45 protein-coding genes and 1 pseudogene (1 of these 46 running past the window's edge) are annotated in these 57,671 nt (G+C 72.9%); 27 read left to right on the top strand and 19 right to left on the bottom strand.

All coding sequences use genetic code 11. The features are described 5' to 3' along the window. Window positions 1-389, bottom strand: partial view of an alpha/beta hydrolase family protein gene (locus WA762_RS19085; protein WP_335937075.1) — the beginning only. The gene continues 841 nt to the left of window position 1, outside the view; only the first 389 of its 1,230 coding nucleotides appear in the window; its start codon is at window positions 387-389; its stop codon lies off the left edge, out of view. Window positions 390-671: 282 nt separating this feature from the next. Here WA762_RS19085 and WA762_RS19080 point away from each other — a divergent pair. Beyond that, window positions 672-1,283, top strand: a pseudogene (locus tag WA762_RS19080) (TetR/AcrR family transcriptional regulator); the annotation flags it as partial. Between the two features lie 201 nt (window positions 1,284-1,484). Here WA762_RS19080 and WA762_RS19075 read toward each other — a convergent pair. Together WA762_RS19075 and WA762_RS19070 are read right to left on the bottom strand one after the other, a co-directional pair. Then, the gene (locus tag WA762_RS19075) at window positions 1,485-2,486 is read right to left on the bottom strand and encodes a MaoC/PaaZ C-terminal domain-containing protein (protein ID WP_335937074.1); all 1,002 of its coding nucleotides are present in this window, start codon (window positions 2,484-2,486) and stop codon (window positions 1,485-1,487) included. Window positions 2,487-2,489: 3 nt separating this feature from the next. Then, the gene (locus WA762_RS19070) at window positions 2,490-3,998 is read right to left on the bottom strand and encodes a 3-oxoacyl-ACP reductase (protein WP_335937073.1); all 1,509 of its coding nucleotides are present in this window, start codon (window positions 3,996-3,998) and stop codon (window positions 2,490-2,492) included. Window positions 3,999-4,069: 71 nt separating this feature from the next. Here WA762_RS19070 and WA762_RS19065 point away from each other — a divergent pair, with 71 nt between their 5' ends. The 4 genes from WA762_RS19065 (at window position 4,070) to WA762_RS19050 (ending at window position 9,599) form a co-directional block, all read left to right on the top strand. After that, entirely contained in the window at window positions 4,070-5,338 is a 1,269-nt protein-coding gene (locus WA762_RS19065; protein WP_335937072.1) for an acetyl-CoA C-acetyltransferase, read from the top strand. Window positions 5,339-5,478: 140 nt separating this feature from the next. Beyond that, entirely contained in the window at window positions 5,479-7,407 is a 1,929-nt protein-coding gene (locus WA762_RS19060) for an AMP-dependent synthetase/ligase (RefSeq protein ID WP_335937071.1), read from the top strand. Between the two features lie 700 nt (window positions 7,408-8,107). Then, the gene (locus WA762_RS19055) at window positions 8,108-8,971 is read left to right on the top strand and encodes an isocitrate lyase/PEP mutase family protein (RefSeq protein WP_335937070.1); all 864 of its coding nucleotides are present in this window, start codon (window positions 8,108-8,110) and stop codon (window positions 8,969-8,971) included. Window positions 8,972-9,128: 157 nt separating this feature from the next. Continuing rightward, entirely contained in the window at window positions 9,129-9,599 is a 471-nt protein-coding gene (locus WA762_RS19050; protein WP_335937069.1) for a hypothetical protein, read from the top strand. A gap of 34 nt (window positions 9,600-9,633) precedes the next feature. On the opposite strand, the gene WA762_RS19045 is transcribed toward WA762_RS19050, so the two are convergent. Beyond that, window positions 9,634-10,203 carry a hypothetical protein gene (locus WA762_RS19045; protein WP_335937068.1) on the bottom strand — a complete coding sequence of 190 codons (570 nt, stop codon included), beginning with the start codon at window positions 10,201-10,203 and terminating at the stop codon, window positions 9,634-9,636. A gap of 38 nt (window positions 10,204-10,241) precedes the next feature. After that, a complete protein-coding gene (locus WA762_RS19040; protein WP_335937067.1) occupies window positions 10,242-10,649 on the bottom strand; it encodes an ATP-binding protein in 408 nt (135 codons plus the stop codon). A gap of 211 nt (window positions 10,650-10,860) precedes the next feature. Here WA762_RS19040 and WA762_RS19035 point away from each other — a divergent pair, with 211 nt between their 5' ends. From WA762_RS19035 to WA762_RS18980, 12 genes are all read left to right on the top strand, one after another. Continuing rightward, entirely contained in the window at window positions 10,861-11,757 is an 897-nt protein-coding gene (locus WA762_RS19035; RefSeq protein WP_335937066.1) for a helix-turn-helix domain-containing protein, read from the top strand. Window positions 11,758-11,772: 15 nt separating this feature from the next. Beyond that, the gene (locus WA762_RS19030; RefSeq protein ID WP_335937065.1) at window positions 11,773-11,976 is read left to right on the top strand and encodes a DUF397 domain-containing protein; all 204 of its coding nucleotides are present in this window, start codon (window positions 11,773-11,775) and stop codon (window positions 11,974-11,976) included. 90 nt (window positions 11,977-12,066) lie between these two features. Further along, the gene (locus tag WA762_RS19025) at window positions 12,067-12,291 is read left to right on the top strand and encodes a DUF397 domain-containing protein (RefSeq protein WP_335937064.1); all 225 of its coding nucleotides are present in this window, start codon (window positions 12,067-12,069) and stop codon (window positions 12,289-12,291) included. Window positions 12,292-12,456: 165 nt separating this feature from the next. Next, window positions 12,457-12,963, top strand: coding sequence for a hypothetical protein (locus WA762_RS19020; protein WP_335937063.1), 507 nt, complete (start codon window positions 12,457-12,459; stop codon window positions 12,961-12,963). Window positions 12,964-13,304: 341 nt separating this feature from the next. Further along, complete coding sequence (locus tag WA762_RS19015; RefSeq protein ID WP_335937062.1) at window positions 13,305-13,439, top strand: hypothetical protein; 135 nt, start codon at window positions 13,305-13,307, stop codon at window positions 13,437-13,439. A 56-nt stretch (window positions 13,440-13,495) separates the two neighbouring features. Beyond that, the gene (locus tag WA762_RS19010) at window positions 13,496-14,614 is read left to right on the top strand and encodes a methyltransferase domain-containing protein (protein ID WP_335937061.1); all 1,119 of its coding nucleotides are present in this window, start codon (window positions 13,496-13,498) and stop codon (window positions 14,612-14,614) included. A 143-nt stretch (window positions 14,615-14,757) separates the two neighbouring features. After that, complete coding sequence (locus WA762_RS19005; RefSeq protein ID WP_443080631.1) at window positions 14,758-15,693, top strand: TIGR03619 family F420-dependent LLM class oxidoreductase; 936 nt, start codon at window positions 14,758-14,760, stop codon at window positions 15,691-15,693. A gap of 13 nt (window positions 15,694-15,706) precedes the next feature. Continuing rightward, window positions 15,707-16,504 carry an SDR family NAD(P)-dependent oxidoreductase gene (locus WA762_RS19000; RefSeq protein ID WP_335937059.1) on the top strand — a complete coding sequence of 266 codons (798 nt, stop codon included), beginning with the start codon at window positions 15,707-15,709 and terminating at the stop codon, window positions 16,502-16,504. A 148-nt stretch (window positions 16,505-16,652) separates the two neighbouring features. Beyond that, window positions 16,653-17,792 (top strand): LLM class flavin-dependent oxidoreductase, encoded by a 1,140-nt coding sequence (locus WA762_RS18995; RefSeq protein ID WP_335937058.1) that lies wholly within the window; start codon window positions 16,653-16,655, stop codon window positions 17,790-17,792. Between the two features lie 478 nt (window positions 17,793-18,270). Further along, window positions 18,271-20,010, top strand: coding sequence for an N-acyl-D-amino-acid deacylase family protein (locus WA762_RS18990; RefSeq protein WP_335937057.1), 1,740 nt, complete (start codon window positions 18,271-18,273; stop codon window positions 20,008-20,010). Continuing rightward, on the top strand, window positions 20,007-21,476 hold the full coding sequence (locus WA762_RS18985) for an aldehyde dehydrogenase family protein (RefSeq protein ID WP_335937056.1): 1,470 nt from the start codon (window positions 20,007-20,009) through the stop codon (window positions 21,474-21,476). The genes WA762_RS18990 and WA762_RS18985 overlap by 4 nt, the downstream gene beginning before the upstream one ends. Before the next feature lie 258 nt (window positions 21,477-21,734). Further along, window positions 21,735-23,315, top strand: coding sequence for an APC family permease (locus WA762_RS18980; RefSeq protein ID WP_335937055.1), 1,581 nt, complete (start codon window positions 21,735-21,737; stop codon window positions 23,313-23,315). A gap of 179 nt (window positions 23,316-23,494) precedes the next feature. On the opposite strand, the gene WA762_RS18975 is transcribed toward WA762_RS18980, so the two are convergent. Further along, window positions 23,495-24,265 carry an HhH-GDP family DNA glycosylase gene (locus tag WA762_RS18975; RefSeq protein ID WP_335937054.1) on the bottom strand — a complete coding sequence of 257 codons (771 nt, stop codon included), beginning with the start codon at window positions 24,263-24,265 and terminating at the stop codon, window positions 23,495-23,497. Then, on the bottom strand, window positions 24,262-24,783 hold the full coding sequence (locus tag WA762_RS18970) for a DNA polymerase ligase N-terminal domain-containing protein (RefSeq protein WP_335937139.1): 522 nt from the start codon (window positions 24,781-24,783) through the stop codon (window positions 24,262-24,264). Before WA762_RS18970 ends, WA762_RS18975 begins: the two co-directional genes overlap by 4 nt. Before the next feature lie 395 nt (window positions 24,784-25,178). Between WA762_RS18970 and WA762_RS18965 the strand changes: the two genes are divergently transcribed. The 3 genes from WA762_RS18965 (at window position 25,179) to WA762_RS18955 (ending at window position 30,488) form a co-directional block, all read left to right on the top strand. Continuing rightward, a complete protein-coding gene (locus tag WA762_RS18965; protein WP_335937053.1) occupies window positions 25,179-25,715 on the top strand; it encodes a hypothetical protein in 537 nt (178 codons plus the stop codon). 95 nt (window positions 25,716-25,810) lie between these two features. Continuing rightward, window positions 25,811-26,656 (top strand): LLM class F420-dependent oxidoreductase, encoded by an 846-nt coding sequence (locus WA762_RS18960; RefSeq protein WP_335937052.1) that lies wholly within the window; start codon window positions 25,811-25,813, stop codon window positions 26,654-26,656. 250 nt (window positions 26,657-26,906) lie between these two features. Then, window positions 26,907-30,488: a hypothetical protein gene (locus tag WA762_RS18955; RefSeq protein WP_335937051.1), complete on the top strand. Its 3,582-nt coding sequence runs from the start codon at window positions 26,907-26,909 to the stop codon at window positions 30,486-30,488. Between the two features lie 118 nt (window positions 30,489-30,606). On the opposite strand, the gene WA762_RS18950 is transcribed toward WA762_RS18955, so the two are convergent. Both WA762_RS18950 and WA762_RS18945 read right to left on the bottom strand, forming a co-directional pair. Continuing rightward, window positions 30,607-31,026: an RNHCP domain-containing protein gene (locus WA762_RS18950; protein ID WP_335937050.1), complete on the bottom strand. Its 420-nt coding sequence runs from the start codon at window positions 31,024-31,026 to the stop codon at window positions 30,607-30,609. 39 nt (window positions 31,027-31,065) lie between these two features. Then, window positions 31,066-31,494 (bottom strand): RNHCP domain-containing protein, encoded by a 429-nt coding sequence (locus WA762_RS18945; RefSeq protein ID WP_443080628.1) that lies wholly within the window; start codon window positions 31,492-31,494, stop codon window positions 31,066-31,068. A gap of 530 nt (window positions 31,495-32,024) precedes the next feature. On the opposite strand from WA762_RS18945, the gene WA762_RS18940 reads away from it, so the two are divergent. Beyond that, complete coding sequence (locus WA762_RS18940) at window positions 32,025-34,607, top strand: bifunctional FO biosynthesis protein CofGH (protein WP_335937049.1); 2,583 nt, start codon at window positions 32,025-32,027, stop codon at window positions 34,605-34,607. Between the two features lie 181 nt (window positions 34,608-34,788). Here the strand turns inward: WA762_RS18940 and WA762_RS18935 are convergent, their stop codons facing one another. Together WA762_RS18935 and WA762_RS18930 are read right to left on the bottom strand one after the other, a co-directional pair. Further along, window positions 34,789-35,301 carry a DsbA family protein gene (locus WA762_RS18935; RefSeq protein WP_335937048.1) on the bottom strand — a complete coding sequence of 171 codons (513 nt, stop codon included), beginning with the start codon at window positions 35,299-35,301 and terminating at the stop codon, window positions 34,789-34,791. Between the two features lie 59 nt (window positions 35,302-35,360). After that, complete coding sequence (locus tag WA762_RS18930) at window positions 35,361-35,819, bottom strand: helix-turn-helix domain-containing protein (protein ID WP_335937047.1); 459 nt, start codon at window positions 35,817-35,819, stop codon at window positions 35,361-35,363. A gap of 171 nt (window positions 35,820-35,990) precedes the next feature. Here WA762_RS18930 and WA762_RS18925 point away from each other — a divergent pair, with 171 nt between their 5' ends. Both WA762_RS18925 and WA762_RS18920 read left to right on the top strand, forming a co-directional pair. Beyond that, window positions 35,991-37,292 (top strand): MFS transporter, encoded by a 1,302-nt coding sequence (locus WA762_RS18925; protein WP_335937046.1) that lies wholly within the window; start codon window positions 35,991-35,993, stop codon window positions 37,290-37,292. 184 nt (window positions 37,293-37,476) lie between these two features. Then, on the top strand, window positions 37,477-38,592 hold the full coding sequence (locus WA762_RS18920; RefSeq protein WP_335937045.1) for an ADP-ribosylglycohydrolase family protein: 1,116 nt from the start codon (window positions 37,477-37,479) through the stop codon (window positions 38,590-38,592). 180 nt (window positions 38,593-38,772) lie between these two features. Here WA762_RS18920 and WA762_RS18915 read toward each other — a convergent pair whose 3' ends face one another. After that, window positions 38,773-39,555 (bottom strand): SDR family oxidoreductase, encoded by a 783-nt coding sequence (locus tag WA762_RS18915; RefSeq protein ID WP_335937044.1) that lies wholly within the window; start codon window positions 39,553-39,555, stop codon window positions 38,773-38,775. An 80-nt stretch (window positions 39,556-39,635) separates the two neighbouring features. Between WA762_RS18915 and WA762_RS18910 the strand changes: the two genes are divergently transcribed. After that, window positions 39,636-40,475: a hypothetical protein gene (locus tag WA762_RS18910; protein ID WP_335937043.1), complete on the top strand. Its 840-nt coding sequence runs from the start codon at window positions 39,636-39,638 to the stop codon at window positions 40,473-40,475. Window positions 40,476-40,721: 246 nt separating this feature from the next. Here WA762_RS18910 and WA762_RS18905 read toward each other — a convergent pair whose 3' ends face one another. The 3 genes from WA762_RS18905 to WA762_RS18895 form a co-directional block, all read right to left on the bottom strand. After that, window positions 40,722-40,928: a DUF397 domain-containing protein gene (locus WA762_RS18905; protein ID WP_335937042.1), complete on the bottom strand. Its 207-nt coding sequence runs from the start codon at window positions 40,926-40,928 to the stop codon at window positions 40,722-40,724. 240 nt (window positions 40,929-41,168) lie between these two features. Beyond that, window positions 41,169-42,038, bottom strand: coding sequence for a helix-turn-helix domain-containing protein (locus WA762_RS18900; RefSeq protein WP_335937041.1), 870 nt, complete (start codon window positions 42,036-42,038; stop codon window positions 41,169-41,171). A 552-nt stretch (window positions 42,039-42,590) separates the two neighbouring features. Beyond that, window positions 42,591-43,307, bottom strand: coding sequence for a GOLPH3/VPS74 family protein (locus WA762_RS18895; RefSeq protein ID WP_335937040.1), 717 nt, complete (start codon window positions 43,305-43,307; stop codon window positions 42,591-42,593). A 180-nt stretch (window positions 43,308-43,487) separates the two neighbouring features. On the opposite strand from WA762_RS18895, the gene WA762_RS18890 reads away from it, so the two are divergent. Both WA762_RS18890 and WA762_RS18885 read left to right on the top strand, forming a co-directional pair. Further along, window positions 43,488-46,112 carry a serine hydrolase gene (locus tag WA762_RS18890; RefSeq protein ID WP_335937039.1) on the top strand — a complete coding sequence of 875 codons (2,625 nt, stop codon included), beginning with the start codon at window positions 43,488-43,490 and terminating at the stop codon, window positions 46,110-46,112. Between the two features lie 402 nt (window positions 46,113-46,514). Next, on the top strand, window positions 46,515-48,365 hold the full coding sequence (locus tag WA762_RS18885; protein WP_443080630.1) for an MFS transporter: 1,851 nt from the start codon (window positions 46,515-46,517) through the stop codon (window positions 48,363-48,365). A 205-nt stretch (window positions 48,366-48,570) separates the two neighbouring features. On the opposite strand, the gene WA762_RS18880 is transcribed toward WA762_RS18885, so the two are convergent. Next, window positions 48,571-51,672 carry an NACHT N-terminal Helical domain 1-containing protein gene (locus WA762_RS18880; RefSeq protein ID WP_335937038.1) on the bottom strand — a complete coding sequence of 1,034 codons (3,102 nt, stop codon included), beginning with the start codon at window positions 51,670-51,672 and terminating at the stop codon, window positions 48,571-48,573. A gap of 247 nt (window positions 51,673-51,919) precedes the next feature. Beyond that, window positions 51,920-54,007, bottom strand: a complete 2,088-nt coding sequence (locus WA762_RS18875; protein ID WP_335937037.1) for a restriction endonuclease — start codon at window positions 54,005-54,007, stop codon at window positions 51,920-51,922. Window positions 54,008-54,900: 893 nt separating this feature from the next. On the opposite strand from WA762_RS18875, the gene WA762_RS18870 reads away from it, so the two are divergent. After that, on the top strand, window positions 54,901-55,383 hold the full coding sequence (locus tag WA762_RS18870; protein ID WP_335937136.1) for a DUF5994 family protein: 483 nt from the start codon (window positions 54,901-54,903) through the stop codon (window positions 55,381-55,383). Between the two features lie 89 nt (window positions 55,384-55,472). On the opposite strand, the gene WA762_RS18865 is transcribed toward WA762_RS18870, so the two are convergent. Beyond that, window positions 55,473-56,666, bottom strand: a complete 1,194-nt coding sequence (locus tag WA762_RS18865) for a PP2C family protein-serine/threonine phosphatase (RefSeq protein ID WP_335937036.1) — start codon at window positions 56,664-56,666, stop codon at window positions 55,473-55,475. 134 nt (window positions 56,667-56,800) lie between these two features. Next, window positions 56,801-57,139, bottom strand: a complete 339-nt coding sequence (locus WA762_RS18860; RefSeq protein ID WP_335937035.1) for a DUF5994 family protein — start codon at window positions 57,137-57,139, stop codon at window positions 56,801-56,803. Between the last annotated feature and the right edge of the window lie 532 nt (window positions 57,140-57,671).

The raw sequence follows: 57,671 nt of genomic DNA, 5'->3' as shown, positions 1-57,671 counted from the left end.
TCCGGCGGCACGACGTCCTCCAGGCCGCGCCCCGCCAGCATCAGCCGGGCCTCGTCGGTGGTCATGTACGGCGTGGGCCTGCTGCCGCCGGGGCGGGCCGGGTAGTGGACCGTCACCATCAGCTCACGGGGCCCGGGCTCGGGGGCCCACGGGTCGGTGCGGGTGCGGTCGGTGAGGTGCAGCACCTCGGCGCCGACGGCGTACGGCCCGGTCGGGCGGGAGAGCTCGGGCACGCCGGCCGTGGCGGCGGGCGAGGCGGCCGCTAAGGCGTGGGCCGGGACGGCGGCCGGGGCGCCGGGCAGGGCGAGGGCGGTGGTGGCGGGCGCGGCAAGCAGCGCGGTCGCGGCGAGCGCCACGACAGCCGCTCGGCCGCGGAATCTGATCGTCATGGCCCCGACGGTAGGAGCCGGGGGCGGGCCGGGGCGTCCCACCCGAGGCGGAACCGGTGTGCGACCTGCGGCCGACGGCCCGTACACCGGGGGTACGGGACGGTCGTCCACCGGGGGTACGGGACGGTCGTCCACCGGGGGTACGGGACGGTCGTCGGCCACCTGGCCGGGAGCGGACTGTCCGATACGCCGGGTGTCCGCCCCGCGCCGTACTCTTGGCCGGGGGAGTGGTGCGGCGGGGCGCGGGAGGAAGTCGACGTGGGTGCGGTGAAGGGCAGGCGGATGCCGCGTGCCGTGCGTGAGCGGCAGATGATGGACGCCGCCGTGCGGACCTTCGGGCAGCGCGGGTACCGGGCCGCCTCCATGGACGAGATCGCCGAGCTGGCAGGGGTGTCCAAGCCGCTGGTGTACCTCTACCTCAACTCCAAGGAGGAGTTGTTCACCGCCTGCATCCGGCGCGAGGCGAAGGCGCTGGTCGACGCGGTACGGGCGGGGGCGGAGCCGGGGCTGCCGGCGGACCGGCAGCTGTGGGCGGGGCTGCGCGCGTTCTTCACGCACACGGCGGAGCACCCGGACGGCTGGGCGGTGCTGCACCGTCAGGCGCGGACGCACGGCGAGCCGTTCGCCGCCGAGGTCGCGGCGATGCGGGACGAGATCGTCGCGTTCGTGACCGGGCTGATCGGGGCCGCGGCCCGCGAGGCGCACCACGACCCGGCGCTCCCCGACCGCGATGTGGCGGGACTGGCGCAGGCGCTCGTCGGCGCGGCGGAGGCGCTGGCCGGCTGGGCGAACGAGACCCCGGGCGTCTCGGCGAAGGAGGCAGCGGCCACCCTGATGAACTTCTCCTGGGCGGGGCTGGAGAACCTGATGAAGGGCCGGCCGTGGCAGCCGCCGGAATCGGAGCCGGGGCCGGGTCGGGGCGCGGGCCCGAGGCCGGATCGGGACGGGGACTTGGAGCCGGGCCCGGAGCGGGGCGGGGACCTGGAACGGGAGCCGGAGTCGGGGCCGGGCCCGGACCGGGACGAGGGGTTGGGGCGGGAGCCCGATTCGGGCCGGGGCGGCGGCTCGGACTGAGGCCCGTGCCGGGCGTGCGCGTCAGGCGGTTCGCGGACCGGGGGCCCGGGTCGTCGTTCCGATGAGGTGGACGCGGCCGTCGGCGCCGTACAGCCGGAAGCCGTTGGCGTCCGCCGCGTGGGCGACGGTCGAGGGCAGCGGCACGGGGGCCCTGAAGACGGCCCGCACCCGCTGGATGCCTTCCGGGTCCGGCGCCTCGGCGAGACAGCGCGCGACGGTCCACATGCCGTGGGCGATGGGCCGGGGAAAGCCGAAGAGGCGGGCCGTCAGCGGGTACAGGTGGATGGGGTTCCGGTCGCCCGAGGCGGCCCCGTAACGGCGTCCCAGATCGCCGGGCAGCCGCCACTCGTCGACGGCGGGGGGCCCGTCGGCGGCCCCGGCGGCGGTCGTGTCGGGAGCCTCGCCGGACGTGTCCGCAATCCGCGCGTCCGGGGTGCCTTCGGTCGCGGGAGCGGCCGTGCGGTCGGCGGCCGTGCGGTCGGTGACCGTGCCGTCGGCGGCCGGGGGCGTATCGCGTTCGGCGGGGCGGGGGTTCGGGGTGTGGTGGGAGTTCGAGGTGGGGCCGGGGTTCGGGGCGTGGCGGGAGAGGTAGCCGCTGCGGGACTCCCAGATCAGCTCGCCCGCGCGGCGGGCCTCGGTGACCACCGTGACCTCCGTGCCGCGCCGGTGCGGGGACAACCCGTCGGCGTACACCGTGAGTTCGAGCAGGTCGGTCGTGAGCGGCGGCCGGTGGCGGGTGATCTCGATCCAGGTGTGGACGAGTCCGACGACCGGCAGCGGGAACCCGCGGGCGGTCATCAGCCGCATGGCCAGGGGGAATCCCCGTACATGCGGATAGGTGAGCGGCAGCGTCGCCGCGTCGGGGAAGCCGCAGATCCGGCGGTACGCGGCGAGGGGCCCGGGGGCGATCGGCGCGGGCGGCAGGACGGAACGGCCGGTGGGCAGGACGGCGCCCGGCCGTCCGGCCTTCCGGAACGGGGAGGTGACGGCCGCCCGCAGAAGTGTCAGGTCCGGGTTCGGCATCGCTCAGGCCCCCAGCAGGCTCTGGCCGCAGACCCGCACGACCTGGCCGTTGACGGCCGTCGACGCGGGCTGGGCGAACCAGGCGGTCGTCTCGGCGACGTCCACCGGCAGCCCGCCCTGCGCCAGGGAGTTCATCCGGCGGCCCGCCTCCCGGATCAGCAGGGGCACGGCCGCGGTCATCTTCGTCTCGATGAAGCCCGGCGCCACCGCGTTCACCGTGACCCCGTACTCGGCGGCGGCGCGCGGGGCCAGTGAACGGACCAGCCCGACGATGCCCGCCTTCGACGCCGCGTAGTTCGTCTGGCCGTTGTTGCCCGCGATGCCGGCGATCGACGCGGTGGCGACGATCCGGCCGCCCCGGTTCACCGCGCCCGCCGCGAGCAGGGCGTCCGTGGTGCGCAGCACGCTGTCGAGGTTGACGTCGATCACGGACGCCCAGCGGTCGGCCGGCATGTTGGCGAGTCGCCGGTCACGGGTGATGCCCGCGTTGTGGACGAGGACGTCGAGGCCGCCGGGGATCGCGGCGGCGATCCGCTCCGCCGCGTCGGGCGCGGTGATGTCCAGCGGCAGCGCGGTCGCGCCCAGCCGGTCCGCCGTACGCCTCAGCTCGTCCTCGGCGTCGGGGATGTCGAGGCAGACGACCCGGGCGCCGTCCCGGGCCAGCACCGAGGCGACCGCGGCGCCGATGCCGCGTGCCGAGCCCGTGACCAGCGCGGTGCGTCCGGCGAGCGGGGCGGCCCAGTCGTCGACGGGGCCGGGGGCGTCGGCGGACAGCTCGATCACCTGCCCGCTGACGTACGCGGACCGGGGCGAGAGCAGGAAGCGGAGCGTGGACCCGGCCGATTCCACCGCCTCCGGCACGACGCGGAGCAGCTGTGCGGTGGCGCCCCGGCCGATCTCCTTGCCCAGCGAGCGCACCAGCCCTTCGAGCGCCTGCTGGGCGGCCGCCTGGTGGTGGTCGTCGGGGGACGGCCGCACCCCGACCACCACGATCCGCCCGCCCGGGGCCAGCGAGCGGATCACCGGATGCAGGGCGGCGTGGACGTCGTCGAGCCCGCGCGGGGCGCTGACGGCGGTCGCGTCCAGCACGATGCCGGCGGGGCGCGTGGTGGGGCGGGCGGGGGCAGCGGGGCTGGTGGGGTTGGTGGGGCCGGTGGCTCGTTCCGCCGGTCCGGCGGAGCCGCCGACGCGGCCGGCTCCCTCGGCTCCTCGGGCTCCTCCGCCGGCAGCTCCCTCGACTCCTCCGTCGGCAGCTCCCTCGGTTCCCTCGGCTCGCTCGGTTCTGGGAGCGGTTCCGGCGGGCCGGGCGACCTCCAGCCCGGTGGCCGCGAGCAGCGCACCGAGCCGCAGGCCGATCGCGGACGGCCCGGCGGTGAGGTGGAGCAGCGGCCCGTCCAGCGACGGGGTCAGCGGCGACCAGCGGCGCAGTTCGGCGGGGCGCGGGAGGCCGAGCCGCCGGGTCAGGAGACGGCCGGGTGCCGTGCCGGTGAAGCGCAGATAGCGATCGGCCATTGTCCGGACTCCCCGCTCGGTCGTAGATTTACTCCAGAGTAAGGTTACTCAAGAGTCAGGATCTGGTCGAGATGAAACCTCTCGCACTTCCGCAGCCCCGCAGCGTCGTGATCCTCGGCGGCAGCCGCATCCCGTTCGCCCGCTCCGACGGCCCGTACGCACGGGTCTCCAACCAGCAGATGCTCACCGCCGCACTGGAGGGGCTGGTCGAACGGTTCGGGCTCCACGGGCAGCGGGTCGGCGCGTTCGTCGCGGGCGCCGTCCTCAAGCACAGCCGGGACTTCAACCTGGCCCGGGAGACCGTGCTCGGCTCCGCGCTCGACCCGCGCACCCCCGCGTTCGACATCCAGCAGGCGTGCGGCACCGGCCTCCAGGCCGTCCTCACCGCCGCCGACCGGATCACGCTCGGCGCCGTCGACTGCGCGATCGCGGGCGGCGCCGACACCACCAGCGACGCGCCGCTCGGGGTCAACGACGAGCTGCGCACCCTGCTGCTGGACGCCCGCCGCGCCCGCACCGCGCGGGCCCGGCTCAAGGCCCTCGCCGGGATACGGCCCCGGCACGTCGTCCCGGACATCCCGCGCAACGCCGAGCCCCGCACCGGCCTCTCGATGGGCGAGCACGCGGCCCGCACCGCCCGCCACTGGGGCATCGGCCGCGAGGAACAGGACCGTCTCGCGGTCGCCAGCCACCGGCGTCTGGCCGCCGCGTACGAGCGCGGCTTCCTGGACGACCTCGTCGTACCGTTCCGGGGGCTGACCCGGGACCAGAACCTGCGTCCCGACTCCACGGTGGAGAAACTCGCCGCCCTGCGACCGGTGTTCGGCACCGGTCACCCGGACGCGACGATGACCGCGGGCAACTCCACCCCGCTCACCGACGGCGCCGCGACCGTGCTGCTGGCGAGCGAGGAGTGGGCCCGCGCCCGCGGCCTGGAACCGCTGGCCCGCCTCGCGCTGCACGAGACGGCCGCCGTCGATCACGTGAACGGCGGGGACGGCCTGCTCATGGCCCCCGCCCACGCGGTGCCGCGGCTGCTGGAGCGGGCGGGGCTCGGCATCGAGGACTTCGACCTGTTCGAGATCCACGAGGCGTTCGCCTCCCAGGTGCTGGCCACCCTCGCGGCCTGGGAGAAACGGGGCCTGGCCCCGGTGGACCGGGAGCGGCTCAACGTCGCCGGGTCGTCGCTCGCCACCGGCCACCCGTTCGCCGCGACCGGCGCCCGGATCGTCGCCACCCTCGCGGCGCTCCTCGCCGAACGCGACGCCCCGTCCCGCGGCCTGATCTCGATCTGCGCGGCGGGCGGCCAGGGCGTGACCGCCATCCTCGAACGCCCCTGACGTACCGCATCCCTCGAACGCCCTGACGCACCGGCCCTGCCTGACGCACCGGCCCCGCCGGACGCACCGGACCGCCTGACGCACCGGCCCCGCCGGACGCACCGGCGAGACCCGCCCGACCCCACGTTGAGGAGCCGCCCGTGTCCACGCCATCCGCCAGCCCCGACCCCGCCACCGGGCCCGCCTCCGCCCCCACCCCCGCCCCCGCCCCGCTCCTCGTACGCGACGCCGACGGCGTCGTCCGGCAGGCCTCCGTACCGGCCCTGGCCCCGCCCGTGCGGCGCGGCTCGCTCGCGGACATCCCGTTCGACAACGCCCGCGAGGCGCCCGCCGACGCCGTACTCGGCCGCAAGGGGCCGGACGGGGAGTGGCGGGACATGACGGCGGCGGAGTTCGCCGACGAGGTGCTCGCCGTCGCCAAGGGCCTCGTCGCCGAGGGCCTGGCCCCCGGCGACCGGATCGCGATCATGGCGCGCACCACCTACGCATGGACACTGCTCGACTTCGCGGCCTGGGCCGCCGGGCTCGTCACCGTCCCCGTCTACCCGACCTCCTCCGCCCTCCAGACCCGCTGGATCCTCCAGGACTCCGGCGCCGTCGCCTGCGCCGTCGAGAGCGTTGACCAGGGCCGGCTGGTCAGCCGGGAACGCGGGCGGCTCGGCGGTCTCGTCCATCTGTGGCAGTTCGACACCGGCGCGCTCGACCGGCTGAAGCGCCTGGGCCGGGACGTACCCGACGACGTGGTCAACGCCCGCCGCGCCGCACTGGCACCACAGGACACCGCCACCCTCGTCTACACCTCGGGCACCACGGGCCGCCCCAAGGGCTGCGTCCTGACCCACGGCAACTTCTTCGCCGAGGTCGACAACGCCATCGAACTCCTCCACCCCGTCTTCAAGTCGGTCAGCGAGTACCCCGCCTCCACGCTTCTCTTCCTCCCGCTCTCCCACGTCTTCGGCCGCATGGTCGCGATCGGCTGTCTGCGCGCCCGGGTCCGCCTCGGGCACGCCCCGTCGCTCAAGACCGAAGACCTCCTCGCCGACCTGGCCGGCTTCCAGCCGTCGTTCCTGCTGGCCATCCCGTATGTGCTGGAGAAGGTCCACAACACCGCCCGGGCCACGGCCGAGAAGATGGGCCGCGTCGCCTCCTTCGACCGCGCGGTGCGCGTCGCACAGCGGTACGCGGGGGCCGTCGAGGCCGCCGCGCACGGCGCCGGGCCCGGGCCCGGCCTCCGGCTGCGGGCCGCCCGCGCCCTGTACGACCCGCTGGTCTACCGCCGCATCCGGGCCGCGCTCGGCGGACACGTCCGGTACGTGATCTGCGGCGGTTCCCCGCTGGGCCGGCGGTTGGCCTCGTTCTACGCGGGCGCCGGCATCGAGATCTACGAGGGCTACGGGCTGACCGAGACCACCGCCGCCGCCACCGTCACCCCGCCGCTCGCACCCCGCCTCGGCACCGTCGGCCGGCCGCTGCCCGGCACCGCCGTACGGATCGCGGACGACGGCGAGGTGCTGCTCGGCGGCGGCCAGGTCTTCGCGGGCTACTGGGACGCCGGACGCGGGGCGGCCGTGCCCGCGCACGAGGGCGGCTGGTTCGCCACCGGCGACCTCGGCTCCCTGGACCAGGACGGCCACCTCACCATCACCGGCCGCAAGAAGGACGTCATCATCACCTCCGGCGGCAAGAACGTCGCCCCCGCCCCGCTGGAGGACTGGCTGCGCGCCCACCCGCTGATCGGGCAGTGCATGGTGGTCGGCGACGACCGGCCGTTCATCGGCGCGCTGATCACCCTGGAACCCGACGGCCTCGCCCACTGGCGGCGGATGACCGGGAAACAGCACCTGCCGATCCGGGACCTCGTCCACGACGAGGAACTGCGCACCGCCCTGCGCCGCGCCGTCGACGAGGCCAACCACCTCGTCTCCCGGGCCGAGTCCATCCGCGAATTCACCGTGCTTCCGGTGGAGTTCACCGAGGAGAGCGGCCATCTGACCCCCTCTCTGAAGCTGAGGCGCGCCGCGATCGCCCGTGACTTCGCGGCGGAGATCGACGCCCTGTACCGGAAGTGAGCCCGCACCTCGCGACGCCGCCGGCAGCCCGGCGGCGCGCCCGGAGGACCGTGTCGAGCCCCTGTTCGACCGATTCGGCTGATCCGGGCGGCCCGCGTGCCGGCGCGCCCGCCGTCGCGCCGGGCCGGGCGCCCCTGGGCCGGGCCCCCGGAAGACACGTCCGAGTGGGACGGAACGTACGCGACGCACCGCTCAACTAGGTTATTCCGCAAGGCGATCGATTGACCCGGTACGCGCCTCCCGGCTGACCGCAGGGAGAGGGGAAGTCCCTCGTCAGCGGGCTCGTCAACGGGAGCCCGACGCGTACCCACAGGTGTCGTACGCAAGGTAAAGGGCGGCGCGTACATCGGTAAAGGGCCGGTCATGTCGGTATAGGTATACCTGTCTTCGCGAGAGGACGGACCGAGTCCCGTGCGGACCGGGTGCCGCCGTCGCCTGCCCGATTCAGGGGCGCGGCGTCCCCGTGTCCGCCGCACCGGCCGGTCGCCGAACCATCCACATCCGTGAGCCCCGATCCGGCCTTCCGCGTCCCGGCGGCTCCCGGTCCACCACGTCACGCCGCCGAAGTCCCGTCGCTCCGGTCCGGCGACGCCCGGAATCCGGGCGTCGCTGGACGGGACCACCGCGCCTCGGACCGGCCCCACGGCCACACGGCGGCTGACCGACCCATCAACCGACGAAGTGTCAGCAAGGAGAAGTTGTGCGATACGGCAGTGTGTTGAGGCAAGCGGTCCGGTCCCCGGGGACGACTCCGCTCATCGGCATCTACGACATGTACTCGGCGTCCGTCGTGGCCCGGCACTACGACGGTTTCTTCGTGTCCGGATTCGGCTTCGCCGCCTCCCACTACGGGCTTCCCGACATCGGCTTCATCGCCTGGCCGGACATGGTCGCCTTCGTGGAACGGCTGCGGCTGGCCTTCCCCACCCACCACCTGCTGGTGGACATCGACGACGGCTACGTGGATCCGGAGGTGGCCTGCCATGTGGTGCAGCGGCTGGAGCGGATCGGTGCCTCCGGCGTCATCCTGGAGGACCAGAAGCGCCCCCGCAGGTGCGGCCACGCGGACGGCAAGCAGGTGCTCCCGCTGGAGGAGTACCTGGAGAAGCTCGACCTCGTGCTGAGGAGCCGCCGGGATCTGGTGGTCGTCGCCCGCACGGACGCCACGGAAGAGGACGACATCCTGCGCAGGGCCGAGGCGTTGGCCAGGACGGACGCCGACGTCGTCCTGGTCGACGGGGTGCGCAGCGTGGAGTGGATCAAACGCATCCGCGAGGTGATCGGTGACAAGCCGCTGCTGTTCAACCAGATCGCGGGCGGCAAGTCGCCCCGGCTCTCGCTCACCGAACTGGCCGATCTGGGCTGCCAGGTGGCCATCTACAGCACCCCCTGCCTGTTCGCCGCCCACTCCGCGATCGACACCGCGCTGACGGACCTCAAGCGGGCCGACGGGCGGCTTCCGGAGTTCGATCCCGTCGAGGGCGTCGGGGTACGGCGTTCGACGGAACTGCTGGAACGGAACATCAGCAGGCACCACCCCGCCCACGAGTCCGCGGTCGCCTGACGTCCACCCGTGCGCCGGGGGTCCGGGGCGCGGGGTGCACGCACGCACCACCCGCGCCCCGGGTCCCCGCGCCCCCGAAGCCTCGTTCCATTCGAAGCACAGCGATACGGGCCGCGCGCGACCGTCAAGGCCGCGCGGCCGGAAAGGAGTTCCGGAGATGGGACTCACCTCGACGCGGGCCCGTGCGGCCCTGGTGACCGCTCTCGGCGTGTTCTGCCAGGGCCAGTTGGCCGCCGGGACCGCCTGGGCCGACGCCCCGGACGGCGGCATGGAGACACATCACGGCCCGTCCCTGATCACCATCGACAACTCCAACGCCGACTCCTGGCTCGAAGTCGACCGCACGGCCAATGTGCTGGCCCCGCTGAGCAAGGGCACGGCGGGCAGCGACCACGACGGCGGCGGGGGCGCGATCGACCAGAACGTGTCCGCCTCCCGGGGCGTGGGCGTCCAGGCCGCGCCGGACGAGAGCGGGGAGGAGGACGAGGAGGAAGAGGCCGCGGAGGCGGCAACCCCGGCCCGGGACCCGGACAGCGGGGGTGCGGCGACCGGAGGGGACGACGACGAGGGCGACGCGGACACCGAACGGGACGCCCGCGCGGCTGCGGCCGTACCGCCGTCGCCGTGACGCCAGGCTTCGCCCGGCCGCCGCCGCGGCCGGCTCAGAAACGCAGGGCCGCCACCAGTCGACGCGCGGTCCCGGCGTCGATGGAGCCCAGTTCCAGCATGGGATCGGTGCCGGGCTCCTCGCGCCGTACGCGTACGTCGAGTGCCCGCCCGCCCGTCGCCGAGGCGAAGGCGCTTCCGAGCCGCTCGCGGACGCGGGCCGTCTCCGGAGGCGGGGCACCGTGCGTGAGGCGGCCGGCCGGCACGGGAGCGCCGAGCAGACGCGCGAGGCGTTCGGCATCGGGCAGCGAGATGCCGCCGAGCACGATCCGGCCGTGCCGGAACCGCAGCCCCGGCAGGTCGAGGCGGTAGGCGTCGACGATGTCGCGCAGCGCCCGCGCGGCCTTGAGAGTGTGCTTCGTACCCGCTCGGACCAGCCCCGCCAGGTGGCTCGCGTCGGCGGGGGAGAGCGGCCCGAGCCGCACGAAGTCGGCTTCACGGTCGCGTTGTTGGTCCACCGAGGTGACCGGTAGGCCCGCGTCCCGCAGCGCGGAGTCGAGTTCGGCCGCGGCGTGCTGGGCGTCCGGCGGCGAGGCGATCGGCACGGAGGGTGGGCGGGAGTCCATCCGGTGCTCCTGATGCGTCGAGGGGGGTACGGGGGCGCTCACCCGACGGCCGCCCGTCGCGTACTGCGGATCTCCGCCCACACGTCCTTGCCGTACGGGGCCGGCACCGACCCCCACGCGGCGGCGAGCCCGCTGACGAGCGCGAGCCCGCGCCCGCTCTCCGCGACCCAGTCCGGGGCGCGGGGCACGGGCGGCGTCGGGCTGGAGTCGCGCACGGTGATGCGTACGCCGTAGGACTGGCGCTGGAGCGTGAGCGTGCAACGGGGCGACGGCGTGTGCCGGTCGACGTTGGTGAGCAGTTCGTGGGCGCAGAGGGTGACGGTGTCCGTCAACTCCCTGAAGTCCCACACGCCCACGAGACATCTGACGATGCGGCGCATCTCTGCGAGGGATTGGGGGTGGACGAACAACTCATGCCGGTAGTGCGGGAGGTCGGTTTCTGGCATGACGGTCATGACTCCTCTTGCGTGGGACGCGGTGGTTCACCACACCAAAGGCACGATGGGTGTTCGATCGGGTGCCGTGGGTGACGGCAATAGGTTGTACCCGTGGAGCCAGATCCGCAAGTGTGAACTTCTCCAATTTTGGAGATCGGCGAGTGATGGCTTAACGTCCCGGTCCAGAAGGGGTGTTGAGGCACTGGAGTGCCGCACGCTGATGGTGAGTACTGCCTGGAAGGGGGCAATGTTGCCCAGTCATCCACGACCGACGGTTCGGCGCCGCAAGCTCGGTAGTGAACTCAAGCGGTTGCGCGAGGCGGCCGGCATCAAGATGGATCAGGCGGCCGAGCGCATAGGCGGGGACAAATCGAAGATCTCCAGGCAGGAGAACGGCCGACAGGGCGCCAGCAAACTCGAAGTAGAGGCGCTGCTCGATCTGTATGGAGTCACGGACGCCAGACGCAGGGCGGCGCTCGTGACGATGGCTCGGGAGAGGCGTCGTAAGAGCTGGTGGGCTCAGTACAGCGACATTGGGGGCGATCTCTTTCAGGAGCAGTTGAGCATCGAATCGGATGCCGTCCGCATCCTCGTCTTTCAGCCACTTCTCGTGCCGGGGTTGTTGCAGACTCCCGACTACGCGGAAGACGCTATCCGGAACGTCGGCAAAGCCTGTTCCGAGGAACAGATCAAGTCCTTCGTCGATCTCCGACTGCGGCGTCAGGAGATCCTGCGCGGGGACAAGGCTCCGCAGGTCGTCTGTGTTCTGGACGAAGGGGTTCTGCACCGGATGATCGGCGGCCGTGAGGTCATGGCCAGCCAGCTTCGTAGGCTGATCGACCTGAACGATCCACCCCGTCTATCGATTCAGGTCGTGCCTTTCAGGCAGGGCTGGCATGCGGGGCTCGACGGTGCCTTCAGCATCTTTTCGTACCCGGATCCCATGGACCTCGATGTGGTCCGTCTGGAATACCTCGACGGGGCGTTGTACCTGGAGGAGGACAGCCCGGTGAACCGGTACAAGCTGGCTTTTGACCAAGTGCGCTCCTCGGCCCTACCGTCAAGAGAATCGATGGCCCTGATCGCGGAACTGGTGGGCCGATACGAGAACAGCTAGAGGCAGGTACCCCAGATGACGCGGCACGACCTCCCCGCCGACGCGTGGACGAAGTCCTCGTACAGCACCGACAACGGCGGGGAGTGCGTCGAGACCCAGACGACCCCGGACGGCCTGGTCGCGGTGGGGGACAGCAAGGACCGGGGTCTGGGAGCCCATACCTTCGGCCCGATTCCGTGGCAGGTGTTCGTCACCGCCGTGAGGAACGGTGCGGTCTGATCCAAGAGGGCGGGCCGAATTGGCTTCGGTGACACTGTCTCCGGCTGAGCCTCGGCGGTACATTCGCGCTCTCAACAAGGAGGGTGAACCGTGATCGAGGAACTGGTTCCCCAGGTCGAAGTCGCCGAGCTGGAGGCCGCGGTCTGGCACAAGAGCACGTACAGCGGCTCGAACAACGACTGCGTCGAGCATGCCGCTCTGGCCTCGGGCCGTCAGGCCATACGGGACAGCAAGGCCCGGAGCCGTGGTGCCCACGTCTTCGGTCCGGCCCCCTGGCAGGCCTTCGTCTCCGCCGTGCGGAACGGGGCCGTCTGACGGCGTCGCCCGAGGCGATGACGGGTGTCCGGTGCGGTGGCCGGGGCGGGGCCCGCGTCTTGCCCGCGTGGGCCTCGTGGCCCCGCCCGTCGCACCCCGTGCGTACTCCGCCGCCCCCGTCGGTACGGTGAGTGGCGGAGTGGCGGGCGGCGAGAGGATCGTGGGATGAGCGAGCGTGCGGCGGGGGCGGGCCCTGCTGGTGGCCGGTTCGTCCTGCACCGGTTCAACGGGGACGAGGTGTACCGCATCGCGTCCGCCGACGTCTGGGTCTCCGGGGCGGAGGGGCGCGAGGGCCCGGTCACGCTCTGGTTCGAGATCGCGGCGGACCCCGACGGCGCCCGGCGCTGCGAGGACACCGAGTCCCTGGGGATGGCGCCGACGGCGGAGGTCGGCGTGGAGCTGCCCGAGATCGATGTGGACGCCCTGGTGGGGCGGGAGTTCGTGATGCCGGGGGTGCGGGGCGACGACGAGGACTCGTGCATGTCGCTGCTGTACTACTGCGAGCACCAGGCGCTGTGCGACAACCGGATCACCGTCCTCTCCCGTGACGGCGACCGGTTCCGGCTGCGCTGCACGGCGGTGACGCAGGACGTGAACTACTACGACGGGAGCAAGCCCCCGACCCGGGTCGAGATCGAGGGCGATTTCCTGTTCCCGGGAGCGCGCGCCTGACTCGTCCGCTCCTCACCGCTCCTGCGGAGAGTTCTCCCGGCCCGGCGGTCCACGGAGCCGAAGCGCGGGCCCTGATTTCGGCGGCTGTCGACACTTTGGAGTGATCCGGCTGGAACTGCCTTGGTGTGTTTCGTCCGGTGTCTCTAGCGTGCTGGTCGCGGCGACCACCGAGGGAGAGCCCTGAAGGCGACGGTCGGCAGCGGTCGGCTGCGGTGCCGGGGGCGTGTCCCGGCGCGCACGCCACGGGCGCCCCGGCCGGACCCCGACTCGACGGCATGCCGACGGGCTTCACTCACCGGGGTGGCCGGACACCACGCACCAGAACGAAGGAGAGACGGACCATGAGGGTACGCATCGGCCCGTACGTCCACGGGGGCGACGAAGACAATCTGCCCGGCCAGCCCTGGCAGCCCCCGCAGGACCCGCCGAGCCCCGACGGCGGAAGCCCGGAAGGGGACGGGAAGCACCGCAAGTGACACCCGGCGCTCTCCGTGCGGACCGCCCCGGTCGCGAGGAACTGGGGCGGCTCCTGATGGAATCCGGAGCGCTGTCCCCGGACTGGGCGTCCACGTTCGGGGCTGTGGACCGGGCGGCGTTCCTGCCGGATCTGATGTGGCCGTACGACATGGCGGCCCGCGCGAGCGTGGCCGTCGACAGGCGGAAGGACCCGGACGCCTGGTACGCGGCGGCGGACAGCGACGTTCCGATCGTGACCCAATGGGACGACGGGGCGCACCGGGGGCCGGACCCGGGGGAACTGTCCACCAGCTCCTCGTCCATGCCGTCCGTCGTCTACTCGCTCCTTCGGGACCTGACGGTGGAGGACGGGATGCGGGTGCTGGACGTGGGCACGGGCACCGGCGAGACGGCCGGGGCGCTGACCCACCGCCTGGGGCACCGCCAGGTGACGACCATCGAGGTGGACGCGGCCGTGTCCGCGACGGCTCGGGAACGCCTTCGCGCATACGGCCTGCGCCCGGAGGCGGTCGTGGGCGATGGATTCGAAGGCCACCCCGGCACGGCCCCGTATGACCGCATCCTGGTTACGGTCGGCATCCGCCGGGTGCCCATGGCGTGGATCGAGCAGACGCGGCCCGGCGGGGTGATCCTCGCGCCGTGGGGCACCGCCTACGGCAACGCGGACGCCGTGGTCCGCCTGGAGGTCGGGAGGGGGGTGGCCACCGGGCCGTTCACCCGGCCCGTGGAGTTCATGAAGCTCCGTGGGCAGAGGGGCCCCGCGGTCCGCCATGTCGACTACCTGGCGGCCGGCCCCCTGGAGAACGCGGAGAAGACCAGGACTCCGCTCGCGGAAGGGCGGTTCCTGACAGGCCGGTTCACGGACCTGCCGTTCGTGCTCGGCCTCCGGGTGCCCCGGTGCCGCCAGGCCGTGGCCGCGAAGCGAGACGGCGTACGACCCGTCTGGTTCTACAGCCTGTCGGACCTGTCGTGGGCCTGCGCCATGTTCCGCGAGGGGGAGCGGGAGGCGGAGGTCTGGCAGTCGGGCCCGCGCCGCCTATGGGACGAGGTGGCCGGGGCCCACCGCTGGTGGCGGGACCGGGGCTCTCCCGGCGTGACCCGGTTCGGGCTCACGGTCACTCCGGGTGAGCAGCGTGCGTGGCTGGATGATCCCGGGGAATCCTGGCCGGTCTGACGGGACGGCGCGTTGTAGGGAGTTCCGCTCGTTGCGCGGCCCTTGTCTGATGGAGTGTCAGGTACGACGATGACCTCGCGCCCGTCAGGTGATGGTGCGTCAGATTCCTTCGGGCTACGGAAGGAGGCTGTTCGGTGCCGATCATGACCACCGGGCCGCTGTCGTACGGAATGCAGCTCCCGATCCAGTCGCAGAGCGCGATCTTCGCGGAGGGGTGGGAGGCGGCGGCGACCCCCGTCGACCTCGCGGAGATCGCCCGCACCGCCGACCGCACCGGCTTCGCCTATCTGGCGAGCTGTGATCACGTGGCGATCCCGCGCCGGCTCGCCGATGTCATGGGGACCGTCTGGTACGACCCGGTCGCCACCCTCGCCTTTCTCGCCGGGATCACCGAGCGGGTGCTGCTGATGAGCCATGTGGCGGTGGTCGGCCTGCGGCATCCGCTGGTGACCGCCAAGCAGTACGCCACGCTCGACCACCTCTGCGGCGGACGGCTGATCCTCGGGGTGGGGGCCGGTCATGTGCCCGAGGAGTTCGAGGCGCTGGGCGCGGACTTCGACGGGCGGGGCGGGCTCCTCGACGAGACCGTCGACGCGCTGAGGGCGGCGCTGGGGCCGGAGGAGTACCCGGAGTTCGCGGGGGAGCGGTACGCCTTCTCCGGGCTGGGGCAGCTGCCGCGTCCCGCCCAGGAGCGGGTGCCTCTCTGGGTGGGCGGCTCCTCGCCCGCCGCCGTGCGCCGGGCCGCGCTGCGGGGCGACGGCTGGCTGCCGCAGGGCGATCCCCGCGACCGGCTGCCCGCGCAGATCGCCCGGCTGGGGGAACTGCGCGAGGCCGCCGGGATCGCCGAGCCGATCGTCGTCGGGGCGATCGCCGAGCCGCTGTACGTCGGCGACCCGGGGTGGCCGGTCGGGCGGCGCACCCTCAGCGGGAAGCCGGAGGCGCTCGCGGAGTCGCTGCGCGCGTACCCGGCCATGGGCGTCCACCAGATCCAGGTCCGGTTCCGCAGCCGGAGCCGTGACGAACTCACCGACCAGATGGCGGCGTTCGCCGCCGAGGTCGCACCCCTTCTCGGTGCGTAGGAGGTACTCGGACATGGGCAAGCTGGACGGGCGGACCGTACTGATCAGCGGTGCGGCACGCGGGCAGGGCGAGCAGGAGGCGCGGCTCTTCGCGGCGGAGGGCGCGCAGGTGGTGATCGGGGACGTGCTCGACGAGCAGGGCGAGGCCCTGGCCGGGGAGCTGTGCGGGAAGCACGGGGCGGACGCCGTGCGGTTCGTCCACCTGGACGTGGGCGCGGAGGACGACTGGCGGGCCGCCGTGGCCGCCGCGAAGGACGCGTACGGGAGGATCGACGGGCTGGTCAACAATGCGGGGATCCTCCGCTTCAACGAGCTGGTGAGCACGCCGCTGGAGGAGTTCCAGCAGGTCGTCCAGGTCAACCAGATCGGGGCGTTCCTCGGGATCAAGCACGTCGCGCCCGAGATCGGGGCCGCGGGCGGCGGGACGATCGTCAACACCGCCTCGTACACCGGGCTCACCGGCATGGCGTTCGTGGGCGCCTACGCCGCGACCAAGCACGCGGTGCTCGGCCTGACCAAGGTGGCGGCGATGGAGCTGGCCGCCAGGAACATACGGGTCAACGCCGTCTGCCCCGGCGCCGTGGACACCGCGATGACCAATCCGGCGGCCCTGGACCCGGACGCGGATCCGGCGGAGACCGCGGCGGCGGTGGCCGAGCTGTACCGCAAGCTGGTGCCGCTGGGGCGGATCGGCCGGCCCGAGGAGGTGGCGGCCCTGGCGCTCTTCCTGACCTCGGACGACTCCTCGTACATCACCGGGCAGCCGTTCGTCATCGACGGCGGCTGGCTGGCGGGCGTCAGCCCCTTCTGAGCGGGCCCGGAGCCGAACGTATCTGACGGTGTATCAGGTATTGACGGGTGCGGGAGGCGGTGGAACAGTCGGACGCATCACGATCTGACGATACGTCAGAAAAGTTCGTCAGAAGAAAAGTCAGGGCGACTGAGGACGGTGAACCCCCTTGGAATTCGGGCTCTTTGTACAGGGGTACGTGCCCGCCGCACGGGCCAGGATCGACCCCGAGGCCGAGCACAAGGCGCTGATCGAGGAGACCGAGTACGTCATCCAGGCGGACAAGTCCGGCTTCAAGTACGCCTGGGCCTCCGAGCACCACTTCCTGGAGGAGTACTCGCACCTGTCGGCCAACGACGTGTACCTGGGCTACCTCGCGCACGCCACCGAGCGCATCCATCTCGGGTCCGGCATCTTCAACCCGCTGGCCCCGGTCAACCACCCCGTCAAGGTGGCCGAGAAGGTCGCCATGCTGGACCACCTCTCCGAGGGCCGCTTCGAGTTCGGCTCGGGGCGCGGGGCCGGCAGCCACGAGATCCTGGGCTTCATGCCGGGCATCACCGACATGAACCACACCAAGGAGCTCTGGGAGGAGACCATCGCGGAGTTCCCCAAGATGTGGCTCCAGGACGAGTACGCCGGCTTCCAGGGCAAGCACTGGTCGCTGCCGCCGCGCAAGGTCCTGCCCAAGCCGTACGGGGGGTCGCACCCGGCGATGTGGTACGCCGCCGGGTCGCCCTCCTCGTACGCGATGGCGGGGAAGAAGGGGCTCGGCGTGCTGGGCTTCAGCGTGCAGAAGGTCTCCGACATGGAGTGGGTCGTCGAGTCCTACAAGACGGCCGTCAAGGAGGCCGAGCCCATCGGGGACTTCGTCAACGACAACGTCATGGTCACCTCCACCGCCATCTGCGCCGAGACGCACGCCAAGGCCGTCGAGATCGCGGTGGGCGGCGGGCTGAACTACCTCCAGTCGCTGCTGTTCCGCTACCACGACACGTTCCCCCGGCCGGAGGGCATCCCCGAGTGGCCCGAGCTGCTGCCCGAGTACACCGAGGAGATCATCGAGCTGCTGATCGCCGAGGAGCTGATGATCTGCGGCGACCCGGACGAGGTGCTGCGCCAGTGCAAGCGGTGGGAGCAGGCGGGCGCGGACCAGCTGAGCTTCGGGATGCCGATCGGGATCGGCCGTGAGGACACGCTGAACTCGATCCGGCTGATCGGTGAGCACGTGATCCCGAAGATCGACACGGACCCGGTGCATCGGACCTCACGGTTCCGGGCCGCGGCGGGGCGCGCGGGGCGCGCGTAGCGCGCGGGGCGCGCGGGGTGGTGCGGTGGTGGGCGGTGGTGCGGGTGCGTGGCGTCTGTGTTGCGCCTGCGGCGGGGCTTTCCCCTGCCCGCCCCTTCCCGTAACCGGGGGCTCTGCCCCCGGGCCCCCGCTCCTCAATCGCCGGAGGGGCTGGAAGGGCGGCCTCGGCAGGGCTGGAAGGAGGCCTCAGCGGGGCCGGAGGCCGTGCATGCAGGCGGGGCCAGAGAGCTGCGGCGTCTTCCCGGACCGCCGCTGCGCGGAGCCGGGGTGCGTGCCGCGGCCGTACGCACCCCGGCTCCGCACCCCGCCGCGCCCCGGCGGTCCGTCGCTCCCCCCACGTACCGCGCCCGGGCCGCCCCACCCCGCCCCGGGCACCGGGCGTCGCGCCGCCCGCCCACGTACCCGTATCCGCCCGCGGCCGGACGACGACGACACGGAACGCGGTTGGACAACACGGACCACGGAAGGGAAACCCGTCATGCTCGACCACCTCATCCGCGGAGCGACCGTCGTGGACGGCACCGGCGGCCCCTCGTACCGCGCCGACGTCGGCATCAGCGACGGCCGCATCGCCGTCGTCGCCGAACCGGGCACCCTCGGCGAGGAGGCCGTCACCAGCGAGGACGCCACCGGGCTCGTCCTCGCCCCCGGCTTCGTCGATCCGCACACCCACTACGACGCCCAGCTCTTCTGGGACCCGTACGCCACCCCGTCGATGAACCACGGCGTCACCACCGTCGTCGGCGGCAACTGCGGATTCACCCTCGCCCCGCTCCACCCGGACCGCCCGGACGACGCCGACTACACCCGCCGCATGATGGCACGGGTGGAGGGCATGGCCCTGGCGGCGCTGGAGGAGGGCGTCGACTGGTCCTGGTCCAGCTTCCGCGAGTACCTCGACGCGCTCGAAGGGCGGATCGCCGTCAACGCCGGGTTCATGGTCGGCCACTGCGCCCTGCGCCGGCACGTCATGGGCGCCGACGCGATCGGGGGGCAGCCCACTCCCGAACAGCTCGACGCCATGCTCGCGCTGTTCCACGACGCCATGGACGCCGGGGCGTGGGGGCTGTCCACCACCCAGTCCTCCACCCACTCCGACGGCGACGGGAAGCCGGTCGCCTCCCGGCACGCCCGCCCCGAGGAACTCCTCGCCCTCGCCCGCGCGGTGGGCGAACACGAGGGCACCCAGATCGAGGCGATCGTGGCGGGCTGCCTCGACCAGTTCTCCGACGACGAGATCGACCTCCTCGTCGACCTGACCGCCGCCGCCGGGCGCCCGCTGAACTGGAACGTCCTCACCATCGACGCCGCCGTCCCGGAGCGGGTGCCGCGCCAGCTCGTCCCCAGCGAACGCGCCCGCCGGGCCGGGGGCCGGATCGTGGCGCTCACCATGCCGATCCTCACCCCCATGAACATGTCGCTGGGCACCTTCTGCGCCCTCAACCTGATACCCGGCTGGGGCGAGATCCTGGCCCTGCCCGTCCCGGAACGGATCGAGCGGCTCCGCGACCCCGCGACCCGCGCCCAGATGCTCCGCCGCGCCGACAGCAAGGAGGCGGGCGTCTTCCGCCGCCTCGCCGACTTCGCCCGGTACGTCATCGGGGACACCTACAGCGCCGCCAACGAGGGTCTGACCGGCCGGGTCGTCCGCGACATCGCCGCCGAACGCGGCCAGGACCCCTTCCACTGCCTGGTCGAGATCTGCGCCAACGACGAACTGCGCACCGTGCTGTGGCCGATGCCCACCGACAACGACCCCGCCTCCTGGGAGCTGCGCCGGCAGACCTGGGAGCACGAGGACGTCCTGCTCGGCGGCTCGGACGCGGGCGCCCACCTGGACCGCATGTGCGGAGCCCCCTACACCACCCGGTTCCTCGGGGACTGCCTGCGGCGGCGCGGGCTCGTCCCCCTCGAACAGGCGGTCAGGATGCTCACCGACGACCCGGCCCGGCTGTTCGGGCTCCGCGAACGGGGCCGGATCGAGGAGGGCTACCACGCCGACCTCGTCCTCTTCGACCCCGAACGCGTCGACGCCGGACCCGCCACCCTGGTGCACGACCTGCCCGGCGACAGCCCCCGCCTCGACGCCAAGGCCATCGGCATCGTGTCGGTGCGGGTCAACGGCGTCGAGACCCTGCGCGACGACAAGGTGACCGGCGCGGTCCCCGGCACGGTGCTCCGCTCCGGCCGCGACACCCGGACGGTGAGCACCGCGTGAGCGACGAGCCCCGCCGCCTCTTCATCGGCGGCACCTGGACCGAACCGGACCACGGCCACTACGAGGTGATCAACCCGGCCACCGAGGAGGTCGTCGGCCTCGCGCCCGAGGCGAGCCGCGCGCAGGTGCACGCGGCGGCCGCCGCCGCCCGCGAGGCGCTGGACGGCTGGTCGCGCACCCGCCCCGAGGAGCGCGCCGCGATCCTGGACCGGGCCGCCGGCCTGATGCTGCGCGACCTCCCCGCGCACGCCGCGCTGGCCCAGGCGGAGAGCGGCGCCACGACGGGCACCGCCCGGGGCATGCAGGTCGCCGTCGGCGCCGCCCGCTTCCGCCGGTACGCCAGGGGCGCGCTGGAACCGGCCGAGGAGCCGGTGCCGCCGCAGATCAACGAGGCCGGTCCGATGGGCCGGGCCGGGATCTTCGGGGCGCTCGCGGTGCGCCAGCCGGTGGGCGTCGTCACCTGCGTCACCTCGTACAACAACCCCTGGGCCAACCCGGCGGGGAAGATCGCCCCCGCGCTCGCCATGGGCAACACGGTGGTCGTGAAACCCGCGCCGCAGGACCCGCTCTCCGTCTACCGGATGGCCCAGGCGCTGGAGGCGGCGGGCGTCCCGCCGGGCGTCGTCAACGTCGTCACCGGTTCCGGCCCCGAGGCGGGCGAGGCCGCCGTCGACGCGCCGGACGTCGACATGGTCAGCTTCACCGGCTCCACCGCCGTCGGACAGCGCATCGGCGAGGTCTGCGGGCGCGCCATGAAGCGGCAGCTGATGGAGCTGGGCGGGAAGGGGGCCGCCGTCGTCCTGGAGGACGCCGACCTCGACTCCGCCGCGGCGGGCATCGGCACCACGTTCTCCTTCTACAGCGGCCAGATCTGCACCGCCCCGACCCGGGTGCTCGTCCAACGTGGCGTCCACGACGCCCTGGTCGAGAAGCTCGCCGGCTACGCGGCCCGGCTGCCGGTGGGCGACCCGACGCGGCGGGGCACGGTCGTCGGCCCGGTCATCTCCGCCGCCCACCGCGACCGCGTCGAGTCGTACGTCGAACTCGGCCGCAAGGAGGGCGCGCGCGTCGTCACCGGCGGCGAGCGCCCCGCCGGGCCCGGACTGGACCGGGGCTTCTACGTCGCCCCCACCCTCCTCGCCGACTGCGCCAACGACATGCGGGTCGCCCGCGAGGAGATCTTCGGCCCGGTCGTCGTGGTCGTCCCCTTCGACGACGAGGAGGAGGGCGTCGCGCTCGCCAACGACAGCGACTACGGGCTGGTCGACTACGTCTGGTCCTCGGACGTGGCGCGGGCCTTCCGGATTGCCCGCCGGCTGCGGGCCGGCGGGGTCGGCGTCAACACCGTCGGACGGAACATGGAGGCCCCGTTCGGCGGGTTCAAGAAGAGCGGAGTGGGCCGCGACGTCGGCTCGTACGCCCTGCACGCGTACAGCGAACTCCAGGCGATCGTCTGGCCCGGCTGAGCCGGGAAATCTCCGCGGGTGTCCGTTTTCCGGACACCCGCGGGGCGATCGCGGGAAATTTCTAATCCCCACAAAACGGACGGCACTGCGATTCCCGTACGCTGCCGCCATCGAAGTCGACCTTCGTATCGGAAGCCGAAAGGACTTGTTTGCCTTCGATTGAGTTCAACTTCCCCTGCTCGTAACCGAAAATTCAAGGTTGAGACGCCATCGTCTCAAAATCCGGATGTGGATATCGCAGCGCATAACGTCCTTTCCATGACACAGCTGGACGTGCGGCCGCGGGCCGGAGACACGGTACGGGGAGCCGCCCCGGCCGACGGCGGTGTGCGCCGCGACGGGGTACGCGGCAAGGGGCTGGGCGGAAACTCCGTCGGCCTGATGGGGAGCGCCGTCATCGGCATCTCCACCGTCGCCCCCGTCTACTGCCTCACCTCGACCCTCGGTTCCACCGCGGGCGAGGTCGGCCTGCAGATGCCCGCCGTCTTCCTGGCCGGCTTCCTGCCGATGCTGCTCGTCGCCTTCGCGTACCGCGAGCTGAACAAGGTGATGCCGGACTGCGGCACCTCCTTCACCTGGACGGTGAAGGCGTTCGGCCCGCGCGTGGGCTGGATGTGCGGCTGGGGCCTGGTGATCGCGACGATCATCGTCCTGTCGAACCTGGCGGGCGTCGCGACCTCGTTCTTCTGGCTGCTCGCGGGCGAGATCACGAACAGCGACGCGATCGCCGCCCTGGACGGCAGCAAGCCCGTCCACATCGTCACCTGCCTGGCCCTGATCGCCGTCGCCACGGCGGTCAGCTACCGCGGCATGACCGCCACCAAGGGCCTCCAGTACGCCCTGGTGGGTCTCCAACTCGTCGTCCTCGCGGTGTTCGTGGTGATGGCGGTGCGGAAGGCGGGCAGCGGGGAGTTCGCCACCTCGCTGGATTTCTCCTGGTCCTGGCTGAACCCGTTCGCGGTGAAGTCCTTCGCGGCGTTCACGGCTGGCCTGTCGCTGTCGATCTTCATGTTCTGGGGCTGGGACGCCTGTCTGACCGCCAACGAGGAGACCAGCGGCAGCGAGAAGACCCCGGGGCGCGCCGCCCTCATCGCGATGGTCGTGCTCGTCGGGTCCTACCTGGCGACCGGCGTCGCCGCCCAGATGGCCGTCGGCTCCGGCAGCACCGGTCTCGGCCTGGGCAACCGCGAGACCTCCGACAACGTCTTCGCCGCGCTGGCCGGCCCGATCATGGGCCCGGGCCTCGGGGTCCTGCTGTTCGTCGCCGTCCTGGCCTCCGCCGCCGCGAGCCTCCAGACCACCTTCATCCCGGTGGCCCGCACGGTCCTGGCGATGTCCACGTACGAGGCCCTGCCCGCCTCGTACGCCCGCGTCCACCCGAGGTTCCGGACCCCGGGCAAGGCCACGATCACCGCGGGCGTCGCCACCGGGGTCTTCTACACGGTCATGACCCTGGTCAGCGAGCATGTCCTGGTCGACACCATCTACGCGCTCGGCCTGATGATCTGCTTCTACTACGCGCTGACGGCGTTCGCCTGCGCCTGGTACTTCCGCGGCGAACTGACCCGCTCCTTCCGCGACCTGACCTTCAAGGGCCTCTTCCCGGTCGTCGGCGGCCTGCTGCTCAGCGCGGTCTTCGTCAAGACCCTGTGCGACATGTGGAACCCGGCGTACGGCTCCGGCTCGTCCGTCCTCGGCGTCGGCTCGGTGTTCGTGATCGGCGTCGGGCTGCTGCTGCTGGGCCTCGTGCTGATGCTGATGATGCGACGCCACAGCCCGGCGTTCTTCCGCGGCGAGATCCTGACGAAGGAGACCCCGTCGCTGGTCGTGGAGGACTGAGCGCGGAGGACCGGGCACGGGGGACCGAGGGCGCAGGAGGACTGAGGGCGCAGGAGGACTGAGGGCGGGCGGGGTCGGGCGTCGCCCGTCGGGGGTGGCGGGGGGCCCGGGCCGGCTCGGGCGCGTTCCCGGGTGCGTTCCCGGGCGCGGTGGGCCTCGCGGGCTCACGTCTTCACGTCTCACGCGGCGTGTTCGAGGACGTCCTCCACGACGTGCTTGTCCAGGGCTGCCCGCACCAGGGCCGCCGCGAGCTCCGCGGTCTCGGCGCTGCCGGAGGGCTCGCCCGAGCTCCCGGCGGCCCCGTCGGCGCCTCGTCCGCCCCGGCCGCCTCGTCCGCCCCGGCCGCCGTGGCTCGCCTCCTCCGCCAGCCGGGCGAGCCTGCCCGGCTCGGCGGGAAGCCCGAGCCTTTCCGCGCCCTGGAGCGCCTTGCCGTCCACGAACGGGGCCGTCTCCGGCCACACGGCCTGCACCTCGCGCAGGAAGATGTCCGCCCCGGACGGGCCGATGCCCGGGGTCCGGCGCAGCCCGGCCCGCAGGACGTCCAGGTCCCCGTCGGCCTCCTCGCGCAGCCGCCTCAGATCGCCCCCGTAGTCGTCCAGCAGGCGACGCGCGCCCTCGCCGAGCTGGGTGGCGGTCCGTTCGTCGTAGCGCCGGTAGCCGCCCTCGCCCAGCGCGTCGACCCGTTCCTGCCAGGTCGCGTCCAGCATCCGGTCGGGGGAGCGCAGGCCGTGGGCGAACAGCGCGCGGGCCGCCGCGACCGCCACCGACGCCCGGATGCGGGCGCTCAGCAGGTCGCTGAGCACCAGGAGCTGGTACAGCGGCTGCGGGGTGTTCCGCAGCCGGATGCCGGCCTCGGCCGCGTACGTCGTGCCATGGCGGTCGAGCAGGGTCTCCACGGTGTCGCGGGCGCTCGCGGCCTCGCGCGCGGTCACGGTGTCACGCGCGGTCATGGGGAACCGCCTCCTTCCTCGGCGGCGACCTGTGCCAGGGTGCGTCCGGTACGGGCCGAGCGGGCCGCGTACGGGTCGGGGGCGTCCGGTCCGTCATGGGTGGCCTGCCCGTCCCTGGCCTTGATCAGCAACCACACCTCCGCGCCCGGCGCGCCGGACCCGCCGCCCTTGAAACGGATGAGCGCGAACTCGCCGTGCAGCCGGGTGCCGTCCAGCCAGAACGTCGCGTGCCCGTCCTCCAGCGCCTGCTCGAACGACACGGGCGTGCCCCAGCGGTCGTGGCTGAGCGGGTGGTAGGTGCCCTGGTCCCAGACGATCACCGTGCCGCCGCCGTACCCGCCCTTCGTGATGACGCCCTCGAAGGTGCGGTACTCCAGCGGATGGTCCTGGGTGGCCACGGCCAGCCGCCGCTCGCGCGGGTCCTCCGAGGGGCCGCGCGGCACCGCCCACGACTTCAGCACGCCGCCGACCTCCAGCCGGAAGTCGAAGTGCATGCGCCGCGCCTGGTGGATCTGCACGACGAAACAGGGGGCCGGCGTCCCCGGTCCCCCGGGGCGTCCCGCTGCCCCGTGCCGCGCCTCCGCCTCGGTGCGCCGGGCCGCGTGCCGTGCCCCGGCTTCGGTGTGCCGCGCCTCCGCCTCGGTGTGCCGCGCCGTCGCGTCCGCTCCCGTGTGCCGTGCCGTTCCGGAACGGCCGCCGTGGTGGTCCCGGAACCGTTCGTCTCCCGCGCCGGTCGCGTTCATCCCGACACCTCCTCCGGAAGCCCCCGGACACCCCTCCACTCTCCACTGTGACCCTGTCGACGCCGGGGCGCACCGGATGCCGTCGGCGCGGGCGCACCGGGCGCGGGACGCGGGATGCGCGTTGTGAAAAGTTAGGGTAGGCATACCTGAATTCCTCTAGGGTGTCCCTCATGAACCGCTGGGATTCAGTGGGAATCGTCCTCGCCTCCGCGCTCGTGCTGGTCGTGCTGTTCGCCGCTGTCGTCGTCGGGGCCCTCCTCGCGGCCCGTGACGCCCTGCTCGCGGACTATCCGCCGGAGATCCGTGAGCGGTACGGGCGGCAGAGCGAGCGGGGAAGGCGCGTCGCCGCCGCGGCCGGGCCGCTGAACGCGCTGGTGTTCGTCGCGGTGCCCGTGGGTGGGGTGCTCACGCTGCACGCCCGGGCGGGCGGTCCGCTGGGCTTCTGGCCGCCCTTCGCTCTCGGGACGTCCTGCTTCCTCGCCCTCGTGGTCTTCGACCTGGTGGTCCTGGACTGGTGGCTGTTCTGCCTGGTGCAGCCGCGTTTCATGGTGCTGCCCGGCACCGAGGGCATGCCCCAGTACCGCGACTTCGCCTTCCACGTACGGGTCCTCGTCCCCCAGCCGGTGCCCTGGCCGCTGCTGGCGATCCCGGGTTACGGCGCGGCCGTGGGCGCGGTCGCCTGTCTCGTCGAGGCCGTCACCGGCTGAAAGCCCGTCACAGCCCGACGAGGGCACTCGGCTTCGCGCAGCGCACGGCATACGTTGGGCTCGTCACCGGACCGACCACGACGGAGGTGCCCCCGATGCGGATCGCCACGACGATCTTCCTCACCGATGAGACGATCACGCCGCTGCGACTGGCTCGCGAGCTCGAACAGCGCGGGTTCTCCGGGCTCTATCTGCCCGAACACACCCACATCCCGGTGTGCAGGGACACCCCCGCCCCCATGGGCGGCGAACTCCCGCCCGAGTACGGCCGCACCCTCGACCCGTTCGTCGCCCTGGCCCAGGCCGCAGCCGTCACCGAGCGCCTCACCCTCGGCACGGGCATCACGCTCGTCGCCCAGCACGACCCGATCGACCTGGCGAAGCAGATCGCCACCCTCGACCACCTCTCCGGCGGCCGGTTCACCCTGGGCGTCGGCTACGGCTGGAACGTCGAGGAGGCCGCCGATCACGGGGTGGACTGGCCGACCCGCCGCGCGCTCACCCACGACCGGCTGGCCCTGATGCGCGCCCTGTGGTCGGACGAACCGACCGCGTACGAGGGCGAGTTCGGCTCGGTGCGCGCCAGCCACGCGCACCCCAAGCCGGCGCAGAAGCCGCGCGGCCCGGTGAACGGCCCCCGCACCCTGTTCGGCGGCGCGGCGGGCCCGAAGCTGTTCGCCCACATCGCGCGGCACGCCGACGGCTGGCTCCCGATCGGCGGCCGCGGCCTCACCGAGTCCCTGCCGGAACTGCGCGCCGCCTGGGAGTCGGCCGGCCGCGACCCGAAGCAACTCCAGGTGGTCCCGTACGCGGTGGTCCCGAACCGCGGGAAGCTGGCGCACTACGCGGACCTCGGCATCGAGGAGGTCGTGCTGCAACTGCCGCCCGCCCGGGAGGCGGAGGTGCTCCGCGCCCTGGACGCGTACGCGGAGTTCCTGTGACGGCGCCCGCAGCCGTCGTCGTGGACGTACCAGTGCCCGTGCCCGTGCCCGGGGCCGTGTGACGGTCCGGGGCGCCGGTGCGGGGGGCCGGGAACGGCCCGGAGCGGCCCCGAACGAGGGTGCGTCCGGGGAGACATGTGTGCGATCATCGGATGCTCTCTCCACGAGTCCCACACATGTCGCCCGGGCCTCGGACCCGGCGTACGCGAAGTCCCGGAGCCCGCCCGCGACTTCGTCCCCGGGGAACCGAATGCCACACCGCTCACGCCCGGTCGCGAGACCCGCGGCGTACACCACGCCGTTGCTCGCCCTGGCGGTCCTGCTCTCCCTGCTGCTGCCGGTGGGAGCCGGTCAGGCCCTCGCCGCGACGCCGTCACCCGCGCGGGAACCGGCCGCGCCCACCCAGCCGGCCGCCTCCGCCGCGTCCACAGAGCCGACCGCGCCCACCACGCCCACCACGCCCACCGCCCCGGCCTCCGCCGCGTCCGGCGACGAGTGCGGCGTCCTTCGGCTCTCCGTCTTCGGGCAGGCGCCGGAGGACGCGGTGTCCGTGCCGCCGAGCGGGACGGCCTGCCGCACCTTCACGGTCGAGAAGGCCGGTCCGCATCTGATCGTCCTCGTCGGCGGCAATCACGACACCTACACCGAGGTCCTCGACAGCGGAACACCGGTCCATTGCGCCGACCAGCTGTGGGACATCGACTGGTGCGAACTGCCGCGAGCGGGCAGCTACACGCTCCGGCTGACGAACCACATCCCCGACCCGAGCAGCCCCACCGTCGCCGTCGTCCCGCTGAACACCGCCGAGGGCTGCGCGCCCGAGATCGGAACCGGCTGGGGCACCGCACCCGTCGAGGGCACGGCGGCCTCGCCCGCCACGATCCACTGCCAGCCGTTCACCGGCAAGCCGGGCGAGCGGATCCTCCGGGACGTCAGCACGACCAAGCACGGTGTGGCCCCGTCCTGGATCACCGACGAGAGCGGCGCCCACATCTGCCCCTGGCTCGTGGACGGAAACAACGAGGGATGCGTGCTGCCCGGCGACGGCCCCTACCGGGTGCTCTACCAGGTCAAGGAGGCCGACGGCGGCTTCCCGGCCGCGTACACACTCAGCGTCCGCCGCCTCTCCGACCCGGCCGGCTGCGCGCACGTCGCCCTGAACGCCTACGGCTCCGCGCCCACGGCCACCGTCCCGGTCAACGGCTGCAAGACGTTCACCGCACCGGCCGCCGGACGCTACGCGGCCTACACCGTCCCGGAGAGCTACCGAACGCCCCTCACCGTGTACGGCCGGGACGGCAGAACCGTCTGCGTCGACGGGCGGGCGTGCGACCTGCCCGCCGCGGGGGAGTACACCGTCCTCACCGAGTACGCGACGCTGATCCTCGACGGCTCCGCCACCACCGGCTGCCGGCCCATGGAGCCCGGCACGCACCGTGGGTCGTTCGCGGCGCCCGGTGAGATCGACTGCTTCTCCCTGCCCTTCCCCGCCCACACCCGCCTGGCCGTGCTGAGCCCCCTGTACGGCAAGGGCCCGGAGCCCGAGCTGAGCCTGGTCGACGCCGACGGCGTGCAGCGCTGCGAAGGGGGCTCCCTCGCCGACGGCTCGTGCGAGACGAGCGGCAGGGCCCCGTTCCGGGTCCTGGTCTCCACCCGTGACCCGGACAAGCCGACCGGCGACTACACCCTCGCCCTGCACCGCACCGACGCGGCCGGCTCCGCCGACTGCCCGGCCCTCCCGGCCGGGGACTTCACCGCCACCGGCCCCGGGGCCCGCCTCCGGACCGGCGACGGAGTCTTCTCCCACTGCCTGACCATCCCGGCGGACGACCACAGCGCGGGGGAGGTCCTCCAGGCCAGAGCGGTCTCCGGCGCTCCCGCACAGTTCTCCGTGGTGGACACCGAGGGCCGGCGGGTCTGCTCCCTCAAGAGTTCCACCGTCACCTGGACCCACTGCGCCCTCACCCCCGGCCTCGCGCACACCGTGCTGGTCAACGACCGGGACTTCCCCGGTGAGTACCTCCTCACCCGCCGCGATGTCACCGCCGCCGCCAAGGGCTGCGCGCCGAACCCGGCGACCGCCGTCGGCGGACCGTCCACCGGCGGCCCCCTGGCCGCCCCCGGCGAACTGGTCTGCCGTCAGATCACCACGGACGACGCCCGGGACACCCTGCACCTCGATGTCCGCGACGCCCTGGGCACCGCCGAGCTCGACGTCTTCGGCGCGGACGGCGCCCTCGTGTGCAGCGGGAACCAGGCCTGCGCCGTGACCGGTTCCACCAGTTACCAGGCCCTCGTCGGCGTCAGGCCGTCGAAGAAGGCCGCCGAGACCTACCGCTTCGACGCCCTGCGCATCGCCACCGCCTCGGGCCCCGCCGCCGAATGCGACCGGCCGCTGGACATCAGCTACGGCTACGGCCCGGTGACCGGCGCCCTCGACGAGCAGCACACCGCCGTCTGCGCGGCGCTGCCCACCGGGTACGCGGACCGCCTCGACGTGACGGTCGGCGACACCTCGGGGGCCGCCGAGACCGCGGTGCCGTCGCTGTACGCCACGAAACTGAAGAACGGCTGCGCGGTCCGCGGCTCCACCGCCGGCAGCTACCGGTGCTCCGTGAACGAGCCGTACAGCAGGGAGGTCAGCCCGAGCATCCTGGTCCTCTCGCTCCCCGAGAAGGCGTCGCAGACGGCGTACCGCCTCGACGCGCCCTGCTTCGCCGCCAGATGCGGGATGACGAAGGTGACCGTCGGCGCGGTCACCCCGGCGGAGGGCACCTCCGGCACCGCGACGACGGTCCGGGTCACCGGCACGGCCCTGCACCAGGACGACAAGGTGCGCATCGCCCTCGCCGGGCGGACGATCGAGTCCACCGCCACCGAGGTCTCGGCCGACCGGCGGACGCTGACGGCCGTCCTCGACCTCACCGGGGCCGAGGCGGGCGCCTGGAGCCTCGCCGTGGTCACCCACACCGGCGCGGTGTACCAGCGCGGCACGTTCACCGTCGCCCCGGTCCCGCTGCGGAACACCGCGGCCCCGGCGATCACCGGCACCGCCAGGGTCGGTGAGCGGCTGACCGCGACCACCGGCGGCTGGACGTCCGCCCCGGCCTCGTACGCCTACCAGTGGAACGCCGACGGCGCGCCGGTGTCCGGGGCGACGGCCGCCGCGTACACCGTGCCCGCCTCGCTGCTGGGCAAGAAGGTCACGGTGACCGTCACGGCCCGCCGCACCGGCTCCCCGGACGCGCGGGCCACCTCGGCGGCCGTCACCCCGGCCCAGGGCGCGGCGCCCCGGGCCACCACGGCCCCGAAGATCACCGGAACCGCCAAGGTGGGCGTCAAGCTGTCCGCCGCGGCCGGGAGCTGGACGCCCGCGCCGACCTCGTACGCCTACCAGTGGAAGGCGGACGGCACGGCGATCAAGGGGGCGACGGCCGCCGCGTACACAGTGCCCGCCTCGCTGCTGGGCAAGAAGGTCACGGTGACCGTCACGGCCCGCCGCACCGGCCACGCCGACGGCGCCGTCACCACCGCCGCAGTGAAGATCGCCACGGGCGCCGCCCCCAAGGCCACCAAGGCGCCCACCGTTTCCGGCACCGCGAAGGTGGGCCGCACCCTCAAGGCCGCCCGCGGCGCCTGGACGCCCGCGCCGACCTCGTACGCCTACCAGTGGTACGCGGACGGCAAGGCGATCAAGGGGGCCACCAAGTCCTCGCTGACCCTCAAGTCCGCCCAGCGCGGCAAGAAGATCACCGTGAAGGTGACCGCCCGCCGCACGGGACACGCCAACGGCACGGCCACCAGCAAGGCGACCAAGGCCGTCGCCCGCTGACCCGGGCACGCGCCGGAGGGGCCGGACACCTCGCCGACCGCGGCGGGTGCCCGGCCCTTCGCCCGTCTCGTGCCTCTCGACGGTTCCCGGGGCGGGCGGGCGGATCACCGGCCCCGCGTCACAGCATGAGCAGGGCCCGTACGGGAACGTCGGCGCCCGCCAGGGGGCGCACCGCCATCCGCATCAGCGCGAGGGCGTTGTCGTCCCCCGCGATGCGGTTGGTGCTGAGTTCGCCGCAGGACAGGCACTCGTGGATGAGCGCCCATTCCCCGTCCGGGCGGACGGACAGGCTCAGCGCCGCCATCCTGCCCCGGCACTCCGAGGCCCGGTCGCCCGGAATCCGCAGATCGACGTGGAGGCTGGTCAGGCAGTGCGGGCAGTGGTTGCGGTGGGCGGTGCCCGGCGCGGTCAGCGGTACGTCGAGCCGGCAGCCGACGCAGCGGAACGCGTCGCCCCGGACGGCGTCCGGGGAATGCAGCACGTCCTTGCGGCGCTGCGGGCGGCGGTGGGCCGCCCGGTGCGGTCTACGTCGTGGCATGGCGGGACCTCCGTCCTCTTCCCGGTCGCGGCCGGGCGGTCACAGGTCGCCGAACGCTTCGAGCGGGAACGGGGGTTGGGCCAGCGGGCGCACGGCCATCCGCATCAGGATGAGCTGGTTGTCGTCCCCGCAGACCGGGTTGGAGGTCAGCTCGTCGCAACGGGTGCAGCGGTGGATGACCATCCAGTCGCCGGTACGCAGTACCGCGATGGAGATCGGGGTCATGCGGCCCCCGCAGTCGGACGGGCCGCCCTCGACGTGGTCGAGGCAGTGCCGCGAGTGCAGGCAGCTGGGGCAGTGGTTGCGGCGGCTGCCGTCCGGGGCGAGCGTGGCGATGGTCAGCCCGCACCACAGGCAGGTGAAGGTGCCGGTCCGCAGGACGGCGCCGGCGTCGGCGCCGTGGTGCGCGGGAGGCGTGGTGGAAGTGGAAGACGTGGACGAGCGGTGGCGGGGATGCTTGGTGGACACCCGGTGTTCTCCTTGCCGAAGAGGATGAGCAATGCAGCAGGGAAGGACCGAGCCGCCCTCGCGGGGGCATGGAACGCGGGCGTGGAACCGGGGAACCGCGGCGCCTGCACGGCAGGACGTGTCAGCGCACGGAGACGAAACCGTGTGTCAGTGATCTGCCCTGAGCTGCCACGGGCGTGCGTGCACGCGCGGGTCCGGTCGCCCCGACGCCCTGAGAGCGCGACGAGGGAGGCTCGGATCCACTGGCCGGGGCATACATCAACTACTTTCCAGGGCACGCGCCCATAGGTCATCCACGGTCGACACCGTGGCCGGGTCCGAGCACGGTAACAACGCGCCCGGCCCCGGGCCACCGGTTTTACGGGCCGTCGGACATCGGCGCCGTCCCGTTCCCCGGCGGGCCTCCGACACGTGCCCCGGCGGGGCGTCGGGGTGCGCGCCCCGCCGGGCGCCCGTCCCGTCACGCCGGGCGTCCGCCCGCTCGCCGAGGCCATGGTCCGGGCCGGGGCTCTCGCTCGTATGCTCGGTCCATGACCGATCCCCAGCGCGGACGCCCGACCACCAACGCCATGCGGCGCGCCCTCAAACGCGCCCGCGACGGCGTCGCCCTCGACGCGACCGAGGCCGCGGTGCTGCTCCAGGCGCGTGGCGACGACCTGACGGATCTCGCCGCGTCGGCGGCCCGGGTGCGCGACGCCGGCCTCGAAGCGGCCGGCCGGCCCGGCGTCATCACGTACTCCCGCAAGGTCTTCATCCCGCTGACCCGGCTCTGCCGTGACCGGTGCCACTACTGCACCTTCGTCACCGTCCCCGGCAGGCTCCGGCGCGACGGCCACGGGATGTTCCTCTCGCCCGACGAGGTGCTGGCCATCGCCCGCGAGGGCGCGGCCCTGGGCTGCAAGGAGGCCCTCTTCACACTCGGGGACCGGCCCGAGGACCGCTGGCCCGAGGCCCGGGAGTGGCTGGAGGCCGAGGGGTACGACGACACCCTCGCGTATGTGCGCGCCATGGCGATCCGGGTCCTGGAGGAGACCGGCCTCCTCCCGCACCTCAACCCCGGCGTGCTGACCTGGACCGACCTCCAGCGCCTCAAGCCCGTCGCCCCGTCCATGGGCATGATGCTGGAGACCACGGCCACCCGCCTGTGGTCCGAGCCCGGCGGCCCGCACCACGGCTCCCCGGACAAGGAACCCGCCGTGCGCCTGCGCGTGCTGGAGGACGCGGGCCGCTCCAACGTCCCGTTCACCACCGGCGTCCTGATCGGCATCGGCGAGACGTACGAGGAACGCGCCGACGCCCTCTTCGAGCTCCGCCGGACCGCCCGCGCCTACCACGGCATCCAGGAAGTCATCGTCCAGAACTTCCGCGCCAAGCCGGACACGGCGATGCGCGGCATGCCCGACGCGGAACTGGAGGAACTCGCCGCGGCCATCGCCGTCGCCCGGCACATCCTCGGCCCGTCCGCCCGCATCCAGGCCCCGCCCAACCTCGTCGACGCCGAGTACGCGCTGCTCATCGGCGCGGGCATCGACGACTGGGGCGGCGTCTCCCCGCTCACCCCGGACCACGTCAACCCCGAGCGCCCCTGGCCGCACATCGACGAACTCGCCGCCAGGACCGCCGAATCCGGCTTCACCCTCCGCGAACGCCTCACCATCTACCCCGAGTTCGTCCGGCGCGGCGAACCGTGGCTCGACCCCCGGCTCCTCCCGCACGTCCGCGCCCTCGCCGACCCGGAGACGGGGCTGGCGAAGGAGGGCACGATTCCCGTCGGTCTGCCCTGGCAGGAACCCGACGAGGAGTTCGGCGCCACCGGCCGCACCGACCTGCACCGCACCATCGACACCGAGGGCCGCACCGGCGACCGCCGCGAGGACTTCGACGAGGTGTACGGGGACTGGGACGTGCTGCGCGAGGCCGCCGCCCCCGGCATGGTCCCGTCCCGCATCGACGCCGACGTGCGGCAGGCGCTGGGCCGGGCCGCCGACGACCCGACGAAGCTCACCGACGACCAGGCGCTCGCCCTGCTCCACGCCGACGGCCCGGCCCTCGACGAACTGTGCCGGATCGCGGACACGCTGCGCCGGGACGTGGTCGGCGACGACGTCACCTACATCGTCACCAGGAACATCAACTTCACCAACGTCTGCTACACCGGCTGCCGGTTCTGCGCCTTCGCCCAGCGGCGCACCGACGCCGACGCGTACACCCTCTCCCTGGACCAGGTCGCGGACCGGGCCGCGCAGGCGTGGGACGTCGGCGCGGTCGAGGTCTGCATGCAGGGCGGCATCCACCCCGACCTGCCCGGCACCGCGTACTTCGACATCGCCCGCGCGGTGCGGGAACGCGTCCCCGGCATGCATGTGCACGCCTTCTCCCCGATGGAGGTCGTCAACGGGGCCACCCGCACCGGCATGTCCCTCCGCGACTGGCTGCTCGCCGCGAAGGAGGCCGGGCTGGGATCGATCCCCGGCACGGCGGCCGAGATCCTGGACGACGAGGTCCGCTGGGTCCTCACCAAGGGCAAACTGCCCACCGCCACCTGGCTGGAGGTCATCCGCACCGCCCACGAGGTCGGCCTGCGCTCCTCCTCCACGATGATGTACGGGCACGTCGACCAGCCCCGCCACTGGCTCGGCCACCTGCGCACCCTTTCCCGACTCCAGCAGGAGACCGGTGGGTTCACCGAGTTCGTCACCCTCCCCTTCATCCACACCAACGCGCCCGTCTACCTGGCGGGCATCGCCCGCCCCGGCCCCACCGACCGGGACAACCGGGCCGTCACCGCCATGGCCCGGCTGCTGCTCCACCCGCACATCACCAACATCCAGACCAGTTGGGTGAAGCTGGGCACGGAGGGCGCGGCGGAGATGCTGCGCTCCGGCGCGAACGACCTGGGCGGCACGCTGATGGAGGAGACCATCTCCCGTATGGCCGGGTCGAGTTACGGCTCGTACCGGTCGATCCAGGACCTGGTCGCCATCGCTGAACTGGCCGGCCGCCCGGCGAAGCCGCGTACCACGCTGTACGGGGAGGTGCCCGAGGAGCGGGTGGCGGCGGCCGCCGCGTCCGACGGGCACCTCCCGGAGCTGCTGCCGGTGCTGCCGGACTGAGCCGCACGAGGCATAGGGCCGCGCCGGGCGTCACGGGTGGCGTACGAGGCGTTACGGGTTGCGTACGAGGCGTTACGGGGGGCGTGCGAGGCGTGCGAACTCCTCCTGCGCCCGCGGCCCGGTGCGGCGGCCGTCCGGCGGGGCGGCCGTCTGGTGAGGCCGGTGCGGGGCGGGTGCGGGGTCAGGCCCGGAGACCCCGGTCCTGGCTCCGGCTGTGGTCCCGGCCCTCGTCCCGGTCCTGGTCCCGGCCCCGCTGCCCGGCCCGGGACTGGGCCAGGGCCCTCCGCAGCCGGTCGGCCCCGGGCAGCCCGCTGGGGCCCGAGCCGTCCGGGTCCCGGTACAGCCGGCAGGCGAGCCCCGGAGCGTGGCCTGGCTCCGCGAAGGGGTCGCGGCCGTCGATCAGGAAGGTGGGGGAGCCGGTGAACGCGACCGCCTCGGCCTCCGCCCGGTCCGCGATCACCCGCGTGGAGAAGTCGGTGTCCCGCAGCCCCATGCCGTCGAGCACCTGACGCAGCAGCTCGGCCGCGGGGCCGGTGTTCGGGCAGTCCGGCACGACCAGGATCTCGATGTCCACGCCCTCGCCGTTCCCGCCGCCGACGCCCGTCCCCCCGGCGTCCGCACCCTCGACACCCATGCGCCCGTCGTTCCCGCGCCCGTCGTTCCCGCGCCCGTCGTTCCTGGCCCCGTCGTCCATGCCTCCAGCATCGCGCATCCCCCACTGGGGCGGGGCGGAACCAGGCGCGGGTCCGGCGGTCAGCGGTCCCCGTCCGACCGGGACGACGGGAGGAAGTCCGTGACGTGCGGGGTCCCGCTCAGCGCCGCGTCGACCCGGCCCCGGATGTAGCCGCCGGTCTCGGGACACGTCAGCGCGTTGTCCGTCCGGCAGTTGAGCATGTGGGAGAGGACGGCGACGGCACGGTCGAGCTTCTCGATCCGCCGTGCCATCGCGTCCCGCTGGGCGGCGATGAGCCCCAGCCGGTCCGCGAGCTTCTCGCTGTCGACGATCGCGCTCGTCTCCGCGAGCGTGAGCATGCCGTCGTCGTGCCAGAGCTGTACATAGGCGAGCCGTGCCAGGTCCTCGCGGGTGTAGTACCGGACGCGCCCCCGGCGCACGCTGTGCCGGACGAGCCCGCGCTCCTCGTAGAACCGGAGCGCCGCGACCGTCAGCCCGAACGCCTCCGCGACCTCGCTGATCGAGTACAGATCCTTCACGGGCGCCTCCCGCGGCTGCCTAGGACCGGTCCGCCTTGGCCTTCCGGCCCGTCCCAACCATCCGGCCCGGCCTGCGGCTTCCGGCCCGGCCTGCGGCTTCCGTCGAACTTGCGCTCAAGTTTACTTGAGCGTGGAGGGTGGAGGGGCAGCCCCGATCCCAGGAAGGTTCCCGTGTCCGTTCCCCCGCCGGCGTCCAGCCGCCCCGCCCCGTCGCAGCCCCGGCCGCGCCCCTCGTCCCGGCCCGGGGACCCGTCTCCGAACCCGTCGTACGCGGGGGAGCCGTCGCCCCGGGGGACGGCCTCGGCCGTGGTCCTGGTGACCGGATTCGTCCTGCTCAGCCTGAACACCCGGGTGGCGTTCGGGCAGCTCGGCCCGCTCGCCCCGGTCGCGGGCTTCGGGACCGGGACGGTGACCCTGCTCGGACTGCTGCCCCCGCTCTGCATGGGGGTGTTCGCGCCGCTGGCCCCGGTGGTGCGGCGTCGGCTGGGCGAGGAACGCGGCCTATTCGCGGCCAGCGTCCTGCTGCTCGCCGGGACGGTCGTCCGGATGCTGGGGCTGCCCGGCCTGTTCGTCGGCACCGTGATCGTCAGCATGGCCACGGCGGTCGTGAACGTACTCGTACCGGTCTTCGTCCGCAGCCGTTTCAGCCATCGGCGGGTCGGCGTGATGATGGGGGTCTACGCCCTGTCGATGGGCGCCGGTTCGGCGCTGATCGCCGCGCTGATGGTGCCGGTGTGGCAGGCGAGCGGCCACTCCTGGGAGACGGCCATCGGCCTCGCCGTGGTCCCCGCCGCCCTCGCCGCGCTCGGCATCGCACCGCAGCTGCGGACGCCCGCCGGGCCCCGTGGAACGGGCCCCGGGGCCGGAACCCCGGGGGCACGGCCGCGGCCCGTGGCCCGCGAGAACGTCCTGCGCACGGCCCTGGCCTGGAGTCTGCTGGCGTTCTTCGGCCTCCAGACGCTGCTCTTCTACACCACGCTCGCCTGGCTGCCCGCGATCCTCGTCGACGCCGGCGCCTCGGAGGCGACGGCCGGGAACATGCAGTCGCTGTTCATCGTCGGCGTCGCCGTCGGCGGCTTCACCGTCCCGGTGCTGGCCGCCGCCCGGGCCGACCAGCGCCCGCACATCGCGGGTCTCGTCCTGGTCTGCGCGGCCGGCTACGCCGGCCTGCTGGCCGCCCCCGCTGCGGTCCCCGCCGTCTGGGCGCTGATCCTCGGCGCCGGCCTCGGCGGCGGCCAGGCCCTGGCCGGGGTCCTCTACGTCAAGCGGGGCCGGGACCACGACCACGTGGCGGCCCTGTCCGGCGCCGCGCAGACCGGCGGCTACCTGCTGGCCGCCACGGGCCCCGCGGCCGCGTCCCTCCTCCACACGGCGACCGGAGCATGGACCGCACCCCTCGTCGCCGCCGTGGCCGTGCTCGCGCTCAGCCTCCTGACCGGCCTCCGCGCGGGCCACGACCACCGCACCACCTGACGCCGGCGGGCCTCGGCAAGCCCTCGAAGGGCCCCCGAAGACGCGTCCCGCGGGTCAAAAGCGACCTGCGGGACGTCCGTCCACATAACCACGCGTACCCCGGACAGGCCCCCTCTGCCCGCCGTTCCCGTTCTATTACAGTGCTGCGCAGTCACAGGCGGGCGGCCCGACGGGGAGGGGCACTGTGAGCACAGGGACCGCGGCTGTGTGGGGCCGTGCCGAGCAGCAGGACTTCCGCAGCCGGGTCCGTGGCGCGTTGTTGGGCGGGGCCCTGGGGGACGCGCTGGGGGCCGGGGTCCACGCGCTCTCGCTAGAGGAGATACGCGCGGCCCACGGCGTCGACGCCGTCACCGACTTCGTGCCCGCGCACGGCGGGCGCGGCACCGTCACCGCCGTCACTCAGCTCAGCCTGTTCACCGTCGACGGGCTGATACGGGCCCAGGTGCGGCGCGACGTCGGGGCCTGGCACCCGCCCACGGACGTGCACCGGGCCCATCGGCGGTGGGCGGCCACCCAGTACGACTGGGGGCCCGACGAGCGGCGCGAGGACAACGGCTGGCTCGCCCGGGAGGAGTGGCTGTACGACCGGCGCGACCCGGCCCGCACCTGCCTCACCGGCCTGGGCGACGCCGTCATGGGCACCCTCGACCAGCCCAAGAACCCCGCCGCGCGGGACTCGGCCGCCCTCACCCGGTCCGCGCCGTTCGGGCTGCTCGTCGGCTGGGAACCGCAGCTCGTCCTGCAACTGGCCGTCGAATGCGCCGCCCAGACCCACGGCCACCCCGCCGCCCTGCTCTCCGCGGGCGCGCTCGCCGTCGTCGTGCACGGGCTGGTCCGCGGCGAGACCCTGGACGGCTCCGTCCAGCACGCCCTGGCGCTGCTCGCGGAACGGCCCGGGCACGAACCCGTCACCGAGGCGCTGCGACGGGCCCTCGGCACCGTGCGCCAGGGCATACCGGGCCCGGCCCTGATCGAGTCGCTGGGGGCCACGGACACCGCCGAGGACGTGCTCGCCGTCGCCGTGTACTGCGCCCTGGTCAGCGAGGACATCCGGCACGGACTGCGGCTGGCCGTCAGCCACGGCGGCCCCTCCGCGGCCACGGGATCGCTCTGCGGGGCGCTGCTGGGCGCACTGCACGGCGAGACCGCGCTGCCGCCCGCCTGGCTCGCCGAACTGGAGGGCCGGCCCACCGTGCTGGAGCTCGCCGACGACTTCGCGATGGAGATGACCCAGGGGCCCGCCCTGCACAGCCCGTCCGCCGCCGCCCGGGGCTGGCTGATCCGCTACCCGCGCGTCTGAGCCGGTACCCGCGCCCGCCCCGCGCCGGAGTCGTCGCGCAGCGCGTGTCCGAGCCGGCGTCCGTCCGCACGCGCGCCCGCTGTCCGCGCCCCTGCTGTCCGCGCGCCCGCGCCGCGACCGTCTCGCTGTCCGCGTCCGCGCCCGTTTCGCTGTCCGCGTCCGCGACCGTTCCCGCTCCCCTTACCGCATCAGCTCGCCGGCGTTGACCAGCAGTGACTGCCCGGTGATCGCCCGCGCCCGGTCGGACGCCAGGAAGACGGCCGCGTCCGCGACATCGCCGTCCGTCGCGAGGTCCGGCAGGGCCATGGGGCCCGTGAGCCGGTCCAGCACCTCGGCCTCGGACACGCCCTCGGAGCGGGCCGTGAACTCCACGTACGCCCGCACCGGAGGGCCCCACATCCAGCCGGGCTGAACCGTGTTCACCCGGATCCGGTGCGGGCCGAACTCGCGTGCCATGGAGTACATCGCCGACGTCAGCGCCCCCTTCGACGCCGCGTACGCGGTCTGCCGCACCCGGGTCGGGGCGGCCACCGACGACTGCGTGCCGATGACGACGACCGAGCCGCCCCGCTCCTTGAGGCCGGGCAGGCAGGCGCGGGTCATCCGCAGCGTGCCGAGCAGATTGACGTCGAGGACCGACCGCCAGGCGTCGAAGTCGGCGTCCTCGACCCCGCCGAAGTGGTCGTCCCGCGCCGCCACATGGATCACCGCGTCGAGCCGTCCGAACCGCTCCAGCGCCAGCCCGGCGAGCGCATCGCACTGGGCCTCGTCCGTGATGTCGGCGACCCGGTGGGCGGTGCGCCGGCCCTCCGGGTCGATCTCCGCCGCCGACGCGGCGAGATGCGCACCGGTGCGTGCCCCGAGCACCGCGTTGCCGCCGTCCCGTACCACCGCCGCCGCGACCCGGTGCCCGAGCCCGGCGCCCACACCGGACACCACGACGGTCCTCCCCGTGAGCGGCATCCTCGGCCTCCCGGATCTGGCAGATGTTCTGACGGAGCGTCAGAGTAGGGCTCTCTGGCGGAGTACGGAAGGGAAACGGCATGAGTGACGAGACGCGCAGCGAGACCTACGCCGAACTGGCCGCACTGGGCCCGTACGAAGTCCGTCCCGGGCACGCGCTGATCACACTGGTCGAACCGCACCCGGGCCATGAGCGCGCGTACAACCGCTGGTACGAGGACGACCACTACTACGCGGGCGCGATGGCGATGCCCTGGATGTTCGCGGGCCGCCGCTGGGTCGCCACCCGGGACCTCCGGGAGCTGCGCTACCCGGAGAGGTCCGCCGTCGCCCGGCCGGTCGGCGCCGGGTGCTATCTGTCGACGTACTGGGTGACGGAGGGGCGCTACGACGATCACATGCGGTGGACCGTCGGGATCAACAAGCGGCTGAACCGGGACGGCCGGGTCCACCACGAACGGACCCATGTCTTCACGTCGTTCCAGGACCACGAGGCGACCGTCTACCGCGACGGCGCCGCGGGCCCGCGTGACGTCCACGCGCTCGACCACCCCTACCGGGGGCTCGTCCTCCAGGTCATCGACGCCGAACAGCCGGAAATGCGCGGGGAGTTGCTGGATTGGCTGCGCTCGTGCCATCTGCCGGACCGGCTGGAGGGCTCACCGGCGGCGATGGTGACCGTCTTCCGTCCCACACCGCTGCCGGGCGACCGCATGAGCTATGTGAAGCAGGTCGAGGGACTCGACACCCGGCTGACCTTGTTGTGGTTCCTCCAGGAGGACCCGCGGAAGTGCTGGGACGGGCACTTCACCGGACTCGACACCGCCGTCGGTCGATCCGGGCTGGGGAGGGTGGAGTTGGTGGCGCCCTTCGTCCCGACCGTGCCCGGCACGGACCTGTATGTCGAGCAGCTCCGCTGACGGCCGGCCGACCGAGCGGCTGGGCGGCGGGCCGAGCGCCTGGCCGGGCGACAGGCCGGGCGACAGGCCGGGCCCGGGCCCCGGGGCGGTCCCCGGCCGCCCGGGCCCCGTCAGCCGCCTGGCCGTCCTGCCCGTGCCGGCTGCCCCGTGGGGCGGTGGGCCCTCTCGGCCAGGACGGCGACCGGTCGAGAGGGCTGCCGGCAGCACCGGTCCCGGTGCTGCGAGGCGGGCTTCGGACGGCATCGGTCAGGCGTCGACCAAGCCCTCGCCGAGGTCACGTACGAAGGTGTTCCACGCGGCGGGAACGAACGTGATCGAAGGGCCCTCGGGAGCCTTCGAGTCGCGGACGGAGATGCTCCGCGCGAAAGGCGACCTGACCTCGACGCAGGCGCCGTTGCCCCCGGAATACGAGGACTTCGTCCACTTGTCCGTAGCACCCTGACGAATAGCCATGTTCACTCCGGTTGAGAGAGGCGTGTAAAGGACACCGACCGTGTTCCGAATGAAATCGGCGACGTTCCGGTTGGCGTGATCGACGCTACTCGGCAAGTTCTGGGAGCGAAGGGGGCGTTCACTCGACCTAGTGGTCTAGGCCGGTAAGGTCTTCCCCTGTGGGGCGGCGGCGGTGTACCTTGCCGCCGCCGCCCTGAGAAAACGCCTCATTTCCAGCATCACGGACTTCTTGGGTCGAGGTCAGACGTCTGTGCGCCTGGCGTATTCCTTAGCGATCTCGCCGATGAAAATGCGGCTCTGTTCCACATTCAGCGCCTGCGCCCTCAGGTGTTCGTACATGACGCTGTACCGCTGTACGTCCTGGGCCTTCTCCAGGTACAGGTCGCTGGTGACGCCCTCGATATAGACGACGCTGGAATCCGCGGCGTCCGGGAATTCCAGAATGGCGTACTGGCCGTTGATTCCGGGATGGGCGCCCATGTCGAACGGCAGCACCTGCACGGTGACGTGCGGCAGACGCGACAGCTCGACCAGCTGTTCCAGCTGCTCGATCATCACCTGTCTGCCGCCGACCGTGCGGCGCAGCGCGGACTCGTCGATCACCGCCCATAGTCGCAGGGGCTGCTCGGGCGCGGTGATCCGGTCCTGGCGGCGGGCCCGGACGGTGACGCGCTTCTCGATGTCGCCGGGCGGGGCCTCGGGCAGCGCCCCGTTGATCAGCGACTCGGCGTACCCTCGCGTCTGCAACAGGCCCGGGACCACCTGGGGTTCGTACACCCGCAGTGACGCGGCGTCGGTCTCCAGGCCGATGTAGACGCTGTACGGGATGTCGCCGAAGGCGTGCCACCAGCCCTGCTGGCGCGAGTCCTTGGCCATCTCCATGAGGGATTCGACCATACGGTGGTCCTGGACCTCGTACACGCCGCAGAGGTCGCGCACGTCGCGCTGGCTGATGGAGCGGCGGCCGTTCTCCAGGCGGCTGATCTTCGACTGGGAGACCAGCAGGCGATCGGCCACCTCCTCGGCCGTCATGCCCTTGAGCTCGCGCAATCGGCGCAATTCCTGGCCCAGTCGGCGTCGCCTGACGGTGGGATTGACGTTGGACGGCACGGAAACGGCACCTCCGGCTATGTAGCTGTGCGTATCTACTGCTGAGCAGATTGCCACCCGCTGGTGGGGGTGCGCTGGGAAATGGACACACACGAGTGCGCGGGGCAGCCGAGGTTGACGGCTGCCCCGCGCGTGCGGTGCGGCTCCCGGACCGGCTCCTGGGGGGTGTCGGTGCGGCGGTGTGGGGTTGTCGACGTGTCGGTGCCGAGGTTGACGATGCCGTGGTGCGGTGCAGCGCGGTGGTGCAGTGCGATGTGGTGCGGTGTCGGTGATGCGGTGATGCGGTGTGGTGGTGCGGTGTTCGGGGGCGTTGTGCCGGGTTGCCGCTCAGGGGTGTCGCGCCGGGGCGTGGCCCCGGTGCGGTGCGGTACGGCGCCCCCGGGGTGCGACGGGATGTGTCGGCCCGGTGCGGTGCGTCGAGGTCGTGCGTCGGTGCGCTGCGCCGGTGGGTGCACCGGTGTGGTGCGGTGGAAACGGTGGTGCGGCGCGGCGCGGGCGGATCGGGTGGTTCCGGGTGATGCGTCGGCGCGCGCTGCCGGCGCCGGAACGGCCCTAACGGGCCGCGGTGTGCGCCATGCCGCGGCGGCGCGACTGCGCTTGCGGTTGCAACGGTGTGCCGCCCGTCTGGCTGCGGCGTGGTTGCGCGACCGCCCCGTTCTGAACGTCCATCACGGCATGCGCCACGAGTCCGCCCATCGGGTCGTGCCTGATCAGGTCCCGGAGCCTGGAGCGCGATGAACGCCCCTCGTTCCCCGGGTACAGGTGCTTGCCGAGTCCGACCGCATGGGCCAGCGCGGCGAGTGCCGCGGTCCGCGGATCCGGCGGTACGCCGGTGCGGATCGCGCTGTCCAGCCGGGTCCTGATGTCCCGGCTGATCGCCGTGTCCGTCGCCTGATAGCGAGTCGTCGGCAGTACTCCGCACATCTGGCCCGCGACGGCATGCACCATGCCGCACCGCTCCAGATGAGCGAGGTAGATCTGACGGAGCCCCAGCCGGGGCCCGCCGATCCAGTGGACCGCCCGAACCGCGCTGCCGCGTCGGCGCAGCAGCTCCAGTGCGGAGTCCAGAGTCGGATCTCCTGTCGGCCGTGGCATCACCACGGCGATACGATCCCCGTCAGGGGCTATCCGTCCTGCCAGAGCCAGCTCCACTAGCTGAGCTCCGGCGAGGCCGAGGTCGAGCGACTGCGGCTGCGCTGTGGTACCCGTGGCCGGGTCCAGAGCGAGCAACAGAAGCTCCTCCGGAATTGTTCTGCGGCTCCTGCCCATCCATGCCTCCCCGCGTGGATGAATGACAGGGTGACCCCTCTCACATTGGTCTGTCGAGAGTGCCTGGGGGCTTTGTGCGGGAACCAGTAGGTATGTCGTTCTCGTCTAGCAGCCGGGGCCGGTGGTTCACACAGGACACTGGTAGATGGTTCGGACAGCGCGGGGGATGCCCCGCGCCGCATGGAGGAGGCATCGGTGGCGGGCGAGTCCCCCGACAGGTCGAAGCAGCGGAAGTCGTCGGGGACGGCGCGGAGCGAGAGTGATCCGAGGCTCGCCGTCTTCCGTGAGGAGCCCGCCGAGAACGAGCGGGCCGGCGGCACGGACACCGCGACGGCCGTCTTCGGCACCGGGCGCTCCGGCGACGGTGACGGCGACGCCGACGGCGGGAGCGCCGGGGAGGCCGGCAGCGTCGGCAACGGAAAGGCGGACACGGCGACGGCGGTCTTCCGCACGCCGTCGTCGGCGCGTGCCGAGGGGGCGGAGGACGCCGAGGAGGCGACGGGTACCGGAAGTTCGGGGGAGGCCGGGCGCTCGGGGGACGTCGAGGGCTCGGGGAGCGCGGAGGACTCCGGGAGCTCCGAGGGCTCCGAGGACGCCCGCGGTTCTCGGGCTCCCGGTGACTCCGAAGGGCGCGACGGTTCCCGGGCCTCGGAGGGCGCGCAGGCCGCTCGGGGCTCCCGGGGGGCGGAAGAGGCCGCGGAGGGCGCGGCGGGGGCGTCAGGGGCGTCGCAGGCGTCCGGGACGCCGCGGGCCGGTGATGACGGTGACGACAGCGGCCGTGATGACGGTTCCGACGGTGACGCCGACGCCGACGCCGGTGACGCCGAGCCGGGCGAGGCGCCGAAGAGCGACGCCGGGGACGCGGGTGTGCCCGCGAAGGGCGACGCGCCGGAGGCGGACCGTACGGACGGCGCCGACGCGGTCGGCGGCTCCGACGAGTCGGACGAGTCCGACGTCGACGCGGCCGGGGAAGACCGGGCCGCCGCGAAGGACGCGGAGCCCGGCGCGACCGGGGGCGCCGAGGCGGCGGGTGACTCCGAGGCTCTCGCCGACACCGACAAGGCCGACAGGGCCGACAGGGCCGACAGGGCCGATGGGCCCGACGGGCCCGACGGGCCCGACGAGGACGCTGACAAGGCCGCCGAGAAGGGCAAGGACGCCGACGGGTCCGACGAGGACGCCGCGAAGGGCGTCGCCGCGACCGGCAAGGCCGACCAGGGCGACGAGCGCGGGGGCGACCAGCCGACCGCCGTCTTCCGGTCTCCCGCGCCCAAGATCGACCAGCCGACGACCGCGCTGAAGATCACTTCGCCCCCGGAGAAGCCGGCGTCGGCCTCGGAGCCGACGCCCGAATCCGCCGCCGAGCGGACCAGCAAGTTCGTACCGCTGCGCCAGGACGACGTACGCCCGTCGCCGAAGCCGGACGCCGCGCCCGGAAAGCCCGCCGGCTCCGTGGCCGCGCCCGCGGCGCCGGCGTTCGCCACCGCCGAGCGGACGACGCAGCAGCCGATGCCGCCGAAGCCGCCGCTCGACCTGCTGGCCGAGCTGACGAACACGCCCCCGCCGCCGGACACGCCGGTCCGCGTCGCCGTCCGCCGGGTCAAGATCTGGACGCCGCTGGTTCTGCTCGTGCTGATCATCTTTGCGATCGTGCAGATGGTGCGCCCGCTGCCGGACCCCGAGCTGGGGCTGTCGGTGGATCCGGCCTACATCTTCAAGGGCGAGCCTCTGAAGCTCGACTGGCCGTCGCAGGGCGGGTCCGCGGTGAGCGTGGACGGTGTCGGCTCGATGGGCAGCTCCGGGGCGCAGAAGCCCGCGCCCATCGCCAGTGTCGCCAAGGTCATGACGGCGTACGTGATCCTCAAGGAACACCCCATCTCCGGCAAGGAGGAGGGGGAGAAGATCACCGTCGACCAGCAGGCCGAGGACGAGTCGAAGCGTGAGGACGAGTCGACGGCGCCGATCACCAAGGGCCAGCAGTTCACCCAGAAGCAGATGCTCCAGCTGCTGATGATCCCCTCGGGCAACAACGCGGCACGGCTCTTCGCCCGCTGGGACTCCCCGTCCGAGAAGGAGTTCGTGGCGAAGATGAACGCCGCGGCCAAGGACCTCGGCATGACGAACACCACGTACACCGACCCGAGCGGCCTCGACAAGTCCACCGTCTCCACCGCCGAGGACCAGATCAAGCTGGCCCGGGCGGTCATGCAGAACGATGTGTTCCGGGAGATCGTCGACACCCCGCAGATAAAGATCCCGGGCATCGACCAGGTGATCTACAACAACAACACGATCCTGCTGGAGCCGGGTGTCAGCGGCATCAAGACCGGCTCGTCCACCCCGGCGGGCGGCAACCTGCTCTGGTCCGCGAACACCGTCGTCGACGGCCAGAAGCTCTGGATCTACGGCGCCGTCATGGGGCAGCAGGCGGGCACCGGCCAGCCGTACGACAGCCTCGTCATGTCGCTGGAGAACAGCCTCAAGGTGATCAAGGGCGCTCAGAAGGCCGTCACCTCCGCGCAGGTGGTGAAGAAGGGTGACGTCGTCGGCTACGTGGACGACGGACTCGGCGGACGCACCCCGGTGGTCGCGACCCGCGATCTGAAGGCGAAGGGCTGGTCGGGGCTCAAGGTCGAGCTCTCCGTCTCGGACAACGGCAAGGCGATCCCGCACAGCGCGGCGGCCGGCACCGTGGTCGGCGCGGTGACCGTGGGCAGCGGACCCGGCAAGGTCAGCGCCCCGGTGGCGCTCAAGGAGGAGCTGAAGTCCCCGGGCTTCGGCCAGAAGCTGACCCGCCTCGGCTGACGACCCGCCTGGGCCGGCCGCCACCGTACCCACCCGTCACGGGCCCTCCGTACACGCCCCACACGCCCCCACAGGCCCGTGACACCCGCCCGTGCCCCGGCAGCGCGAACCCCGCGCCGTCGGGGCACGGGCATGCGGGGCGGGCACTCGGCGGCGGGTACACGCGTGCGCCGCATCGGGGTCGGCATCCGGCGTGCGGGGCGGAGTGCGGCGCGGGGTTCCGCCGGTCCGGGAAACCCCCAGGGCCGGGTGAAACGCCCCGTGCTAGCGTCCCCCAAGCAACGTGGGGGCAGAGAGACGCGTCTTCCGGTAATGACGCCCGCGCAGTGGATCATCGGTTCCGACGTGTCCGGGTGAGGACGGGAGAGAGACGCAGTGACCGCTGCTGAGCCCACGCGGGCGATGCGCATGACAGCGCGTGCGGACTCGGCCGGGGATTCCGCGCGGTTCGCCGCGCCGGAGGACGGGAGCCGGGCGGGCCGCTTCATGGGGCGCCGGGGTCGTTTCTCAGCGTGGTGCCACCGTCACCCCGTGCTGCTGACGACGGTGGTCGCCGCGGCCGCCCATGTGCTGTGGTTCCTCTTCTTCGCGAACAGCGGAGGCGACCTCGCGGCGCAGGACGCCTGGGCCGAGTTCGTCGGCCGACACCCCGGTACGGCGTACAACCTGGCCTGGTACGGGGGCATGCACCCCGTCTCGTACAGCGTGGTCTCGCCGTATCTGATGTCGGTGCTCGGCGTGCGCACCACGATGATGGTCGCCGGGACGGTGTCGGCGGCGCTGACCGCGTTGATCCTGGTCCGGGTCCGGGCCGTGCGCAATCCGCTGGCCTGCTCGTTCGCGGGCGTCTTCGCGTATCTGTGCAACGCGCTCTCCGGGCGGGTGACGTTCGGGCTCGGCATGATGTTCGCGGTCGGCGCGGTCGCCGCCGTGTTCTGCTGGCCGCGCCTCCGCTGCGCGCACCGGGACTCCGGGGAGAGCTGCCGCTGCGTCTCCCGCAGGCGCTGGGCGAAGGCCGCCGTCGCCGCCCCGCTCGCCGGGCTCGCGACCGCGAGCAGCCCCGTGGCCGGGCTCTTCCTGGGCGTGGTCGCGGCGGCGCTCTTCCTGAACAAGCGGCGCCCGGGGGCGTACGCGCTGGGGCTCGCGCCTGTCGTGGTGGTGGCGCTGTCGGCGTTGCTGTTCCCGTTCTCCGGTACGCAGCCGATGTCGCTGGGGACGGTGTCGATGCCGTTCCTCTTCGCCGCGCTGATCGTCGTCCTCGTACCGCGCGACTGGAAGACGGTCCGCACGGCGGCCGCCGTCTACGGGGTCGGCACGGTGCTCACCTACCTGATCGACTCGCAGATCGGGTCGAATGTCACGCGCATGGCGATGCTGTTCGCCGGTGTGGCGCTGCTCGCCGCGCTGCCGTACGCCAGGCCGCGTTCGCTGCGCTGGTACGCGCTGGTGCTCGCGTTCGTCGGGATGAACGCCTGGATCGGGTTCAAGAGCGCGGACGACATCGTCCGGACCGCCCCCGAGGCCTCCTGGACGCGCGAACTCGCGCCGCTGGTCCACCAGCTCCAGAGCGTCGGCGCGGAACGCGGCAGGGTCGAGGTCGTGCCCGCGAGGAGCCACCGGGAGGCGTCCGCGCTCGCGCCGTACGTGAACCTGGCCCGGGGCTGGAACCGGCAGGCGGACCTGGAGCGCAACCCGCTCTTCTACGACGACACCCTGAACAGCGCCAACTACCGGCAGTGGCTCGACCGCTGGGCCGTGCACTACGTGGTGCTGCCGAAGGGCGCCCCGGACGCCAGCGGGGCGGTGCAGGAGGCCGAGCTGGTCGACGCGGGGCTGCCGTATCTGAAGCGGATCTGGTCGGACGCCAACTGGCGGCTGTTCGCGGTCGAGGACCCGGTGCCGCTGGCCGATCCGCCGGCCACGGTCGAGCGGGCCGGCGCCGGTGAGCTGACCATCCATGTGAAGACGCCCGGCCGGATCCTGATCCGCGTGCCGTACTCGCGCTGGCTCGCCCTGGTCGACGACAAGGGCAAGAGCGTCGAGCGCCCGCAGGAGACCGAGGAGTCCAAGCGCCGCCCGGACCAGAGCACCCCCCGGACCTTCGCCAACACCAACGGCTGCCTGCTCAAGGTCGAGGAGGACACGGAGGGCGACGAGTGGACGGAACTGCTCGCGCCGAAGCCGGGCGTGTACCGGCTGGCCGCGCCCTACCAGCTGTCGCCGGGCACGCCGTGCCCGGAAGAGCTGCGCTGAGCTGCGCTGAGCGGGGCGGGCCAGGGCGGGGCGCGGGGGCGCGGGCGCGGGCAGGGACGGGGGCGCGGGCGAGTCCGGGCGGCTGCCGCGCCCGTTTCAGCCTGTACGGGACGCGCTGGGCCGCACCGCGTAGGGTCTGGCCCATGGCGCTGACGGGCAGGCGGCATGAGCCGGGCAGCACGGCTTGTCCCGCCCGCCGGGCCCGTCAGCCGACCACGGTGTGCACGCCCGGGAGGTCCAGGCCGGTGATCGGGGCGCCGTCGGGGGCGCGGCAGTCGGAGAGGGACAGATGGGTCAGCCTCTCGAATCGTGCGAAGGCGTGCGGTTCAGGGGGCACGACGCAGCAGTGCAGACTCAGCACGGCCAGTGCGGGCGGGGCGCTCCCGAGTGACGCGAGCCAGGCGTTCACGTCGTAGTAGTCGAGGTACAGGGTGGTGAGACGGGTCATCCCCGCGAGCTCGTCGAAGCCGGGCGCTGCGCGGCCTGCGGACAGCACCAGGTGCAGGGTGTCCAGGCCGGGCAGGGCGGCCAGCGGGCTCAGGTCGGTCTCCGCGCCGACGCGGGACAGGCTGATGAAGCGGAGGCCGGACAGCGGACGGAGGGCGTCCAGCGCCAGGTCGCCGTGGAGCGGGAGCGCCAGAGAGCACAGCTCCGTCAGTTCTCCCAGCACCGAGGCCCCTCTCACCTGCCCGTCGCCGTAGACCATGAACCGCTTCAGGCCGGGGTGGTGCCGGAGAACGGTGAGGTCGGCGGCCTCGCGCAGGTCATGGACGATCAGTTCCTCCAGCGGCGGGAGTTCGCCGAGGAACCCGAGCCCTCGTACCGAGTGGCTGATCTGGACGCTTCCCAGCGAACGCAACCGGCCCGCCGCGCGCAGCTGGCCGGAGTGGGTGAGCGTCACCTGACGTCCCGTCAACGACAGCCGTGACAGCACCGCGTCGACATAGACGTCCGCGTCGAAGTAGGCCCAGGCGTTGATGAGTTCCTGGATCACGTCGTCCCGTTCGTCCCCCACGTATCCCGCCAGCAGCCCCAACGCCTCCTCGCCCCCGATCAGCGCCACCGTGCGCACCGTCTGGGCCGCGGCCTTCTCGGTCAGCTCGCCCAGCGAGCGGGGCAGCCGGCGCAGCAGGCCGGGGCCCACCGCGGCCAGGGCGGGGGGATCGGTCCTCCGCCGGGCCGGGAGCAGCGCGGTCACGGCCTCGTCCAGCCGGTTCGCCAGCTCCTCCGACACCGATGGCAGGGTCTCCTGGCAGGCTGCCGCCAGCAGCCGGAGGGTGCGGGCGTGCCGGGGTTCCGCCTCGGCGCGGTCGAGGATGCCGTTCAGCAGCTCCTCCCGCTGACGGGTGTGGGCGTGACCCGCCGTCATGATGATCGTCTCGCGCCACAGGTCCAGATGCGCCCGGCCGATCAGGTTGCCGATGCGGTCCTCCTGGGCGGCCTCCTCGGCCGCGAGGTACTCCTGGAAGGTGCGGTGGACGAAGTCCAGGCGCGCCTCGGCGGGGGACCGGAGGATCCCGGAGCGGTGCCGCAACTGCTCCAGCACCTGGCCGCCGTCCAGTCCGTCCAGGTGGCGGATCGTCCGCAGCTTCGCCGTGACGTACCCGGTCGCCCGCTCCAGGTCGATCTCGCTGCGGTTGTTGTCCGACAGCCGCCACGCGAGGTCCCGCAGGATGACGAGTTTGTCGCCGAGGCCGAGCTTGCTGTCCACCGCGCTCGGCACGTTCCGGTCCGCGTCCCGGTCGTGGACCAGGGTGTGCAGGGCATGGCGGTACAACTCCATACGGTCCCTGGGGAGTTGGCGACCCCGGTTCAGGTGCATCGCGCACAGCATGGCCGCCAGCAGCGGCGTGCCCGCCAGCGACTGGAGGTGCGCGCGCTCCTTGAGGCCGGCGAGGAGGGACTGCTCGTACCGCGGTATCTCGTCCACCGGGCAGGGGAGTTCGTCGCCCAGTTCCCGTACGGCCTGGTGCCACTGCCGTACGAACGCCGCCAGGTCCGACGGGGTCATCCGGTCCACATGGAGGGCGGTGAAGTCCTCGCCGCGCAGCCAGTCCGCGCCGGCCGCCGCCGGGCGCGAGGTGACGATCACCCGGACGTCGGCGTACTGCCCGAGCAGCCTGCGCAGCCAGTCCCGTACCGTACGGCGCTCCCGTTCGAGGAGTTCGTCCACGCCGTCGATCATCAGCAGCACCCGGCCGCCGTCGAGCTGGCGTTCCATCCAGCCCCGGGGCATGATCCCGGCGATGTGCCCGGCGATCCCGTCGAGCATCGCCTCCGGGGCCGGCGGCGTGCGGCCGCTGTACTCCCGCAGCTTGACGAGGACGGGGGTGAGGCCGTTCCATTCGGCCAGGTCGCCGGTGAACGCGCCGCGCGCCGCCATGACGGCCAGCCAGCGCAGCAGGGTCGTCTTGCCCGAGCCGGCCTCGCCGCGCAGCAGCACCCGGGACGCGCCGCTCAGCGCGTTCTCGACGCCCATGCCGGAGCCCTCGCCCCCGCCGCCCTCCTCCCAGTAGCTCATGTCGGGCCTGAGCGCGGGCAGGGCGCGCGCGGCGCGCCGGCGCTGCCCGTCGTCGCCGCCGGCCCGCAGACTGACGTAGGCGACCGACAGCCGCACCCGGGGCGCGGTCGCCCGGTCGGACGTACGGCGGAACAGCTCCACCTCGTCGAGGTCCCGGCTGACCAGCTCCAGGTACGTACGGCGGAACGCCGTGTCCTGGTCCGTGCCGTCCGGCGCGAACAGCGAACGGTCCGGGAGGCGTTCCAGCACGCGCGCCACCTCGATGCCCAACGTGGCCGTGCGCGCCAGCAGTTCGGAGGCGGCCCGTTCCTCGAAGACCGGCAGGCTGCGGACGACGCGGACGTAGTACTCGACGCACTCGGCGAAGAGCACCTCGTACAGCCGGCTCTCGACCTCGCCCAGCCCGACCGGCGCGCTCACGGACTCCGTGATGCGGCGGACGAGTTCGGCCGGGCGGGCGTCGGCGGCGAGGAGGGCCTCGTCGGAGAGGTCCGCGCGGACGAACGTGTCGGCCACGGCGTCGATCACGGCTCGGCGTCCGCCCTCGTCCAGCCGCTGGAACGCGTGCTTGAGATACGGTTCCAGCCGGTCGAACACGGCGTTGGTGATCTGCTCGAACTGCTGCCGGACCTCGCGCCGGAGCCGCATGCCGGGCACCCGTACGCGGATCAACTCCTCCATGGGCAAGGCGCGTTCCTGATCCCGCCGCCTGCCGCCCAGCCACCACTGGCCCGCCGCGTTCGCCACGGTCGTGCCCAGCCGCAGCGCCGCCGTCTCCGCGATCACCGGACCCCCTCCTTCGCGCCGACCGCCCCGGGCATTGTGGCACCCGCCGCCCGGGGCGGGCCTCGTCGACAGGTCTCGTCGTCGGGCGGCCTTGTCGGCGGGCCACGGCAGCGGACGGCCTTGTCGGGGCCTCGCCGACGGGCTTCGTCGTCGGGCGGGCCTCCCGCCGGCGGGGGCCGGCCGGGGCCGTCGGGCCACCTCGACCTCGACGGGCGGGCCTCCCGCCGACGGGTGCCCGGCTCGCCCGTCAGGCCACCTCGATGCCGTACTCCTGGATCAGTTCCTCCAGGCCGCCCCGGTACCCCTTGCCGCCGATGACGAAGTCCCAGTCGCCGTTGGGGCGTCGCCGGAACGAGCCGAGCACCAGCGCGGTCTCGCCGGGCCGGCCGTCGGAGACCTCCAGCCGGTCCAGCAGGGCGCCCCCGGAGTCCAGCAGCCGGATGCCCGCCGCGGTGAACCCCGACAGGTCCGCCGCGGGATTGACCTCGGGGTCGATCGCCGCGACGACGACCAGGCGGTCGGCCCGCTCCGGGAGCGCGTCGAAGGACACCCGGATGGCGGCCCTGTCCGGTGCGGCGGGCGGCAGCGCGCGGACCGAACCGTCGGGCGTCCGTGGGTTGTTGAAGAAGACGAAGTGGTCGTCGTCCAGGACCCTGTTGCCGTGGCAGACCAGCGCGCACACGTCGAGCGCGACGCCGCCCGTCCAGTACATGCCCAGCACGTTGTGGTCGTCGGCCCCGTTCGCGGGCGCGTCGTCCGGGGCCGAGCGCGGCGCCGGCACCGCGCGCTCGCCGTCGCCCAGCCGGCCGCGCAGCCCGTGGCGGCGGAGCAGGTCGACGAGATCGGGGCCCGAGACCAGTTCCAGCGGCTTCCCGTCGGCGAAGGCGTGCGAGCCGGGGCCGAACCCGGACGTCGTGACCAGGACGCCCTTGTTGGCGCCGGCGTCCTGCACGGTGCCGTACAGATCGCGGACCGCGGTCGGCGGCACGGTGTTCCGGTAGCGCTTGACCTGCACGACGATCTTCCCGCCGCGGATCGGGGCCGGGTCCAGGGCGTCGACGTCCACGCCGCCGTCATTGGAACGCTGGGTCGTCACGGCCTGCATGCCCATGGCCCGGAAGAGCTGCGCGACCAGGTCCTCGAAGGCGATGGGGTCCATCGCGTACAGGTCCGGCTCCTCGTCCCCGCCATGCGTGACGACGCCGTCGCCGATGTCCTCGGGAACCCGCATCGGCCGCACCGTCGCACACTGGTCCGGGCGCGCGGACAGCCGGCCCCCGAGCCCGTCCACCAGGCAGTCGACGGCGCTCACCTGTTCCAGATGCAGTTCGGTGAACACGGAACGCGAGGCCATGACCGTGGCCAGGAACATCTGCGCCCGCCTGCCCGTCGCGGGATCGTGATCGTCCACGAACCCGTTCAGCGCGACCGACTCCAGCGCGCCGAACTGGTCCGCCGCGAAGAGGTCGTGCAGAACCAGCAGCAGGCACTGCGCGAGCACGTCCCGGTACAGGGCGCGCCGCTGGGTCACCGGCCGGGGCGTCTCCTTCTCCTGGTCGGCGGTGGGCATGTAGCGCACCGCCTTGGTCTCCGGGACGACGTCGTACTTCGGCAGCTCCCAGTTCAGTACGAGCTGGCGCGCGGCGGAGTCGTACGCGGCGGACACCTGACGGGGCAGGTCCTCGGGCCACGAGGCCGAGGCGTAGAGCGCGGCGGAGAAGTACTCCACCGCCGCCTCGGGATCGCCGCCGCGGAGCCCCGCCGTCATCTCCGCGATGCCGGCGTTGTGCCCGCGGATCTCCGCCAACTGGGCGTCGGCCCAATGCTGGTACTGGAGCTGGTACGCGGCCAGCTGCTCCCGGCGCCGGGCCTCCGCGGCCTGCGCCGCCTGCCAGTCCCGCTCGAACCGGCTCTGCGCCTCCGCCTGCGCCTGGGCCCGCCGCGAGGCCGTCCAGCCGCCGCCCTGCGGCTGGTACTGGTTCGGATCCGGCATGGGAACGGGGTGGGCCAGCTGCCCCGGGGAGAACGGCTCGACCCGCTCGGACCGGGCCAGCGCCTCGGCCCGGAACGCCGGGGCCCGGCACCCCGTCGCCAGCAGGCCCCGCAACGACTCGACCCGTGCGTCGAGCTCCTCGGTACGCCGCCGGGCCTCCGCCTCCCGCTGCTGCCGGTACGCGGCGCGCTGCTCCCGCTGACCGCGGGCCACCTCGCGCTCGTAGGCGCGTTGCTGCCGTTCCTGTTCCCGCTGGTACCTGGCTTGCGCCTCCAGCCGCCGTTGCTGCTGACGCTGCGCCTCGGCCCAGATGCCGACCAACCCATTCGAGCGACGACTCATGCTCTACAGGCCCTCCCCACCAGGCGCCCGGCGCCCCTGCGCCGAGTCCTGGCCCCATAACCAGTAGTGATGTGGCGACTCTAGTCGGCAACCACCGGCAGGCCCATCCGCTTGCCCCAGATGCCTGCTCCTCCCCGGAGTCCCCGGGAGCGGAAACGGGCCACCGAGGCGATGCGGCCGCCCGCGGCCCTGGGACCGGGAGCGTTCCCGGAGGGGCGCGCCGGGCCGCTCAGGCGGCCGGCGACGCGGCGTCGCCCCTGACGACGACCGGATGGCGCGCCGGGCCGGGGAGGCGGAGCAGCCGCTCCCCGGGGTCGCGGTCGTCCGCGGTTTCGGGGAGCGAGACATCCCTCGCCACGGAGGCCGCGGCCAGCCCTCCGAAGCGGACGGCCGCCCTCCTCCGCCGGTCGGGGAGCGCTTCGGGTTGCCCGCCGGCCCGCGGTGGTTCACGGCTGCGGCGAGATCTGCGGAAAGCGCGACGTCGGTGCCGAAGCCCCCACCGTTTGCCTGACGAAGCGGCGGAGCCCCGCCCCCGGACGAGGAGTCCGAGGCCGAACGAAACGCCTCCCCGGGAGAACCCCAGGCCAGAGTGGTAATGCGTTGTGCCCCCGGCAGGATTCGAACCTGCGACACCCGCTTCAGGAGTTCTCTCTGAGTAAGGCGCTGACCTGCGGAGACGTCGATTGTTGGGTGCCTGACCTGCGAAAACACCCCTCCTTGGTTCTCACATGTCCACGGGTTTTCGGCCTCGCCTCATGTGTGCCGAATCCGTTCTGGCCGGCGGCCCGGGACAGGGGGATTCTGCAAACATCGACGCGCGTGGCACGAGGAGTAGCGCGGAAAAGCGCGGCGAGTCCCGTGATCGCACCGATTCCCGAAGACGGGTGATCCTCATGACCGGCTCCGATGCACGGCCTGATTCCCGGCATCTGCCCAGTGGCGTCCACAAGGCCGTGCAGCCGGGGTGTGCGCTGCTCCGGCTGGAGACCACGGAGGCGCGCGAAGGCGTTCTCGACGGTGCGTGGTGGCCGCGGTCGCGCGACATCGGTGCCGAACTGCCCGCGCTGCTGAGCGCTCTCATCGGCCACCTCGGCCCCATTACGCGCGTCGGGCTGGACACCGCGGCCTGGGAAGGGCTCCCGACGCGGATCGTTGTCGAGGACCGGGTGGTGCGCGTCGACTCCTTTCCGGTGGGCGACGACACCGTCCTCATCACTCGCGGCGATAAAGACATCTTCTCGCTGCTGGTGGTTCCGCCGGACGCGGCCCCCGAGGCCGCCCGCGCCGCGATGGCTCAGGCCGTCCGGGCCGACAACGTCACCCTGGCGGAACAGATTCTCATCGACACCGGAAGCGTGCAGGTGCCGCCGGCCTGACGGGCGAGCCGTGGGCGGCGGAGCGCCACTGGACGACACCGGTGAGGCCACTGGACAACACTGGTGAGGTCAGCACGACATCGGTGAGGTCAGCCGCACCACTCCACCAGGAGCAGCGTCGCGTCGTCCGTGGTGTGTCCGCCCCGCGCCCGCTTGAGCGTGTGCGACAAGGAGCGCGCCACCGCCCGGACCCCGCGGCCGGTTCTCTCCAGCTGGTTCACCCAGTCGATCAACTGGCCCTCTCCGAACTGCTCTTCACCCATCGCGTGTTCCTCGATGAGTCCGTCGGTGAAGCAGAGGAGACGGTCCCCCAACTCCAGCTTCATCTCGCACATCTGCGGCTCCGGGCCGCCGAAGCCGACGGGGAGGGTCGTCGGACCGGTCAGCCGGAGGGCTACACGATGATCACGTACGAGCATCGGTGACGGGTGCCCGGCGTTGACCCACTGAAGATGTCCCGTCGTGGTGTCCAGCTGCAGCATCTGCGCGGTGACGAAGTGCTCGGGGCCGAACTGGTCCGCCACAGCGCGGTCCATGAAGTCGTAGATCTCCGGCAGCCCGGTGCCGGAGCGGCGGGCGTGGCGGTAGGCGCCGATGGCCACGGTGGCCATCGTGGCCGCGTCCAGGCCGTGGCCCATCGCGTCGATCATGGCCACGTGGAGGACGTCTCCGTTGAGGGCGTAGTCGAAGCTGTCCCCCGCCACGTCATAGGCGGGTTCCAGGATTCCGGCAACGGCGACCCGAGGCATGATCATCGCCAGCGGTGGCAGCAGGGACCACTGGATCTCCGCGGCGACGCTCATCGGTTCACCGCGTCGGACACCGAAGAAGAGGTCGGAGTAGCCGTGCTTGGTCACCAGTAGGCCGGCCACCAGGCCGGCGATCCTACGCAGTATGCGGCGGTCGTGGTCATCGACGCTGTCCAACGTCACCGCCATGACCCCGACCTGGTCGCCGCCGTCCAGCAGCGGCAGGTGGACCCGCACGCCGTCGTCTTCGGGCAGTTCGACGGGGTGAGCGTCGAGAAAGCAGCGGCCCGCCTCGGAGTCGTCGATCACCTGCGGCTCGCCGTCCGTGAGGCCGTCGCCGGGCAGGGGTACCAGCAGCAGTTGTCCGTAGTCCTGCAGCAGCACCTGCGGTCGGCGGCCCCCGAGCCGCTCCATTACGTCGGCGACCAAGGGCCCGATGAGATGGGGCGGCAGTTCATGCGCGCGATCGAGGACCTCGCCCAGCAGAGCCTCCCCGAAGCTCTCGGAGCGGTCCGCGCGCCGTCCGGTCGTCATCCACTCACCCGCCATGGGCCGGGCCGGTCAGGGCGGTGGGCTGGGACGACGCAGGGTCTGTCGGTGTCATCGCTCCGTCGAGGGGTCGTAGACGCCCGGGTCGGCCCGGGCACGTGGGCCCGACCGGGGACTGCTCACCTGAGTCCGGCTCCTCCTTCCGACTCCCATGTGTCCTGTCCGTCGGGGCCGCACTCGGCGAGTGCCAGCAGGCGCGGAGCCGACAGAGAGTTTCCGGGGTCGGCGGCCGTGTTCAGCAGCCCGGCAGCCGCTCCGGCCGGCTCGTCCGGCGGGATCACCAGCAGTTCCCAGCGTCCCACGGTGCCGCAGTCCACGGTGATGGCATGCGCCTCGGCGGCGCGGTCGGTCAGGACCACCTCGATCACATGGCCGGGCGCCATCACCTTCTGCGGGGCACCTGGCCAGGCGGCGGTGCCCACGGTGACGCGGGTGACGGTGCCGACGCTCGGATCCAAGGAGCTGACCAGCGACGGCAGCTCCAGTTCCAGTGTGTCTCAGCGCGGCCACCACGCTCCGTCCAGCGGACCGTGGCTGACATCCGGCGTGAGGCGCAGCCGGGGCAGGGGCATCCGGTAGGTGTGTCCGTCACCTGGGGGTGTGGCTGCGACGGGCTTGGTGATGGCGTCCATCGTGCGATCCCGTCCCGGGCGGCTTCCGGCTGCCCGTGTCTGTCGCTCGCCGGGATGGGCGCCGCCGTGGTCGTGCGCCCGAAGAACTCTCGGTACCTGTCAGGCTACTCCCGGCCGTGCCGGACGGCACGGCCCCGCGGCCACCGCACGGAGACATGTACGTACGGCCGACGGCGCGTGGTGTGACCGCTCGGTATGACCGTCGCTCATCGCCCCTCTGCCAGATCATCGGTGCGCCGGGGACAGCCCCTCGAAAGGCAGGACCAACACGCAGGGGGCGACAAAGGGCTGTCCCGTAATACCTGGCGGGCGTGCGACGACAGCTGCGGCGCCTCGCGGCGTTGTCGGAACGCCCGCA

The organism is Streptomyces tyrfis, from assembly GCF_037034285.1.
In the GTDB taxonomy this organism is placed as follows: domain Bacteria; phylum Actinomycetota; class Actinomycetes; order Streptomycetales; family Streptomycetaceae; genus Streptomyces.
The sequence above is the reverse complement of the archived record's forward strand: the minus strand, read 5'-3'. Positions and strand labels throughout refer to the sequence as shown.

What these genes read in the sequence shown, in the direction of transcription:
- WA762_RS19075 (WP_335937074.1), bottom strand. Translation starts at nt 2,486, where the DNA reads ATGCCGAACCCGGACCTGACACTTCTGCGGGCGGCCGTCACCTCCCCG.
- WA762_RS19070 (WP_335937073.1), bottom strand. Translation starts at nt 3,998, where the DNA reads ATGGCCGATCGCTATCTGCGCTTCACCGGCACGGCACCCGGCCGTCTC.
- WA762_RS19065 (WP_335937072.1), top strand. Translation starts at nt 4,070, where the DNA reads ATGAAACCTCTCGCACTTCCGCAGCCCCGCAGCGTCGTGATCCTCGGC.
- WA762_RS19050 (WP_335937069.1), top strand. Translation starts at nt 9,129, where the DNA reads ATGGGACTCACCTCGACGCGGGCCCGTGCGGCCCTGGTGACCGCTCTC.
- WA762_RS19045 (WP_335937068.1), bottom strand. Translation starts at nt 10,203, where the DNA reads ATGGACTCCCGCCCACCCTCCGTGCCGATCGCCTCGCCGCCGGACGCC.
- WA762_RS19040 (WP_335937067.1), bottom strand. Translation starts at nt 10,649, where the DNA reads ATGCCAGAAACCGACCTCCCGCACTACCGGCATGAGTTGTTCGTCCAC.
- WA762_RS19035 (WP_335937066.1), top strand. Translation starts at nt 10,861, where the DNA reads ATGGTGAGTACTGCCTGGAAGGGGGCAATGTTGCCCAGTCATCCACGA.
- WA762_RS19030 (WP_335937065.1), top strand. Translation starts at nt 11,773, where the DNA reads ATGACGCGGCACGACCTCCCCGCCGACGCGTGGACGAAGTCCTCGTAC.
- WA762_RS19020 (WP_335937063.1), top strand. Translation starts at nt 12,457, where the DNA reads ATGAGCGAGCGTGCGGCGGGGGCGGGCCCTGCTGGTGGCCGGTTCGTC.
- WA762_RS19015 (WP_335937062.1), top strand. Translation starts at nt 13,305, where the DNA reads ATGAGGGTACGCATCGGCCCGTACGTCCACGGGGGCGACGAAGACAAT.
- WA762_RS19010 (WP_335937061.1), top strand. Translation starts at nt 13,496, where the DNA reads ATGGAATCCGGAGCGCTGTCCCCGGACTGGGCGTCCACGTTCGGGGCT.
- WA762_RS19005 (WP_443080631.1), top strand. Translation starts at nt 14,758, where the DNA reads ATGACCACCGGGCCGCTGTCGTACGGAATGCAGCTCCCGATCCAGTCG.
- WA762_RS19000 (WP_335937059.1), top strand. Translation starts at nt 15,707, where the DNA reads ATGGGCAAGCTGGACGGGCGGACCGTACTGATCAGCGGTGCGGCACGC.
- WA762_RS18990 (WP_335937057.1), top strand. Translation starts at nt 18,271, where the DNA reads ATGCTCGACCACCTCATCCGCGGAGCGACCGTCGTGGACGGCACCGGC.
- WA762_RS18980 (WP_335937055.1), top strand. Translation starts at nt 21,735, where the DNA reads ATGACACAGCTGGACGTGCGGCCGCGGGCCGGAGACACGGTACGGGGA.
- WA762_RS18975 (WP_335937054.1), bottom strand. Translation starts at nt 24,265, where the DNA reads ATGACCGCGCGTGACACCGTGACCGCGCGCGAGGCCGCGAGCGCCCGC.
- WA762_RS18965 (WP_335937053.1), top strand. Translation starts at nt 25,179, where the DNA reads ATGAACCGCTGGGATTCAGTGGGAATCGTCCTCGCCTCCGCGCTCGTG.
- WA762_RS18960 (WP_335937052.1), top strand. Translation starts at nt 25,811, where the DNA reads ATGCGGATCGCCACGACGATCTTCCTCACCGATGAGACGATCACGCCG.
- WA762_RS18955 (WP_335937051.1), top strand. Translation starts at nt 26,907, where the DNA reads ATGCCACACCGCTCACGCCCGGTCGCGAGACCCGCGGCGTACACCACG.
- WA762_RS18950 (WP_335937050.1), bottom strand. Translation starts at nt 31,026, where the DNA reads ATGCCACGACGTAGACCGCACCGGGCGGCCCACCGCCGCCCGCAGCGC.
- WA762_RS18940 (WP_335937049.1), top strand. Translation starts at nt 32,025, where the DNA reads ATGACCGATCCCCAGCGCGGACGCCCGACCACCAACGCCATGCGGCGC.
- WA762_RS18935 (WP_335937048.1), bottom strand. Translation starts at nt 35,301, where the DNA reads ATGGACGACGGGGCCAGGAACGACGGGCGCGGGAACGACGGGCGCGGG.
- WA762_RS18915 (WP_335937044.1), bottom strand. Translation starts at nt 39,555, where the DNA reads ATGCCGCTCACGGGGAGGACCGTCGTGGTGTCCGGTGTGGGCGCCGGG.
- WA762_RS18910 (WP_335937043.1), top strand. Translation starts at nt 39,636, where the DNA reads ATGAGTGACGAGACGCGCAGCGAGACCTACGCCGAACTGGCCGCACTG.
- WA762_RS18905 (WP_335937042.1), bottom strand. Translation starts at nt 40,928, where the DNA reads ATGGCTATTCGTCAGGGTGCTACGGACAAGTGGACGAAGTCCTCGTAT.
- WA762_RS18895 (WP_335937040.1), bottom strand. Translation starts at nt 43,307, where the DNA reads ATGGGCAGGAGCCGCAGAACAATTCCGGAGGAGCTTCTGTTGCTCGCT.
- WA762_RS18890 (WP_335937039.1), top strand. Translation starts at nt 43,488, where the DNA reads ATGGAGGAGGCATCGGTGGCGGGCGAGTCCCCCGACAGGTCGAAGCAG.
- WA762_RS18885 (WP_443080630.1), top strand. Translation starts at nt 46,515, where the DNA reads ATGCGCATGACAGCGCGTGCGGACTCGGCCGGGGATTCCGCGCGGTTC.
- WA762_RS18875 (WP_335937037.1), bottom strand. Translation starts at nt 54,007, where the DNA reads ATGAGTCGTCGCTCGAATGGGTTGGTCGGCATCTGGGCCGAGGCGCAG.
- WA762_RS18870 (WP_335937136.1), top strand. Translation starts at nt 54,901, where the DNA reads ATGACCGGCTCCGATGCACGGCCTGATTCCCGGCATCTGCCCAGTGGC.
- WA762_RS18865 (WP_335937036.1), bottom strand. Translation starts at nt 56,666, where the DNA reads ATGACGACCGGACGGCGCGCGGACCGCTCCGAGAGCTTCGGGGAGGCT.